The organism is Glycomyces paridis, assembly GCF_004912155.1.
In the GTDB taxonomy this organism is placed as follows: Bacteria; Actinomycetota; Actinomycetes; order Mycobacteriales; family Micromonosporaceae; genus Glycomyces; species Glycomyces paridis.
In genome coordinates this window covers 197,013-253,878 of record NZ_STGX01000007.1, presented here as the reverse complement: position 1 = coordinate 253,878, position 56,866 = coordinate 197,013, and the positions used below count along the sequence as shown (strand labels likewise).

General features: G+C 70.5%; 47 protein-coding genes, 3 tRNA genes and 2 pseudogenes (2 of these 52 only partly in view). 26 read left to right on the top strand and 26 right to left on the bottom strand.

What is annotated here, in order from left to right:
* Positions 1–190: the final stretch of a serine hydrolase domain-containing protein gene (locus E9998_RS11715; RefSeq protein ID WP_136529867.1), read on the top strand. The gene continues 974 nt to the left of window position 1, outside the view; 190 of the gene's 1,164 nt are visible here — the last part of the coding sequence; its start codon lies off the left edge, out of view; its stop codon occupies positions 188–190.
* A gap of 226 nt (positions 191–416) precedes the next feature.
* Positions 417–1,577: a hypothetical protein gene (locus E9998_RS11710; protein ID WP_136529866.1), complete on the top strand. Its 1,161-nt coding sequence runs from the start codon at positions 417–419 to the stop codon at positions 1,575–1,577.
* Here E9998_RS11710 and E9998_RS11705 read toward each other — a convergent pair whose 3' ends face one another.
* A complete protein-coding gene (locus E9998_RS11705) occupies positions 1,578–1,961 on the bottom strand; it encodes a winged helix-turn-helix transcriptional regulator (RefSeq protein ID WP_192907082.1) in 384 nt (127 codons plus the stop codon).
* An 85-nt stretch (positions 1,962–2,046) separates the two neighbouring features.
* On the opposite strand from E9998_RS11705, the gene E9998_RS11700 reads away from it, so the two are divergent.
* The gene (locus E9998_RS11700) at positions 2,047–2,865 is read left to right on the top strand and encodes an NAD(P)H-binding protein (RefSeq protein WP_136529865.1); all 819 of its coding nucleotides are present in this window, start codon (positions 2,047–2,049) and stop codon (positions 2,863–2,865) included.
* A gap of 71 nt (positions 2,866–2,936) precedes the next feature.
* On the opposite strand, the gene E9998_RS11695 is transcribed toward E9998_RS11700, so the two are convergent.
* A complete protein-coding gene (locus E9998_RS11695) occupies positions 2,937–4,232 on the bottom strand; it encodes a DUF6585 family protein (RefSeq protein ID WP_136529864.1) in 1,296 nt (431 codons plus the stop codon).
* A 548-nt stretch (positions 4,233–4,780) separates the two neighbouring features.
* Here E9998_RS11695 and E9998_RS11690 point away from each other — a divergent pair.
* Complete coding sequence (locus E9998_RS11690; protein WP_136529863.1) at positions 4,781–8,104, top strand: discoidin domain-containing protein; 3,324 nt, start codon at positions 4,781–4,783, stop codon at positions 8,102–8,104.
* Positions 8,105–8,150: 46 nt separating this feature from the next.
* Here E9998_RS11690 and E9998_RS11685 read toward each other — a convergent pair whose 3' ends face one another.
* The 4 genes from E9998_RS11685 to E9998_RS11670 form a co-directional block, all read right to left on the bottom strand.
* The gene (locus E9998_RS11685; RefSeq protein WP_136529862.1) at positions 8,151–9,020 is read right to left on the bottom strand and encodes a hypothetical protein; all 870 of its coding nucleotides are present in this window, start codon (positions 9,018–9,020) and stop codon (positions 8,151–8,153) included.
* Entirely contained in the window at positions 9,020–10,969 is a 1,950-nt protein-coding gene (locus E9998_RS11680) for a hypothetical protein (protein ID WP_136529861.1), read from the bottom strand. The genes E9998_RS11685 and E9998_RS11680 overlap by 1 nt, the downstream gene beginning before the upstream one ends.
* Entirely contained in the window at positions 10,966–11,997 is a 1,032-nt protein-coding gene (locus E9998_RS11675) for an adenylate/guanylate cyclase domain-containing protein (protein ID WP_136529860.1), read from the bottom strand. Before E9998_RS11675 ends, E9998_RS11680 begins: the two co-directional genes overlap by 4 nt.
* Before the next feature lie 107 nt (positions 11,998–12,104).
* Positions 12,105–12,782, bottom strand: coding sequence for a Crp/Fnr family transcriptional regulator (locus E9998_RS11670; protein ID WP_136529859.1), 678 nt, complete (start codon positions 12,780–12,782; stop codon positions 12,105–12,107).
* 185 nt (positions 12,783–12,967) lie between these two features.
* Here E9998_RS11670 and E9998_RS11665 point away from each other — a divergent pair, with 185 nt between their 5' ends.
* A complete protein-coding gene (locus tag E9998_RS11665) occupies positions 12,968–13,570 on the top strand; it encodes a hypothetical protein (RefSeq protein WP_136529858.1) in 603 nt (200 codons plus the stop codon).
* Positions 13,567–14,517: a nucleoside triphosphate pyrophosphohydrolase gene (locus E9998_RS11660; RefSeq protein WP_136529857.1), complete on the top strand. Its 951-nt coding sequence runs from the start codon at positions 13,567–13,569 to the stop codon at positions 14,515–14,517. Before E9998_RS11665 ends, E9998_RS11660 begins: the two co-directional genes overlap by 4 nt.
* A gap of 61 nt (positions 14,518–14,578) precedes the next feature.
* On the opposite strand, the gene E9998_RS11655 is transcribed toward E9998_RS11660, so the two are convergent.
* Positions 14,579–16,081 (bottom strand): hypothetical protein, encoded by a 1,503-nt coding sequence (locus E9998_RS11655; RefSeq protein ID WP_136529856.1) that lies wholly within the window; start codon positions 16,079–16,081, stop codon positions 14,579–14,581.
* Positions 16,082–16,100: 19 nt separating this feature from the next.
* Positions 16,101–16,613: a SigE family RNA polymerase sigma factor gene (locus E9998_RS11650; protein WP_240037578.1), complete on the bottom strand. Its 513-nt coding sequence runs from the start codon at positions 16,611–16,613 to the stop codon at positions 16,101–16,103.
* A 246-nt stretch (positions 16,614–16,859) separates the two neighbouring features.
* Between E9998_RS11650 and E9998_RS11645 the strand changes: the two genes are divergently transcribed.
* Both E9998_RS11645 and E9998_RS11640 read left to right on the top strand, forming a co-directional pair.
* Positions 16,860–16,934 (top strand) — tRNA-Gln (locus E9998_RS11645).
* A gap of 142 nt (positions 16,935–17,076) precedes the next feature.
* Entirely contained in the window at positions 17,077–17,631 is a 555-nt protein-coding gene (locus E9998_RS11640) for a hypothetical protein (RefSeq protein ID WP_136529854.1), read from the top strand.
* Between the two features lie 10 nt (positions 17,632–17,641).
* Here the strand turns inward: E9998_RS11640 and E9998_RS11635 are convergent, their stop codons facing one another.
* Both E9998_RS11635 and E9998_RS11630 read right to left on the bottom strand, forming a co-directional pair.
* A complete protein-coding gene (locus E9998_RS11635; protein WP_136529853.1) occupies positions 17,642–18,151 on the bottom strand; it encodes a hypothetical protein in 510 nt (169 codons plus the stop codon).
* Positions 18,152–18,169: 18 nt separating this feature from the next.
* Positions 18,170–19,186 carry a LacI family DNA-binding transcriptional regulator gene (locus E9998_RS11630; RefSeq protein WP_136529852.1) on the bottom strand — a complete coding sequence of 339 codons (1,017 nt, stop codon included), beginning with the start codon at positions 19,184–19,186 and terminating at the stop codon, positions 18,170–18,172.
* Positions 19,187–19,361: 175 nt separating this feature from the next.
* Between E9998_RS11630 and E9998_RS11625 the strand changes: the two genes are divergently transcribed.
* Positions 19,362–20,519, top strand: a complete 1,158-nt coding sequence (locus E9998_RS11625; protein WP_136529851.1) for a glutathione S-transferase family protein — start codon at positions 19,362–19,364, stop codon at positions 20,517–20,519.
* Between the two features lie 43 nt (positions 20,520–20,562).
* Here the strand turns inward: E9998_RS11625 and E9998_RS11620 are convergent, their stop codons facing one another.
* Genes E9998_RS11620 through E9998_RS11610 form a run of 3 tightly spaced genes read right to left on the bottom strand, consistent with a single transcriptional unit; the run spans position 20,563 to position 25,549 of the window.
* The gene (locus tag E9998_RS11620; protein ID WP_204745396.1) at positions 20,563–21,456 is read right to left on the bottom strand and encodes a DUF1996 domain-containing protein; all 894 of its coding nucleotides are present in this window, start codon (positions 21,454–21,456) and stop codon (positions 20,563–20,565) included.
* Between the two features lie 56 nt (positions 21,457–21,512).
* The gene (locus E9998_RS11615; RefSeq protein WP_136529849.1) at positions 21,513–23,675 is read right to left on the bottom strand and encodes a discoidin domain-containing protein; all 2,163 of its coding nucleotides are present in this window, start codon (positions 23,673–23,675) and stop codon (positions 21,513–21,515) included.
* 20 nt (positions 23,676–23,695) lie between these two features.
* Positions 23,696–25,549, bottom strand: coding sequence for a hypothetical protein (locus E9998_RS11610; RefSeq protein ID WP_136529848.1), 1,854 nt, complete (start codon positions 25,547–25,549; stop codon positions 23,696–23,698).
* Between the two features lie 326 nt (positions 25,550–25,875).
* Between E9998_RS11610 and E9998_RS11605 the strand changes: the two genes are divergently transcribed.
* Positions 25,876–26,907 carry a LacI family DNA-binding transcriptional regulator gene (locus E9998_RS11605; RefSeq protein WP_136529847.1) on the top strand — a complete coding sequence of 344 codons (1,032 nt, stop codon included), beginning with the start codon at positions 25,876–25,878 and terminating at the stop codon, positions 26,905–26,907.
* Positions 26,908–26,910: 3 nt separating this feature from the next.
* Here the strand turns inward: E9998_RS11605 and E9998_RS11600 are convergent, their stop codons facing one another.
* The gene (locus E9998_RS11600; RefSeq protein WP_136529846.1) at positions 26,911–28,167 is read right to left on the bottom strand and encodes an MFS transporter; all 1,257 of its coding nucleotides are present in this window, start codon (positions 28,165–28,167) and stop codon (positions 26,911–26,913) included.
* A 31-nt stretch (positions 28,168–28,198) separates the two neighbouring features.
* Positions 28,199–28,645, bottom strand: coding sequence for a MarR family winged helix-turn-helix transcriptional regulator (locus E9998_RS25310; RefSeq protein WP_158299783.1), 447 nt, complete (start codon positions 28,643–28,645; stop codon positions 28,199–28,201).
* A gap of 87 nt (positions 28,646–28,732) precedes the next feature.
* Between E9998_RS25310 and E9998_RS11590 the strand changes: the two genes are divergently transcribed.
* Positions 28,733–29,470, top strand: coding sequence for a hypothetical protein (locus E9998_RS11590; RefSeq protein ID WP_136529845.1), 738 nt, complete (start codon positions 28,733–28,735; stop codon positions 29,468–29,470).
* Between the two features lie 20 nt (positions 29,471–29,490).
* Here E9998_RS11590 and E9998_RS11585 read toward each other — a convergent pair whose 3' ends face one another.
* Positions 29,491–30,906, bottom strand: a complete 1,416-nt coding sequence (locus tag E9998_RS11585) for an alpha/beta hydrolase family protein (RefSeq protein ID WP_136529844.1) — start codon at positions 30,904–30,906, stop codon at positions 29,491–29,493.
* A gap of 346 nt (positions 30,907–31,252) precedes the next feature.
* Here E9998_RS11585 and E9998_RS11580 point away from each other — a divergent pair, with 346 nt between their 5' ends.
* Positions 31,253–31,780, top strand: coding sequence for an NUDIX hydrolase (locus E9998_RS11580; RefSeq protein WP_204745395.1), 528 nt, complete (start codon positions 31,253–31,255; stop codon positions 31,778–31,780).
* Positions 31,781–31,799: 19 nt separating this feature from the next.
* Here the strand turns inward: E9998_RS11580 and E9998_RS11575 are convergent, their stop codons facing one another.
* Both E9998_RS11575 and E9998_RS11570 read right to left on the bottom strand, forming a co-directional pair.
* The gene (locus E9998_RS11575; protein ID WP_136529843.1) at positions 31,800–32,909 is read right to left on the bottom strand and encodes an ARPP-2 domain-containing protein; all 1,110 of its coding nucleotides are present in this window, start codon (positions 32,907–32,909) and stop codon (positions 31,800–31,802) included.
* The gene (locus E9998_RS11570) at positions 32,897–34,354 is read right to left on the bottom strand and encodes a hypothetical protein (protein ID WP_136529842.1); all 1,458 of its coding nucleotides are present in this window, start codon (positions 34,352–34,354) and stop codon (positions 32,897–32,899) included. Before E9998_RS11570 ends, E9998_RS11575 begins: the two co-directional genes overlap by 13 nt.
* A gap of 181 nt (positions 34,355–34,535) precedes the next feature.
* Between E9998_RS11570 and E9998_RS11565 the strand changes: the two genes are divergently transcribed.
* The 7 genes and pseudogenes from E9998_RS11565 (at position 34,536) to E9998_RS11540 (ending at position 39,054) form a co-directional block, all read left to right on the top strand.
* A tRNA-Ala gene (locus tag E9998_RS11565) sits at positions 34,536–34,608 on the top strand.
* Positions 34,609–34,615: 7 nt separating this feature from the next.
* A tRNA-OTHER gene (locus E9998_RS11560) sits at positions 34,616–34,691 on the top strand.
* A 66-nt stretch (positions 34,692–34,757) separates the two neighbouring features.
* A pseudogene (locus E9998_RS25305) lies at positions 34,758–34,833 on the top strand.
* A gap of 21 nt (positions 34,834–34,854) precedes the next feature.
* A complete protein-coding gene (locus E9998_RS11555) occupies positions 34,855–36,207 on the top strand; it encodes an SDR family NAD(P)-dependent oxidoreductase (RefSeq protein WP_136529841.1) in 1,353 nt (450 codons plus the stop codon).
* Positions 36,204–37,664, top strand: a complete 1,461-nt coding sequence (locus E9998_RS11550) for a leucine-rich repeat domain-containing protein (protein ID WP_158299782.1) — start codon at positions 36,204–36,206, stop codon at positions 37,662–37,664. The genes E9998_RS11555 and E9998_RS11550 overlap by 4 nt, the downstream gene beginning before the upstream one ends.
* A 32-nt stretch (positions 37,665–37,696) precedes the next feature.
* Positions 37,697–38,128 (top strand): hypothetical protein, encoded by a 432-nt coding sequence (locus E9998_RS11545; RefSeq protein ID WP_136529840.1) that lies wholly within the window; start codon positions 37,697–37,699, stop codon positions 38,126–38,128.
* A gap of 221 nt (positions 38,129–38,349) precedes the next feature.
* Positions 38,350–39,054: a hypothetical protein gene (locus tag E9998_RS11540; RefSeq protein ID WP_136529839.1), complete on the top strand. Its 705-nt coding sequence runs from the start codon at positions 38,350–38,352 to the stop codon at positions 39,052–39,054.
* Positions 39,055–39,094: 40 nt separating this feature from the next.
* Here E9998_RS11540 and E9998_RS11535 read toward each other — a convergent pair whose 3' ends face one another.
* Together E9998_RS11535 and E9998_RS11530 are read right to left on the bottom strand one after the other, a co-directional pair.
* Positions 39,095–40,195, bottom strand: a complete 1,101-nt coding sequence (locus tag E9998_RS11535) for an NADAR family protein (RefSeq protein WP_136529838.1) — start codon at positions 40,193–40,195, stop codon at positions 39,095–39,097.
* A gap of 74 nt (positions 40,196–40,269) precedes the next feature.
* Complete coding sequence (locus E9998_RS11530) at positions 40,270–41,454, bottom strand: homogentisate 1,2-dioxygenase (RefSeq protein WP_136529837.1); 1,185 nt, start codon at positions 41,452–41,454, stop codon at positions 40,270–40,272.
* A 192-nt stretch (positions 41,455–41,646) separates the two neighbouring features.
* Between E9998_RS11530 and E9998_RS11525 the strand changes: the two genes are divergently transcribed.
* From E9998_RS11525 to E9998_RS11510, 4 genes are all read left to right on the top strand, one after another.
* Entirely contained in the window at positions 41,647–42,441 is a 795-nt protein-coding gene (locus tag E9998_RS11525; protein WP_136529836.1) for a hypothetical protein, read from the top strand.
* Entirely contained in the window at positions 42,438–43,661 is a 1,224-nt protein-coding gene (fahA, locus tag E9998_RS11520; RefSeq protein ID WP_136529835.1) for a fumarylacetoacetase, read from the top strand. The genes E9998_RS11525 and fahA overlap by 4 nt, the downstream gene beginning before the upstream one ends.
* 106 nt (positions 43,662–43,767) lie before the next feature.
* Positions 43,768–44,556 (top strand): DddA-like double-stranded DNA deaminase toxin, encoded by a 789-nt coding sequence (locus E9998_RS11515; protein ID WP_240037584.1) that lies wholly within the window; start codon positions 43,768–43,770, stop codon positions 44,554–44,556.
* A complete protein-coding gene (locus tag E9998_RS11510) occupies positions 44,553–44,834 on the top strand; it encodes a hypothetical protein (protein WP_136529833.1) in 282 nt (93 codons plus the stop codon). Before E9998_RS11515 ends, E9998_RS11510 begins: the two co-directional genes overlap by 4 nt.
* Here the strand turns inward: E9998_RS11510 and E9998_RS11505 are convergent.
* Positions 44,797–46,014, bottom strand: coding sequence for an MFS transporter (locus tag E9998_RS11505; protein WP_136529832.1), 1,218 nt, complete (start codon positions 46,012–46,014; stop codon positions 44,797–44,799). The two genes, E9998_RS11510 and E9998_RS11505, sit on opposite strands and share 38 nt — an antisense overlap.
* Before the next feature lie 3 nt (positions 46,015–46,017).
* Complete coding sequence (locus E9998_RS11500) at positions 46,018–47,043, bottom strand: cation diffusion facilitator family transporter (RefSeq protein WP_136529831.1); 1,026 nt, start codon at positions 47,041–47,043, stop codon at positions 46,018–46,020.
* A gap of 228 nt (positions 47,044–47,271) precedes the next feature.
* Here E9998_RS11500 and E9998_RS11495 point away from each other — a divergent pair, with 228 nt between their 5' ends.
* Entirely contained in the window at positions 47,272–47,646 is a 375-nt protein-coding gene (locus tag E9998_RS11495; RefSeq protein WP_136529830.1) for a hypothetical protein, read from the top strand.
* 54 nt (positions 47,647–47,700) lie between these two features.
* On the opposite strand, the gene E9998_RS11490 is transcribed toward E9998_RS11495, so the two are convergent.
* Both E9998_RS11490 and E9998_RS11485 read right to left on the bottom strand, forming a co-directional pair.
* Positions 47,701–48,030: a DUF397 domain-containing protein gene (locus E9998_RS11490; RefSeq protein WP_136529829.1), complete on the bottom strand. Its 330-nt coding sequence runs from the start codon at positions 48,028–48,030 to the stop codon at positions 47,701–47,703.
* On the bottom strand, positions 47,990–48,853 hold the full coding sequence (locus E9998_RS11485) for a Scr1 family TA system antitoxin-like transcriptional regulator (RefSeq protein ID WP_136529828.1): 864 nt from the start codon (positions 48,851–48,853) through the stop codon (positions 47,990–47,992). The genes E9998_RS11490 and E9998_RS11485 overlap by 41 nt, the downstream gene beginning before the upstream one ends.
* 593 nt (positions 48,854–49,446) lie before the next feature.
* On the opposite strand from E9998_RS11485, the pseudogene E9998_RS27055 reads away from it, so the two are divergent.
* Positions 49,447–50,649, top strand: a pseudogene (locus E9998_RS27055) (amidohydrolase); the annotation flags it as partial.
* 440 nt (positions 50,650–51,089) lie between these two features.
* On the opposite strand, the gene E9998_RS11475 reads toward E9998_RS27055, so the two are convergent.
* Entirely contained in the window at positions 51,090–55,121 is a 4,032-nt protein-coding gene (locus E9998_RS11475; RefSeq protein ID WP_136529827.1) for a tetratricopeptide repeat protein, read from the bottom strand.
* 98 nt (positions 55,122–55,219) lie between these two features.
* A complete protein-coding gene (locus E9998_RS11470; RefSeq protein WP_136529826.1) occupies positions 55,220–55,720 on the bottom strand; it encodes an Lrp/AsnC family transcriptional regulator in 501 nt (166 codons plus the stop codon).
* A 163-nt stretch (positions 55,721–55,883) separates the two neighbouring features.
* Here E9998_RS11470 and hppD point away from each other — a divergent pair, with 163 nt between their 5' ends.
* Positions 55,884–56,866: the 5' portion of a 4-hydroxyphenylpyruvate dioxygenase gene (gene hppD, locus E9998_RS11465; RefSeq protein ID WP_136529825.1), read on the top strand. Its footprint extends 265 nt past the window's final position; only the first 983 of its 1,248 coding nucleotides appear in the window; its start codon is at positions 55,884–55,886; the stop codon falls past the right edge of the window.

The window sequence follows — 56,866 nt, the reverse complement described above, 5'->3', positions numbered from 1 at the left end:
CGCCGACGAGGAGGTCTTCATCGGACACGAGGGCGACGGCCTCGGCCACGAGGTCCTCTCGTTCCACTCCCTCGACGGCGAGCGCCACGCGACGGTGGCATGGAACATCGGCGACAAGCACGGCTACACCGACCCCGACCTCTTCGACGCCGAGCTGGAGGCCTTCATGCAGGCCGCCCTGTGCGACTAGAACCTGTCACGTGAATCGGACCGGCCCCCGGCCGGGCCGATTCACGGCGTCCTCCTCGGATCGGATTCACCCCAGGCATCCGATCCGATTCGCGCCGCGCCGGTGCGTGGCCTCGCTCGACCCGTCGGGAAACGTCGATACTTCGATTCCTCTTGCCCTGGCCGTGGCTTCCTAGACTGGGCGGATGTCACATACCTCCCATAGGAACTTTTGGGCCGCACCGACATTGTGCCGTTGGTCCGCCGCCTCCCTCGGCGCCGTCCTGCTGCTCACCGCCGCCGCATGTCAGGGTGAGGAACCCTCCGAGCGGGCCTCCGAGGAAGCCTCCGCCGGCGCCCCTGAGGCCGAAGACTGGATCGAGGCGGCACCCAGCAGGGCCGCCGTCATCGACTGGGACACCCAGTCCCTCATCGCGATCGTCGACGGCGAGCCGGTCCCGGTTCCCGAGGCAGGCATGGTCTCCGGGCCTCCCGCCGTCAACTGGTCGCCCGACGGCGGCCTCATGACGGCAGGATCAGGTGGCACGTTCTGGCAGTGGCCCGGCCCCGGCGAGGCTGCCACGCCCTTTTCCTGCGGCGCGAACTGCCAGGGAGCCTTCGTCGCCGACGATCCCGAGCAGCTGTACTCCTTCAACGGCACCGAGATTCAGCGCCTCGGCGAGTACGGCTACCCGGCTGCCGAACCGGTAGGCGTCGGCCTCGGCACCCGCGTCGACTACCTTGACAGCGCGCAGATCTGGGGCGTCGTAGACGGCAAGCTCCTCATCGGTAAGACCGACCCCGAGGAGCGCTACGCCTCGGCCGCCGACCTCTGGCTCGTCGATCCCGCGACCGGCGAGGTCCTCGTGGAGGCGACCGAGGACTTCGCCGAGGACCAGCGTTTCAGCCACGTTGCGCTGCACCATGACGCGAGTCGCGTGGCGCTCACCGGCGACGGCGCCGGATACTGCGACCCGAGCCCCGGCGTGACCGTGCTCGACACCGCGACGCTCGCCCCCGCCGAGCCCGTCGCCGATTTCCCCGCCGGCGCAAACGAAGGCACCGTCCACGCCGCGGACCTGTTCTACAACGGCACGATCCTCTATGCGGTGCTGCAAGAACGCCACGGCGCCGATTGCGCCGAGACCACTCCGATGGGCGTCTGGCGCCACACGGACGGCGCCTGGGAACAGGTCGCCGAAGGCGACTTCGCCAGTGTGCGGCCGCTCGAAGCGCTCGACGGCGCCCAGTCCGGGGCCGCGCTCGTGGTGGACGCGGGCGACGGCGCCTGCCGGGTCGTGGACCTGCCCGGTGGCGAGATCCGTGCCGACCTCGGCAGCTGCGATGTGCTCACCTGGTCGACGCCCACGGCGAACGAGATCGACCTCAGCGCCCTGAGTGGACGGTGATCACCCGGTCGGCCGGGCGGCGTCGTAGTCCTGGCGCGCCCGGTCGACCTTCCCGAGGTTGACCGACCAGTCGGCGATCGAGGCGAAGAGCGGCGCGAGGCTGCGGCCCAGGTCGGTGATCGCGTACTCGACCCGGGGCGGGACCTCGGCGTGGTAGGTCCGCGACACCAGGCCGTCGCGTTCGAGTTGGCGCAGCCGCTGGGTGAGCACCTTCGGAGAGATGGTGGTGATGCGCCGCTCCAGCTCGACGAAGCGGTGGCGTCCGTACTCGTTGAGCGTCCACAGGATCGGCGTGGTCCACCGGCTGAAGACCAGGTCGACCACCGGCGAGATCGGGCACGCCTGCTCAGGAGCAATATCCGCTGTGGTTTCCATCACGATCATGCCGCTTTCCTCTAGGTACCTACTGTCTTCACGACAGTAGCGTGGCCGAAGCAGAAGAGGAAACCCGATATACAAGGGAGCGAACATGATCGTGGTAACCGGAGCAACCGGGAACGTCGGCCGGCCGCTGGTGCGGTCCCTCGTCGCGGCAGGGGAGCGGGTGCGGGCCGTCGCCCGCACCGAGGCGGAGATGCCCGCGGGCGTCGAGTTCCACCAGGCCGACATCGCCGACCCGCGGCGCCTCGCGGCGGCGGTCGACGGCGCCGAATCGCTGTTCCTGCTCACCGCCGAGTCGTTCCTGGAACACGGCGACATGCACGCGGCGATGGAGGCCGTGAAGGCCGCCGGCCTGCGCAGGGTCGTGCTGCTCTCCTCGCAGGGCGTCGCGACGGGCCGCCACCCGGTGGCCCTGGAAGCGGTCGTCAAGGCATCGGGTCTGGAGTGGACGATGGTGCAGCCGGGGAACTTCGCCTCCAACTCGTTCCAGTGGGCCGAGTCGATCCGCCTGCGGCGCTCAGTGACAGCGCCGTTCGCCGACACCGCCCTCCCGGCGGTCGACCCGGCCGACATCGCCGACGTCGCCGCGGCGGCGCTGCGGGAGGAGGGCCATGTCGGCAGGTCCTACATCGTGACCGGCCCCGAGCCGATCACGCCCCGCCGGCAGGTGGCGGCGATCGCCGACCTCCTCGGCGAGCCGGTGGCGTTCACGGAGGAGACCCCGGCCGAGGCCCGAGAACGGATGCGCGCGTTCATGCCCGCACCGGTCGTCGAGGCGACCCTGGGCATCCTCGGCACCCCGAGCGCCGAGGAGCAGGCGGTCAGCCCCGACGTCGAGCACGTCCTCGGCCGCCCGGCGCGACCCTACGCCGAATGGGCGGCCCGCAACCTCGCCGCCTTCAAGTAGGCGCACGAAACCCGCCCCGCCGCGAATCCGCAGGCGCCGGGGCGGGCCGCGGCCGTCCCACGTCAGCGGCCTCAGGTCCAGGTGATGCCGCTGCGAACCTGCACGGCCGCTTTGAAGACGAAGAAGTTCGCGATCGTGTAGACCGGCTCGCGAGTGCGGAGGAACCGGCCGCGCACGTTGAAGAGCACCACGCCGTCCTGGACCGAGGCGGCCTGGAGGTCGGGCCAGGGGATCGGGTTGCCGTCGGCGGTGATGCCGTCGCGGTCGATCGAGAGGTGTCCGAAGTCGACTCGGCGCCCGGCCTCGATCTCGGCCAGGACCTTCGGCAGCTGCGCCCTCGTGATCTGGTCCTGGATGATCGGCCCCCAGATCTCGGGCCCTTCGAACGCCGCGCCGAGCACGAAGCGGTCGAGGTTCCCGTTGAGGTTCACGATCGCCGAGCTGGCGGCGCCCTTGGGGTCGCCGATGCTGACCGCGTTCCCCTCCTGGTCCACCAGGAGGTAGTTGAAGGTGACGAGCCCGGTGGTCGGGTAGTGGAAGAGCTGCTGGAACACGCGCGCGTCGTCCCACCAGAGCATCTGGACGCGGGCCTTGGGGCCCTTGACGATGAGGCCCTCGTCGAAGAAGTCGAGCGCGTCGCCCGCCTGCGACTTCCGTTTCATGTGCGCGAGGTTGGCGACGCCGAGCCCGATGAACGCGGTGAAGACCAGGAAGAAGACGAGCCCGTATCCGGTGGCGAGGAAGCCGGTGCTCGCGAACAGCAGCACGACGAGCAGGTAGATCCCCAGCGCCACCCCGAGCCGGACACCGATGGGGGCGGGTCGCGGCTGGTAGCGGGCACGCCATTGCCCAAGGCCCGCTTGGGCGATGATCGATTCGATTCCGGGCGGCTGTGCGTTCGGGTACATGTCCTCGGCTTTCTTCGGAGTTGGCGGTCGGTTGTGGGCGGTGTGGTTTCGGCGCGGCCCGCGGAACGCCAGGATCGCGACCGCGATCGCCGCGGCGGTGAGGGACAGTCCGGTCGCCAGGAGGTCGCCGTCCCAAGCGGCCCTTGCGGTGCCGTTCGGGGCGGCGGCGGTCAGCGCGACGACGCCGGCGATGAGGAAGCAGGCGGCGTAGACGGCCAGGCCGGTCGCGTTCCGCCTGCGGCTCTTCTGCTCGGGGGTGGGCGCCGCTTCAGGGTCGCCGAGGGCGCGTCGCTCGCGTTCGATCGCTTCGAGGGCGGTGACGAACCGGAGCTGCTCTTCGGGGGAGTAGGTGGGTCGGCGCGGGTCGGCGAGCCTGCGCCGGTAGGCGGCGCGGACCTCGCCCATCGGGGTGCCGCGGGCGACGCCGAGGAGCCGGTACGGATCGCTGTGGTCGAACAAGGGGCCTCCTGGGGATCGGGCTAGCCACGGTGGTGAAGGTAGGCGCGCCGGGCACGAATCCGTCCCGATTCGGTCATGAGCCCCAGTGGGCATGCGTGACACCGGTGGCGCGGCCGGAGGACGCGCGGCCTTCCTCGCGAGTCGCCCAATGGTGCGCGAGGTGCCGATGGTGAATGGTGCAATGCGATGCGGAGTGGTCGCAGGCGAGTGCTTATCGCTCCCACTCGTTTCGGCGTCGCGTGCGGCAATCCATTGGAAACGAAGTATTGACAAGCGTAATTGGTCGGGATTAGAATCTGCATTTAGGTATAGCGCTAAACCTATGATCAACAGCAACTTCACAACCCAAAATCTCCACTGAGATCGATAGACATCGATCTCATTGATGGTGCGCCCCGAAGCCGAAAACCGGCTTCGGCCGTGCGCGCCCGCCCCGGGCCGCCCATTGCCGAGCCCGGACCGACAGCGATCGAATCCGGCCGCGAGGCGCTATTCGTGGTGCCCAGCAACGGGTCGATCGCCGCCAAACCCCCGAGCAAGGAGTCGAAATGAAACTCTCGCGCCTGGCCCTCACGGCGGCGGCCGCAGTCGCCGCCGTGATGGCAGCGCTCGTGCCGGTCGCGCCGGCACAAGCGGCGAACGGCCCGAACCTGGCCGCCGGCAAGACCATGACCGCCTCGAGCCATGTCCAGAACTACACCGCCGCCAACGCCGGCGACGGCAACCAGGGGACCTACTGGGAGAGCGCGAACGGCGCGTTCCCCCAATGGCTCCAGGTCGACCTCGGCGCCGAGGCCGACGTCAACGAGGTCGTCCTCGAACTGCCCTCGCTCCCGTCCTGGCAGACCCGGTCCCAGACCGTCGAGCTGCGCGGCAGCGCCGACGGGACGAACTTCACCACCCTCGCCTCCGCGCAGGCCCGCACCTTCGACCCGAACGCCGGGAACACGGTGAGCATCGAGGTCGACCCCGCGTCCGTGCGCTTCGTGCGCGTGGTCGTCACCGCCAACACCGGCTGGCCCGCCGCGCAGATCTCCGAACTGGAGGTTTACGGCGAGACCGGGACCCCTTCGGCCGGTGAGGATCTGGCCGGAGACCGCCCGATCAACGCCTCCTCGCAGCAGTTCGACTTCGCGGCCGAGAACGCCAACGACGGCGACCTCTCGACCTACTGGGAGAGCGCGGCGGGCTCGTATCCGAGCACGCTCACCGTCGACCTCGGCGCGAACGCCGAGCTCGAACGCGTCGTGGTCCGGCTCAACCCGAACACGGCCTGGGGCCCCCGGACGCAGACGTTCTCGGTGCTCGGACGCGACCTCAACGGCGGCGAGTTCACCACGCTCGTCCCGTCCGCCGCATACGGTTTCGACCCCTCCAGCGGCAACACCGTGACCGTCCCGGTCACCGCCACCGCGGGCGAGCTGCGTCTCCAGTTCACGGCCAACACCGGCGCCCCGGGTGCCCAGGTGGCCGAGATCCAGGTGTTCGGCATCCCCGCGCCCGCCGCCGACCTCGTCGTCACCGACCTCTCCTGGAGCCCCGCCTCCCCCAGCGAGACCGACGCGGTGACACTTTCGGCCACCGTCGCGAACCTCGGCGAGGTCGCCTCGGCCCCGACCGCCGTGGACCTCAAGCTCGACGGCGTCCTGCTCGGCACCGCGCCCGTCGACGGCCTCCCCGCCGGCTCAAGTGCGGTCGTCTCGGCCGACATCGGTTCGCAGAACGCGGGGGACCACGAGGTCGGCGCCGCCGTCGACCCCGGCGCCCTGGTCGCCGAGAGCGACGAGGGCAACAACGAGTACACGCACGCCGACCCGCTCACCGTGAGCGCCGTCCCCACCTCCGACCTCGTCGCCGCCGCGATCACCTGGAGCCCGAGCAACCCGGCCGCGGGCGACACCGTCGACTTCGCCGTCACGCTCGCCAACCAGGGCAGCATCGACTCGGCCGGCGGCGCGCACGCCGTCACGCTCACCCTGACCGACAACGACACCGGGCAGACCGTCCGCACGCTCACCGGAGACCACCAGGGCGCCATCGCCTCCGGCGCCACCACCGGCCCCATCGGACTCGGCACCTGGACCGCGGCCGACGGCGACTTCACCGTCACCGTCGAGGTCGCCGCCGACGCCAACGAACTGCCGATCAAGCGGGACAACAACACCGCCACCCGGTCGCTGTCGATCGGACGCGGTGCGAACCTGCCCTTCACCATCGAGGAGGCCGAGCACGGCACCGTCGGCGGCGGCGCGCAGATCCTCGCCCCCAACCGCAGCATCGGCGACCTCGCAGGCGAGGCCTCCGGCCGCCAGGCCGCCGTCCTCGACGGCACCGGCGAGTACGTCGAGTTCACCACCGCCACGAGCACCAACACGCTCGTCACCCGTTTCTCCATTCCGGACGCCCCGGGCGGCGGCGGCATCACCGCGAGCCTGAACCTCTACGTGGACGGCGAACTCGTCCAGCCGCTCGAACTCACCTCCAAGTTCGCGTGGCTCTACGGCGCCGAGGCGAGCCCGAACAACTCGCCGAGCTCGGGCCCGGCCCGCCACATCTACGACGAGGCCAACGTCCTGCTCGACGAGACGATCCCGGCCGGGAGCACCATCCGGCTCCAGAAGGACGCCGCGAACTCGGCGGCCTTCTACGCGATCGACTTCATCAGCCTCGAACAGGTCGCGCCGGTCGCCAACCCCGACCCCGCGCGGTACCTCGAACCGGACGGCTTCGGCCACCAGGACGTCCAGAACGCCCTGGACGCCTTCAGGATGGACACCTCGGGCGACCTGCTCGGCGTGTACCTGCCCCCCGGTGACTACCAGACCGCGCAGAAGTTCCAGGTGTACGGCAAGGCCGTCGAGCTCATCGGCGCCGGGCCCTGGTACACCCGCTTCTACGCCCCGCAGGGTCAGGAGAACACCGACGTCGGCTTCCGCGCCGAGAACACCGCGAACGGCTCCACCTTCGCCGGATTCGCCTACTTCGGGAACTATACGACCCGCATCGACGGGCCCGGGAAGGTCTTCGACTGGCAGAACGTCTCCGACATGACCATCGACGACACCTGGACCGAGCACCAGGTCTGCATGTTCTGGGGCTCGCGCATCAGCGACACGCGGATCACGAACTCCCGCGCCCGCAACCTGTTCGCCGACGCCATCAACATGACCAACGGCAGCAACGGGAACCTCGTCCAGAACGTCGAGTCCCGCGCCTCCGGCGACGACAGCTTCGCGCTCTTCGCCGCCACCGACGCGGGCGGCGGCGACCAGACCGGCAACGTGTACGAGAACCTCACCTCGATCCTCACCTGGCGCGCCGCCGGACTGGCGGTCTACGGCGGGTACGGCAACACGTTCCGCAACATCCACATCGCCGACACCCTCGTCTACTCGGGCATCACCATCAGCTCCCTGGACTTCGGCATCCCCATGGACGGCTTCGAATCCGACCCCCCGACCGAGTTCGAGAACATCTCGGTCGTCAGGGCCGGCGGCCACTTCTGGGGCCAGCAGACCTTCCCCGGGATCTGGATCTTCTCCGCCTCCAAGACCTACGAGGGCATCCGCGTGACCAACGTGGACATCGTCAGCCCCACCTACTCCGGCATCATGTTCCAGACCAACTACGTCGGCGGCCAACCCCAGAACCCGGTCACCGACACCGTCTTCACCGACGTCACCATCACCGGCGCCCACCTCAGCGGCGACGCCTTCGAGGCCAAATCCGGCTACGCCATCTGGGTCAACGAAATGCCCGAACCCGGCCAAGGCCCCGCCGTCGGCGCCGCCGTCTTCCACAACCTCCAGATGACCGACAACCACCAGGACATCAAGAACACGACCACCACCTTCCAGATCATCATCGACTGACTGAACCCGAAGCCCGGCCGCAACCTGCGGCCGGGCTTCGGATTCGCTACTCGACGTGCTGCGACGCCGGTTCGGGTCCGGAGAGATCGGCGAGCGTGCGGACCCGAGCGGCCATCTCCGGGCGTCCCAATTTCTCGTACGCGAACGCGAGCGTGTTGCAGAGCAGGGTTCGCTTCTCCTCGCCCGCGTTCGCCAGGAAGTTGTCCAAGTCCTCGCCGTTGGTCGGCCCCGGCTGCTCGGCCGCTGGAGCCGTTCCCGGTTCGGCGAACATGCGATGGTTCAGCACCGCATCGATTTCGAACATCGTCCTGGCAATGCCCGGCAGTTCTTGGACCCGGTCGGGGTGGCGCGCGAACCACCAGAGTGCCGCCGAGCGCGGATCGCTGAGGAGCTGCCCGAGCCGTTCGGCGTTGCGCATCCGCGTGACGTGGAGCTGCGCCTCCATGTTCAGTTCGTACTCCGCCTGCTCCAACTCGCGCGTCAGCGCGAGGTCCTTCGGATCGACCTTCACCTGCGCGCACTCGGCCCGCACGATGAGCCCATGCCTGCCGGTCTTCCGGAATGCATTGAGCGCGTCGTTCAACGCGAGGTCCAGGAATTCGAAGACCGACGGCGAGTACTGCGAGGTGACGGCCCGGGCGGTCTGGTGGATCTCCCATTCCGCGGCCCGCCGAGCCTCCGCCTCGTCTTCGAGTCCGTTCGCCACGCTGTGCCAGATCGTCACCGAGCACGCGAATTTGAACGTGGACAGCGCGCTCGGCAGCATCAGCACTGTGTCGAACCGTTCGAAGGGGACCGGTTCCGGCATCGCCTCCGGTTCGGGCAGGGGACCGAGCATCCGTGCGACGAGGTGTTTCCAGCCGAGGATCACCGCGATGGCGAATACCAGCAGGATCGTGAGCGTCCATCCGAGCATCAGAGTGCGACCTTTGCTTGATCGAGGTGGTCGGCCAGACGCTGCCGCAGCACCGACGCGCCAGGGCTCGCGGGGCGTCCCGCCCAGGCGTGTTCGCCGACGGACTGCGAGAGCTGGCCGAGCGTCCAGAAATTGACGGTTGCGGCGATCGAGAGGCGATCGGCGAGCATCGCGCGGTGCCCTGGAGGTGCGACGGCCGAGAATTCCAGCCACGCCGCCACGGCATCGCGGACGGTGCCCGGCCCGGCGTTGACGAAGATCGAACGCCACAGCGCGACGACGGCGCCGTGGGGATCGCGTGCGAGCCAGTCGCCGACCCATCGTCGGCGGACCTCGACATCGGCGAGCGCCGCCGTCAGCAGGATCGCGGTCCGCTCCGCCGTTTCGGCGTCCCTGCCCGCCCACTCGCCCAGGTACTCCAATGTCGCCTGCGGTGGCAGGCTTCGCGCGGCGGACACGGTCGCCTCGACCGCGGTCGCGCGAACCGACTCGTCTTTGGAACTGAGGAGGTGCCTGAGCCGGGTGAACGCGCTGCGCGGAAAGCGGCTCGCGTACTCGGGGGCCCCACATGCCAGCGCGACGCTTCGGAGCAGCGCGGAGGGCACCGCGTCGTGGTAGGCCCAGAGCCGCAGTTGGCGCCGGACCTGCGGTCCGATGGCGGCGTCGATCGAGCCGGCCAGGAGCAGCCCGGCCGCCAGTTCCCTGCGCGCGCGGGTCCGGTCGGCGATGACGGCGGCGCGCTGGGTGACGAGGTCGGCCGCGCCTGTCGCCGCCGCGAATGACAACAGCCGCGGCAGGAGGACTGAGAGGGCGTCGTCATCGAGCCTCCGGGAACCCAGGAGGAGGTCGAGCCAGGCCCGGATGGGCGTCCGCCACGAAGGGAACTGCTCCCAGACATACGGCAGCAGGGCGTCACCGTCATAGGGCCTGAGGAATCGGCCGCTGTCGGGGTCGATCGATGGGCGGAGCGCCCCGAACTGCTGGTCGAGGCTGGGGCCTTCGAACGGGGAGGTCGGGTGCCCCTCGGGACCGGCGACCGAGGTGAGGTCCCCGGCGGCGAAGACGATCGCGTCCCTCCCTGCGCCCTGGAGCGCGCCGGCGGCGATGAGAAGGGCCCTGGCGCCGACCGTGGTGACCGTGTCCTCGACGAGCTTCTTCAGCTCCGCGCTGTGATCGCGCAGGAGCGGTCGAAGGTCTTCGACGAGTCTGTTGGGGTCGTAGTCGGGCGGGCACTCCTCGATGAACGCGGCGAGCGGCACTGCCCGCGGAGGCCAGACTGTGGCGAGCTCATTCGCGAACTCTTCGTTGTCGAGCAGCCGCAGCACCAGGTCGTCCCTGCGGGTCCGCCTCGCGATGACGGCGACTGGGTCGGGCCGGCCGAGGCGGTGTACGGCGCTCGGCATCGCGCGCCGCATCTCCTGGCTGGCGCCTTCGTGGAGGGCGATCACGAGACGGCAGTCTTGTTCGCGCAACGCCGCTTGCACTTGCGGGAGGCTCTCTGCGAGCGTCGCACCGAATTCGCGGTCGTGGGAGATGTCGAGGAGCAGCACGCATGGCTTGCGAAGGCGGTCGAGCTCGTCGAGGAGTTCATCGCGTCCGGACGGGAAGAAGTCCTCGGCGTCGAGGCCGGGGCTGGCGTCGGCGAAGGTCTTCCAACGGTGTCGCGCCGCCGTGGAGAGGCCTGTCTGCGGGCCGCCCGAGAGGATCAGGAGCCGCGTCTCCCGCAGCGACCGCAAGTGCGCGTCGAGGTCCGGCGGAGGAACGATCGATGCCATCTCGCCGTCGAGTCGTTGCGGGTCAGAGAGAAACCGGATCCGGCGGCGGAGGGCTTCGATGCTCAGGAAGATCTGGTCGCCTGCGGCCATGTTGATGGTGCCGCCGTCGCCGGCGCGTACGTCGCCGTGGACGACGTTGCCGGTGGGCACCTTGGCGTCGAGGAGGCCGTTCATGCCCGACCGCCCGGCTCTGGTGCGGACGGCCGCTTGGTGAACTGGTGTTGGTCGCGTCCGGCCACGTTTACGGTGCCGCCGTCGCCTGCGCCGACGTTCCCGTGGAAGATGTTGCCGCGGTTGATCGACCGGTCGGTGGCGTGGTCGTCGTGGCTGGAGTTGTCCACCCGAACCCGGTTGCCGGAGCCGTTGCCGATCGCGTCGCGACCGACGGAACCGATTCGCACCGACTCGTCGTGGAGGTCGCCGCCGATGTCGCCCGCGACGGAGCCCTGGTCGCTCGCGGCCGGGGGCCGGTCGACGGGGGCGTTCGCGATGAGGTCTTCGAGCGGCTCGAACGACGGGTCCTCCGAGACCGTCGTGGCCGGCAGGTTCGTCAGGCCGAAGCGCAGCAGGTCGCCGGAAGGCGAGGGCACGTGGAGGTACGCCTCGGTGTGGAAGTTCTTGTCCGCCGTGTCGATGGAGGTGCGGACGAATTCACTGGCACGCAGCCACTTCGGTTCAGGAGCGATATAGCTGGTGATCACGGCGGGCATCGCGGCCACGGCGAGATAGGTTGCCTGCCCGTCGGAGTTCTCAAGGAGCATGCGTGTCGGGAGCGAGTCGCCGATGCGGCAGGCGTCGATGATCACCTGGTTCGGCGAGACGTCGACGCGCGGATCGTCGGTGCCTTGGACCGGTCCGACCGCGATGCCCAGGCGCATGCGGATTGGGGTGTCGTCTTGGCGGTGGCGCTCACGCAGCCGGTGCTGCAACGGCTGGGGCAGTCCATCGACGATGGGGTGGAGGTGGACGGCCGGGAAGCCGACGACGATCCCGTCGCCGGCGTTTTGGCAGAATTCGTGGTCATTCCAAACCTCCTGGAGGGCGGCGTCGCCGAACGCCCCCTCGATGTCGTCCCTGAACTCTGTGGCGATGCGTGTCCGTTCGGTGTCGGTGAAGGCGCTGAACCGCCTGATGTCGAAGGCGAGTACGACGATGTTCCGGTCCTGCGTCTTCCGCTCGGCTGGGCTGGACTGGTCGTTCATGCGAATCCTCTGATCGATCGCGCGAATGGGTTCCGTTCGATCGTCGGAGAGTCGCTCGGGCGCCGCTGGGAACTACTTCTCACCGCCAAAAGTGATGTGAGACACCATCATCGGAGGCTCGCCAAGCGCGCCAGCGCCGGCAGGTCGAGGATCTCGATGAGGCCCGGACGGGTGCGCACGAGGCCCCGTTTCCTCCACTGGGACAACCGCTCATTGATCGATCGGCGGGTGATGCCGAGTGAGTTCGCGATCAGTTGCTGGCTCATCGGCACGAACTGGTTCCCGCGGGCCGCGTCGGCGCTCACGACTTCGAGGAACAACTGCGCCAATCGCTGCTCGGCGTGCAGGTTCGCGATCCTCCAGAGCCGTTGAGCCCCTTGACGCGCCTTGGAGAGCATGTAGCGCTGAAGGACGTCGTCGAGGCGGTGCTTCCTGAGGAACCGGTCGAACGGGTCGGAGTGCAGTACCGTCGCGACGCAGTTCTCCAGTGCCCAGACCGATGCCATGTGGTCGCCGCGGTCGCGTTGGGCGTACTCGCCGATGAGATCGCCGGGGCCGCGGATCGCCACGAGGACTTCATGGCCGTCCGGTTCGGTGTAGACGACGCGGACGCGGCCTTGTTCGATGGCGTACACGAGTGGGCGGCGGTCCCCTTGGTCGAGCAGGCGCGCATGGCCGGGAAAGGTGGCGGTGCTGCCGGCCGCGATCAGCTCCCGCCACTGCGAGGGGGTGAGGTGCGCCTGGAATCCGCGCGTCGACGCATGTTGAGGGGAGATTGAGTTCACTGAACCTTCATAGTCAGCCGCCGTGAACGGGGCTATCGATTTCACGACACCGCGTGGTCGGTGCCCGGCCCATCGCCCGAATGCGGATCTGGGACTCGGGGTGGGGGGATTCAGGGGGAAATGGGGATGAGGCTAAGGTCACAGGGGCAGTTGAGGGGAAGGGAAGTGCTGTGCGCACATTGAGAATGGCAGCGGTTGCCTCGGTCGGGCTGATCGCGCTCGCGGGGTGCGGGACCGAGCAGGGCGCGGCGCTGTTCGTCGCGGACGAGCGGGTCGCGGAGCCGACGGTGGACGCGTACGTCGAGGGGATCGACGAGTTCAACGCCGCGCAGGGCGAGGAGTTCGTGGTCGAGGACCTCTCCAGCGTCCGCGGGTTCGTGGTGGGCCTCGTGCTGTACACCGAGATCGGCAAGGCCGCCGAGGTGGAGCCGTTGAGCGCCGACGAGATCGGTCCCGTCGTCAACCAGGAGGCCCTCGCCTACTTCACCGCCGTCGGCAGCGAGTACCGCGACCTCTACCTGGAGGGCCTGGGCTACCAGGAGGCCCTGCGCGCCGACTCCGAGCCCCGCGCCCTGACGCAGGGGGAGATGGAGATCGCCGTCGCGGCCGCCGCGGAGGACCCGAACCTCGCGCAGGCCACCATCGAGCAGCTCGAAGCCGCGGCCGGGTTCAGCGACGACCTCGTCGGTTACGTCGACGAGTTCGACGTCGCCGTCAACCCCCGCTACGGCGACATCGAGATCAGCCCCCTCCCGAGCGTCTTCCCCGTCGAGGTGCCGCAGCGTTGAGCACCGTCACCTGGCTCCTGACCTCCCCTCGCATCCCCGCCGGACTCCTCAGCGTCGAGGCGTGGGACGCGCTCCACGAGGCCGAGGCCGTCGCGGCGTTCTTCGACTCGCCCACCGTCGCGGCCGTCCGCGACGCCGGGATCGAGGTCGACCTCGTCGACGACGCGGCCGAGTTCCTCGAGGAGGGCGGCGTCTGGATCGTCGGCGACGACGGTGACGAAGAACTGCGCGAGGCGCTGGCCGAGTACGTGGCCGGAGGCGAGATCGAGCTTGAGATCGTCTACGGCTCTTGGGATCCGCCAGGCGCCCGGCTGCTCGACCTGGTGGAGGCCGTCACGCGCCTCCACGCCGAGGACGGCTGCCCCTGGCACCGCGCCCAGACCCACGCGACCCTCGGCCCGTACCTGCTGGAGGAGTCCTATGAGGTCCTCGACGCCATCGGCGGCGGCGACCCCGAGGAGCTGCGGGAGGAACTGGGCGACCTGCTCTTCCAGCCTCTCCTGCACGCCTCGCTCGCCGAGGACTTCGACATCGACGACGTCGCGGGCGACCTCGTGGAGAAGATCGTCCGCCGCCACCCGCACGTGTGGGGCGACGCGGACCCCGAAGACCTGTACGAGAACTGGAACGAGGCCAAGGCCGCCGAGAAGCCCGAACGCGACCACCCCGCCGACGGTGTCTCCCGGCAACTGCCGTCGCTCGCGCTGGCCGCCAAGGTGATCGAACGCTTCGACGACCAGGGCGTGCCGCTGGACCTGCCCTCGCTCCCCGAGGGCCTGAAGATCGAGCCCGACGCGGTCGGCGACTTCCTCCTGGCCGCCGCCGCGGCCGCCAAGGCCGCCGGGGTGGACCCCGAACTCGCACTGCGCCAGGCGATCACCGAACGCGCCGGCCTGGAGCGCCTCGACCTCCAGGAGAGCGACGCGCACGGCCGCGCCGAAGACTGAACAGGACGCGAGACGCGGGCCCGGACCGAAAGGTCCGGGCCCGCGTCGATGAAGGCGGCGCTCAGTCGACTTGGGCGTACTCCTCGGCGTCGTACACCGGCGCCGGGAGCGAGGCGATCATCGCGATGACCTCGTCCAGGCTGTAGCCGTCGAGCTCGCCGGCGAACGAGGTGTCGTACTCCACCGCCCAGCCGTCCGGGTGGAAGACGTACACGAAGTACGAGTGCGAGTCCCCGACGCCGAGCGTCCGAGTGAGCACCAGGCGTCCGTCTACTTCAGACTCATTCCAGTCCTCCTGCTTCTCGCCGTTCTCCTCGCAGTCGACCAGGTAGACCTCCGGGGACGCCGCCCCGGCGCCGCAGCCCTCGCTCCACCCGCCAGGCAGGTAGTACGTGAGCGAGAACGTGACCGGGTACCCCTCGTCGTCTGCGAACCCGTGCACGCCCGAGGCGCCGTAGGCTCGGATGACGGTCCCGGCCCCGGTGTCGGCCTGCATCGGCGAGGCGTGCTGCAACTGTGCGCCCGGGTGCTCATCCGCGAGCGCTTCCATCGCGACCTCAGCGCTCGCCTGCGCGTCCGCCGCGGCACTCTCTTCCCAGGCCTGGTCCCAGATCCAACCGTCCGGCACCTCCGCGAGTTCCCCGACCGGCGCGAGTTCGCTCGTGTCGTAGTCGATCTCGGGCATCGCGAGCATCGCCGAGACGAGGTCCTCCATGCTCAGCTCGCGGCCCTGGCCCTCGCAGTCGAGGTCCCACGCCGAGCGCAGCGCCGATCCGTTCGGGTACACCACGGCCGCCTCGATCGCGCAGCCGTGGTCGGCGGTGACGAGGGTGCGGCCGCCGTTGACCGAGTCGGAGGTGAACACGGGCGCCTCGTCGCCCCAAGAGGCCTCGTCGCCGACGAGATGCTGCGGGAACACCCCGGCGCCCGCCGGGCCCGGATCGGCCGTCCAGCCGCCGGGAAGGAGCGCCTCGACGGTGAACGCGGACCGCTCGGCCTCCTCGTCGCCGTCCCCGGCCGCATAACCCCGCAGGTAGACCTGGCCGCCGTTGCCGGGGGAGGACCAGGGCTCGAACAGCAGCGGGAGACCGGTGTATCCGAGCTCGGAGAGCGCCTCACCGTAGTTCAGGACGTGACGGTCCCGAGCCGACTCGATCTCGGACTCCGTGGGCCGCTCGTACGCGAGCGCCTCGGGATCGAGGAACCCGCCGTCGACGGCGAGCGCCCCGAGGGTCTCCTTCGCCGCGTCGGTGAGCGTGTCGGCCGCCGTGTCCCGCTCGCCGTACTCGACGGGCCCGGGGTAGCCGGCCATCGCCGTGTGGAAGTCGAACCCCGCAGCCGGGGTCTCGCGCCGCTCGCCGGGCGACCCGGCGAGCGAGAGCGCGAGCACCGCCGCGACGGCGGCCACACCGGTGGTCGCGGCCCCGCCGAGGAGCGCGCGCTGGCGGCGCCGGACGCGGTAGCCGTCGCGCACGATGCGGTCGAGGTCGAATCGGGCGGGCGGCGGTTCATCGTCGGTGAGGGTCTGCCGAAACAGGGTTCCCGGATCGTCGTGCGTGTTCATTCGCGGTCGCTTTCTTCCACTAGGCCCGGACCGGGACGGCTGACTCGGTGAGCAGCTCCTTGAGCCGGCGCAGCCCCTTGGCGGACTGGCTCTTCACGGTTCCGGCCGAACAGCCCATGGCCGTGGCGGTCTCGTCTACGGACAGTTGCTCCCAGTACCGCAGGACGAGGGTCGCGCGTTGCCTGGCCGGAATCCGGTTCAGCGCCTCGACCATCTCGATGCGCGCGTCGACCGCCGCCTGCGGGCGGTCGAGCGCCTGCACCGGCAGCTCCGCGGCGGCGCGCTCGCGGCGCACCCACGCGAGGCGGCGGTGCGAGAGGTAGACATTGGTGACGATCTTGCGGACGTAGGCCGAAGCGCCGCCGGGCTCGACCCGGCCCCACGCGGCGAACAGCTTCGTCAGCGACTTCTGCACGATGTCGTCGGCCTCGAACCAGTCCCCGCACAGCAGGAACGCGTACCGCCGGAGGCTGTCGCGCTGCGCTGTGGCGAAGGCCCGGAACTCGGCCTCCTGCTGCTCCCTTGGCTCCACTGGGCCTCTCTCTGACGACGGGTAGGGTCGCGGGCCCCGCCCCGATCGGTGGATGCGGCGGCGCCCGTCACGCCTAGATACGCGAAGCCGCCGTCCCCGGTTGCCCGCCGAACCGAGACTTCTCGAACCGCCGCGACCGCCCCTCCGGGTGTTTCCGATCACGGGAACCCGTTTGTAGGGCCGCGGGCGCATCCGGTACAGTTACATCCCGTCGGCGCCGCGAGCTTCAAGGCGTCAGGACACCATTGGGGTATGGTGTAATTGGCAACACGGCTGATTCTGGTTCAGTTGTTCTTGGTTCGAGTCCAGGTACCCCAGCCAATATGAACTATCGACAAGCAGGCCCGCGAAGCGGGCCTTTTGTTTTGCCCTCACCAGGGCGATCCTTCCGGTGGGAAACCGAGGAGACGCGCGTCTGGACTTCTCGATAGTCTCGGTCCTCACCGCTGAGAGGAGTTCGGACATGGGACGCGGGCTGACACGGTTCGTCGAGGCGGACCAGCCGGTCAAGCACCTCGGCGGATTCGACCACGCGCTCGTGCACTGCCCGCGCTGCGACGGCAAGGCGATCTCTCGCGCCGGTCGCTTGACCTGCGGTTCCTGCGCCTACACCAGCGAGCTGCATCGTAAGCCGGTGAAGGAAGCGCCTTTCCAGTCCGTCATGTGCCCCGACTGCAACCGGCACATCGGCCGATACCGGGAGGACCCGCGACTGCTTCGGTTGCGGTGCAGAGGTTGCGGTTGGACCAAGGCACCCGCGGCCAAACCGCCCTGGACGGCGCCGAAGCGGACTCGAAGGACCGGGCTCTGGCTCGAAACGGACTTCCGGGGCCGGACGCTGTGGGCCAGGAACGAGCAGCACCTCGAATTCCTGGAACGGTACGTGGCCGCCGGAGTGCGCGAGACCGGCCCGTTCAACAGCACCATCGCCAGCAGGCTCCCCGCCTGGATCAAGTCCGGCAAGAACCGGGACGACCTGCTGCGGGCGCTGGCGAAACTCCGCGCGCGCCTGCGCTGACCGGTTCGCGTCAGGCTTCCGGTGCCAGCAGCGCGGAGACGATCGCCTCGAAGCAGCGTTCCGCGTCCTCGCGTGAAGCGAACCAGATCCAGCCGTCGTCCTCGGTGCCGTAGGTGACCGCGTAGAGCCACTCGTTGAGGCTCATCAGGTGCTCGAAGGAGTCGAGGCCGACGTCGGGGCGCTCGGCGAAGCCGAGGTAGTCCTGGTCGCACATGAGGGTCGTGATGCGGAAGGCAGTCGAAAGGAAGTCGAGGTCGCCGTCTCGATGGGCCCGGGCGGACTCCTGCGCCTTCCTGAACACCGCGTCGGGAAGTGGCGCGACCTCCAGCGAAAGCTCGGCGACCACAACGGGAGCGAGGTCGCGGATCTCGTACGGCGATTGTCTCGGCAGACCCGCCAGTTCCGCCAAGGCCGGGGAGTCGATGCCGCGGGCCAGCGCATGTGCGGCGGCCATGGTCAGGTCGAGGGAACCGTCGAGTCCGTACAGGTAGTCCTCGATCGCGTGTCGAAGCGTCTCCACGGTTCGATCCTTCGGGGGTCAGCGGCGGGGGGCGGCTGTCGATTCGCGGTTGACGAATTCGGTGGGGAGGATGAGCTGGGTGCTCTCGGCTTCGCCTTCGATGACGGCGAGGAGCATGCGGACGGCTCGCATGCCCATGTCGGACATGGGGCTTCGGACGGTGGTGAGGGCAGGGGTGGGGAGGTCGGCGCCGAAGATGTCGTCGAAGCCGACGACGCTGAGGTCGCCGGGGACGTCGACGCCGTGGGCGCGGCAGGCGCGGAGGAGGCCGAGGGCGACGAGGTCGTTGTAGGCGAGGACGGCGGTGACGTTCGCGGCCTTGACCAGGGGGTAGGACTCGGTGCCGCCGTCCCGGGTGGGGGCGGGGGACTGGATCTCGACGATGGTCATGCCCTTGTCCTCGGCGAGGTCGAAGACGCTGAGGCGCCGCATCCCGTTCATCCAGGAGGCCTCGGGCCCGGCGAGGTAGGCGATGCGGCGGTGCCCGTGGCGGTGGAGGAGGTTGATCGCCTCGGTCATGCCCGGGCTCACGTCCGGGACGACCCCCGAGACGCCCGAGACCAGGCGGTTCACCGCGACGAGCGGTTTGACGGAGGCGAGCTCCTGGATCTGCGCGTCGTCGAGGCGGGAGGCGACGAGCAGTAGGCCGTCGACGGCCACTTGCAGGCGCTCGGCGTTGTCGCGCTCCAGCTCGGAGGACTCCTGGGAGTCGGCGAAGATCAGCGTGGCGCCGTTCTCGCGGGCGATGCGCTCGGCGCCGCGCACCAGGTCGAAGTACACGGGGTTGGTGAGGTCGGAGACGAGGAGGCCGAGGGTGCCGGTCTTGCCGGTGGGCAGGGCCCGCGCCATCGGGTTCATGCGGTAGCCCAGCTCGGCGGCGGCCTCGCGGATGCGCTGCTCGGTGGCCGCGCTGAGGCGGCCCGGCTTGTTCAGGGCCCGCGACACCGTCGAGGGGCTCACGCCCGTCGCCCGCGCGACGTCGTAGATCGTCGCGGGGACTCTGCCCTTCGGCGCCGACCGCCCAGACCCGTCCATGCCTCCCCTTTCACCGGAAGCGGACTCGCGGCGACCGCGGCCCGCTCCGCACGGCGACGAAGGTGCCGAGCCCCGTGATCATAGCGAGTCCGAACACGCCTCGCGTCGAGGCCGAAGCGCTTTCCAGCCCGACGGGCCGCCGATTCGGGCCGCTCGAAATGCGTAGGCTGGAGCCATGGCACCGAGCGAAGCGCGGCACAGCGGCACCGGCGAACCGGACCGCACGTTCAGGACGGCCCACTCCACCAAGGGCGCGTACGTCACCGGCGGCGAGTTCACCAGGGACGCGAACTACATCGAGGACCGCGTGGTGGCCGACGTCGAGGCCGTGCGGGCCGCGCCGGTCGAGGCGCCCGCCAAGGTCGGCGACCCCCGCAGGGCCGGCCTCGCCGAGGGCGCCCAGGCCTGGCCGGTCGAGGCCGACCGGTACCGGCTCGTCGCCGCCCGCGCCTGCCCCTGGGCGCACCGCTCGATCATCGTCCGCCGCCTCCTCGGCCTCGAAACGGTCATCTCCCTCGCCACGCCCGGCCCGGTCCACGACGTGCGGTCCTGGACCTTCGACCTCTCCCCGGACGGGCGCGACCCGGTCCTGGGCACCGAACGGCTCCAGGAGCACTACTTCGCCCGCTTCCCCGACTACCCGCGCGGCATCACCGTGCCCGCGCTCGTCGACGTGCCCTCCGGCGCGGTCGTCACCAACGACTACCCGCAGCTGACCTGGGACCTGTCGACGCAGTGGCGGGAGTTCCACCGCGCAGGAGCGCCCGACCTCGTCCCGGCGGACCTGGTCGAGGACATGCTCCCGGTGATCGAGCGGATCTTCACCGAGGTCAACAACGGCGTCTACCGCGCGGGCTTCGCCGGCTCCCAGCGCGCCTACGACCTCGCCTACACGCGCCTGTTCACCGCCCTCGACTGGCTGGAGGAGCGCCTCGCCGACCGCCGGTACCTCATGGGCGACCACCTCACCGAGGCCGACGTCCGGCTCTTCACCACGCTCGTGCGCTTCGACCCTGTCTACCACGGCCACTTCAAATGCAACCGCAGCAGGCTCACCGAGATGCCCGTCCTGTGGGCCTACGCCAGGGACCTGTTCCAGACCCCCGGCTTCGGCGACACGGTCGACTTCGACCAGATCAAGCGCCACTACTACGTCGTGCACGAGGACGTGAACCCGACGCAGATCGTGCCGCTGGGACCCGACGTGTCGAACTGGCTGAGCGAGCACGGGCGCGAACGCCTCGGCGGCTCGCCCTTCGGCGAGGGCACCGCGCCCGGACCGGTCGCGCTCGCCGAGCAGCCGCCGGGTGCGAACCCGCTCTACGCACGGTGAACCGGGCGGGTCCTGGGGTCCCCGCCCGGTCCGCCGCGCCGCGTCAGATCAGCACGTAGTCCTCGTCGAGGACGGCGCCGCGGTCGGGCTTGTAGAGGTCGAAGCCGCGCGAGTCGCACTGGAGGCCGCCGTTGATGCAGTGCTCCACCATCGCCGCGAGCGTCTCCGGCTCCCAGGCGTTGAAGAAGTCGTAATGCCACGACGAGGCCTGTCCGCTCGCCAGGCGCACCTGCGACATGTCGCCCTCGACCGGCCAGTGGATCTTGAACTCGATCATCGGCACCGGAACCGGGTGCGAGGACGGGCACGACCCGGAGACCGGATAGGCCATGTGCGCCTTGTGGTCCGGCGAGTCGAGGTTCACCCCGTCCCAGCAGCTCGGCGACTGGTACCTGATGTTGAGCCAGTCGGTGCACCACGCGGGGAACGTGTAGTTGTGGAAGCTCTCCCCGCACTCGAAGCCCTCGACCGAGCCGGGCGCGTCCTCGAACTCCTGCGGGGACGCCATCATGTCCCCGGCGACGAACCGCAGGCCCTGCGGGAACGGCTGCACGGTCGTGTAGTCCTCCACGCCCGACTTGTAGTAGACGACGAGGTGCCAGTCCGTCAGGACCGGCTCGTCGCCGTCGTAGAGCGTCGGGAACCAGTACGCCGACCGGTCGGCCGGGACGAGGCAGGTCGTGTCGCCCTGCTGGAGCGACTCCGGGGTGGAGTAGGCGTCGGTCTCGGTGTTGCCGATGAAGGTGTGGTGGTGGGAGGCCCCGGGCTGCCCGGGGTAGACGATCGGGTCGTCCTGGGCGGTGTGGCTGACGGTGCAGTTGGCCTGGAACTCGTGGTGGGTCACCAGGTCGTCGGCCGATGCGGTCGGCGAGACGACCAGGGCCGTCGCGGCCGCCGCGAAGGCCGCTGCGGCGAACCCGGCGAGTCTCGGTCTCATGTCGGACTCCTCTCGGTGTGGGCGGGCCGCGGGTGCGGCCCGCCCGTTGCGGTTTGCTAGGCGTAGACGCCGAACTCGTACAGCGACACGCCCCATTCGGTGGCGCGCTGGGTGCACAGCACCCGCACGTAACGGCCGGACCCGGACAGGGCGATGGTGTCCGCCCCGCCGTTTCCGCCGGTCACGGTGTGGATCGTCGTCCACTGTTGACCGTCGTCGGAGACCTGGACCTCGTATCCGGACGCGTGGGCCGATTCCCACACCAGCTGCACCGCGTCGAAGTCGGTCCTCTGCCCCAGGTCGACGCTGATCCATTGGCCGTCGGCCCACTCGCTGGCCCAGCGGGTCGCGAGGTCGCCGTCGGTCGCCATGGCGGGCGTGTGCCCGCCCCATTCCTGGAACGTGGAGGCCTCGGCCGGCCTGCCCTCCGCGACGTTCTCGCCCTCCATGTCGGGCAGCGTGACCTGGAGGGACCTGCTCTCGACGCCGACGTTGCCGTGGCCGTCCTCGACCCAGACGTAGAGCTTCCAGACGCCGAGGATCTCCGGCGCGCGGACGGTGATCGTGCCGTCCCCGTTGTCGGTGTAGTCGGCCAGCAGCATGTCCCAGGAGCCGTTGATGTAGGCGCTGTTGACCATCGGGATGTATTCGAGCGCGTCCCCGTCGGGGTCGGTCACGTCCATCGTCACGGTGAACTCCTCGCCGCCGACGATCGGCCCGTCGAAGCCGAGGTCCATGCCCTCGATCACCGGCGGCGTGTTCGCCTGCGGCGTACCGCCGTAGGCCTCGGCCACCGCGTAGTAGGACAGGCGGCGGTTGCCGCCGGGGATGAGGTTGAACCACACGCCCCCGAAGTTCCCCTCGGTTCCGAAGTGGAACATGGTGGCGCCCAGGGCGACACCCTCGTGATCGGTGATGCAGTCCCAGGCCTGGCCGTAGGCCTCGGCCTTCGCGACGTCGCTCGGCTCCTGCGGCACGCCGTTGGCGTCGTCGGGGACCTCCCACTCGCCGGCGGGCCCGGTCTCGGTGATGATGTAGGGCCGGTCGTAGCCGCCGTCGATCCAGTCCTGCTGCACGCCGCAGACGTCGGCGTAGGCGTTGACGGCGAGCAGGTCGAGGTCGGGGGCGTTGGCCTCGTAGTAGGGCCAGGCGCCGGTCCAAGCGTCGGTGGAGGTCACCGGGTGGTCGGCGTCCACGGCGTGGATCGCGATCGCGACGTCGTTGACGAAGGTCGTGTATGCGTTGCGCTGCGCGTCCACTTCGTCCGGTCCGTAGCAGTTCTGGAGGCCGAGCACGGATTCGTTGCCCACGTTCCACATCAGGACGGCCTCGTGGTCGCGGTAGGTCTCGACCCAGCCGACGATGTCGGCGAGCGCCTGGTCCTTGTAGGCGTCGTCGGTGGTGTAGTCGATGCAGCCGCCCGAGCCGGGCCCGCCGCCCGGCTGCAGCCAGAAGCCGAGCATGACCTTGACGTCGTGCGCGGCGGCGGCGTCGAGCAGCGCCAGCGAGGACGCGTCGGTGCCCCAGGTGCGCAGGGTGTTCACGCCCATCGAGGCGAGCTCGGGCATGTAGGTCGCGGCCTCGGCGGGGGAGGGGCCCCAGGTGAGGCCCTTGACGGTGAACGGCTCGCCGTCGACGGTGAGCTGCCAGTCGCCTTGGCTCCCGACCACTTCCACCTTCGCGGGCCCGTCCTGGGCGCCGCCGTCGTCCTCGGCGGTGCAGCCGTAGACCTCCATGCTCCACAGTGAATAGCCGTAGCCGGTGGCGCGTTCGAGGCCCTGCATCCGCACGTAGCGGCCGGTGGCGTCGAGGCCGACGACCTCGGTGCCGCCCTGCCCGGCGGTCTCGGTGTGGACGGTGGTCCAGGACTGGCCGTCGGCCGAGACCTGGATCTCGTAGGAGGCGGCGTAGGCGCCCTCCCAGACAAGTTCGACGCTGGAGAGGTCGAACCGGTCGCCGAGGTCGACCTGGAGCCACTCGTCGTCGTCGAACTGCGAGGACCAGCGGGTGCCCGGGTCGCCGTCGAAGGCGGCGGAGGCGGGGGTGTAGTCGGGGTTCTCGGTGGAGGAGGCCGAGGCGGGCCGGTCCTGCGAGAGCAGGGCGACCTCCTCGTCCTGGGCCTGCGCCGGGCTGAGCGCCACGGCCCAGCCGGCGGCCGCGCAGAACACGGCCGTGGCGAGCGCGGCGGCCCTGCGGGCCGTGCTTCGGAAGGGTGTCATCGTCGTTCCTTCGCTGGGGTTCACGGGTAGGTCACCACGTAACTGGTGAATGAGGACTCGTCCACCTGGTCGCCGGTCTCGTTGACGACGCGGCGGATGGTGCCGACGCCGCCGAGGGAGACCGCGACGATGCTGGTGAAGCGGACGCCGTCCCGTTCTGGCGCTTCGAAGACGCGGTCGCAGACCACGCTGGGGTCGACGTTGAAGAACGAGTAGCCGCCGCCGCCCCACAGGGCGTGCTCGGCCACTCCGTCGTCCACTTTGTACGCGGCCCAGCCGAGCGCGGGCGCCTCGCGCCAGGTCGCCTGGTCGGGCGGGTCGTAGGGGAGCTCGTTCTGGAAGAAGTAGGTGCGGCCGCGCTCGCCCGCCCAGATCACCTGGTGTTCTTGGTAGTGCTCGGCGAAGAGGCCGTACAAGGTGACGTCGTCGCCGTGCACGACGAGGCCGTGGGCGGCGGTGTTGACCGTCCAGCCGATGCCCTCGCCGTGGTCGCCGCGCCACAGCCACAGGTGGTCGGCGATGACATTGCGGCTGTTGATCTCCAGACTGACGGCGGCCTTGCCCGGGTGGGCGCCGCCGATGCGCGCGAAGAGGTCGTGGAGCGAGGTCGGGTCGGCGCCGTGGTCGGTCGAGGAGCCGGGGGGCCCGACCTGCACGAGCGTCGCCGATTCGTTCGCGCCCGCGTCGATGAGGAGGCCGGCGAGCACCACGCCGTCCACATCGGCCACTGCGATGGCGGTCTGCCCCGCGGTCGGGACAATGGTCGCCAGGCCGAGTCCGAGCACGATCGTGCCCGGGGCGCTGACGTTGAGGGTCTGGTCGAACTCGTAGACGCCGGGCGTGAAGAGCAGGTGCCGTCCTTCGGCCAGGGCCCGGTTCGCGGTGGCCGCGTCGGTGCCCGGGACCACGACGTAGAACTCGGACAGGGAGATCGAGGCGCCTTCGGGCGCGCCGCCCTCCCAGGTGGTGCCGGAGGCGTTGTGTCGCACCGCGGGTTTGAAGACGCGGTACTCGCCCTCGCCCGTGATGTAGAGGAACGGCTTCTCGCGGATGACGGGAGCGGTGTCGACCACGGTGTGCGAGGGGTCGGGGAAGTGGTGGGCGGGGGCGCCGTCGACGCCCACGAACACCATGTTCCAGACCGATCCGGCCCAGCCGCCGTCGAGACTCGTGTTGCGGGTGAAGAACTGCTGCTGGGAGCCGGAGACGACCCGGCCGGAGATGCGGGAGTCGGCGATGTAGCCGCCGGACGCCCAGCCCTCGAACCCGTCCCACAGCTGCATCTCCAGGGTCTGGAGGTCGACGCGGCGGAAGGGGGCGGCCTGGGAGACGGCCCAGCGGGCGATCTGCCCGTCGGGGTTCTGGATGCGGAGGTTCTCCACCGAGCGCCAGAAGTTCTGGGTCGCGTTGCCCTTGTAGTCGGGGTTGTCGCCCTGGCCGAGCCAGTCGGCCTCGACGCGGACGTGGCCGTTGACGACGACGTCGCCCGGGAGGAGGCCGAGGCCCGCGATCTGCGTGTAGAACCGCAGGTCGATGTCGGCGGCGTAGGTGCCGGGCTTGAAGAGGACGGCGTGGCGTCCGATCCCGAACTGGTCGGTGCGCATCTCGTCGGCGATGGCGTCGACGGCGCTCTGGATCTCCGAGTCCGGTGTGGACTCGTCGAAGACGATGGTGTTGGGGCCCAGGTCGGGCGCGTAGGCGTCGGTCGGCGGAAGGAGGTCCGGCGGCTGGCCGCACTCGCCGGAGTCCTGCGCCTGCGCCCGGTTGACGGCGGTGCCGACGCCGACGCCCGCCGCGATGGCGACGACCGCGGCCCCGCCGAGTACGGCCCGGCGGCCGAAGGCGCCGCTCGGGGATGGGGGTTGTTCCTGCATGTGAGCCTCCAGGGAGGGTCGGGACGGGAAACGATGGGAGAGCGCTCTCCCATGTCGCCATGCTAATCCCGACATTTCGAGATTGTCAAGTCCTTCGATGTCTTGGGCTTCGGAGCTGGCGTGAAGGCGAAGAAACCTGTTGCAGCGCAACGAGTCTCTGCGCATCTTCCTTGGATGCGCACTTCAGGAACCGAATGCTCGACGGTCCGAACCTCTCAACCGGCGCTGAACACGGGCTTCCCGACCCTCCGGATCGCGCCGGATTTGAGCGTCATCGCAGTCAGATCATTGGAGAGCGATTTCCCAGGGCGTGCTATAACTGGTCGATGAGCGCTGATCCCTCCCCAACCCTTGAGGACGTCGCGAGGGTCGCCGGGGTCTCCCGCGCGACCGTCTCGCGGGTAATCAACGAGACGCGGAACGTCGCCCCCGACATCCAGGAGGTGGTCCGGCAGGCGGTGGCCGCCACCGGCTACGTGCCGAACAGGGCCGCGCGGTCGCTGGTGACGCGCCGCAGCGACGCGGTCGGCGTGGTCGTGGCCGGGACCGATCTGAGCGACAGCCTCTCGGCGGGCCAGTTCCTCAGTGCCCCGTTCTTCGGACGGCTCCTGACCGGCATCATCGGCGCGCTCAAACCCCGCGGCATCTTCCCGGCGCTGATGCTCGCGGAGAGCGAGGCCGACGACACGGCGATCACCGCGTATTTCAAGCAGGGCAACGCCGACGGCGCCCTGCTCATCTCGACGCACCCCGACGAGCGCATTCCGGCGCTGCTCGACGCGGTCGGGCGTCCCGCCGTGCGCTTCGCCCGGCCGGCACGCCCGGCACCGGTGAGCTATGTGGACCTCGCGCATCGCGCGGGCGGCCGCCTCGCCGCCGATCACCTAGCGTCCCTTGGCAGGCACCGCCCGGTTGCGATCTCCGGACCGTTGGAGATCCCCGCCGCGCAGGAGCGCCAGGCCGGGTACGAGGAGGGCTGGGCGCGCGCGGGGTGCGCGTTCGTGCCCGCCGCCGAGGGCGGTTTCACCTACGACAGCGGCGAGCGGGCCATGAAGGAGCTGCTCGACCGGGTGCCCGACCTCGACGCCGTGTTCGCCGCGAGCGACCTCATGGCCCAGGGCGCGATCCACGCGCTGCACGACTCGGGCCGCCGCGTCCCCGAGGACGTGGCCGTGGTCGGCTTCGACGACAGCGCCCCGGCACGCCTGAGCAGGCCCGGGATCACCACCGTCCGCCAGCCGCTCGAAGAGATGGCCGCGGAGATGGTGCGGCTGCTGCTGGAGCGGATCGACGACCCGTCGGCGGGCCACACCTCGGTGATCTTCGACCCCGAGCTCATCGTGCGCGAGTCGGCATGAGCCTCAGACCTCGTCGCCCACGGTGATGAGCTCGGCCTCCCGCACCGCGTCCGAGGAGGGCCGGGCGAGGTGCGCGAGCGTGCGCCTTCCGAAGGCCAGCACGGCGATCGCGACCGCGAGCGCGGCGACGCCGTACCAGTACGGCGCTCCCGCGCCCATGTTCGCGGCGATCGAGCCGGAGACGGCGGGTGCGATCGCGCCGCCGAGGAACCGGACGCCGGAGTACGTGGAGGAGGCGATGCCGCGCGGCAGGTCGGTGGCCTCCATGACGGTCTCGGTGAGGGCGGTGTTGAGCACGCCGAGGAAGAGCCCCGCGAGGATCACCACCGTGACGAGCACCGGCACCGATTCGACGCCGATCGCCATGACGGCCAACGAGAGTCCCAGCAGTGTGAACATCGTGTAGAGCACCGGCAGCAGCCCGAACCGGCGCGTCAGCCGGGGCGCGGCGAACACCGACGAGACCGCGAGGGCGATGCCCCAGCCGAAGAAGATCAGCCCCAGTTCGTGCGCGCCGAAGTCCATGCCGGCCGCCGCGGCGGCCTCCTCGATCGGGTAGGGGGAGTAGGCGAGCAGCGTGAAGAACGCGTAGCTGTAGAACAGGGCGGTGAGGGCGAGCGTCAGCAGCGACCGGTTGCGCACGGCCGAGAGTCCGGCGGTGAACGGCACCTTCGCCGGGCGCGCTTCGGGGCCGCGCAGGAGCGTGAGGATCGCGACGAGGCCGACCGCCATGAGCACGGCCGTCCCGAAGAACGGCCCGCGCCACGACACTTCGCCGAGCGCGCCGCCCAGGAGCGGCCCGACCGCCATGCCGACGCCGATCGCGGCCTCGTAGAGGATCACGGCCTGGCGGCTGCCGCCCGAGGCGGCGCCGACGATCGCGGCGAGCGCCGTCGAGATGAACAGCGCGTTCCCCAGACCCCATCCGGCGCGGAAGCCGATGATCTCGTTCACCGAGTCCGAGGAGCCCGCGAGGGCCGCGAACGCGACGATGAGGACGAGCCCGGCCAGCAGCGTCCGCTTGACGCCGAGGCGGCTGGAGATGAAGCCGGAGAAGAACATCGCGACGGCCGTGATGAGCAGGTAGCTGGTGAACAGCAGCATCGTCTGGGACGGCGAGGCGTGGAGGTCCGCGCTGATCGCGGGCAGGATCGGGTCCACCAGGCCGATGCCCATGAAGCTGACCGCGCAGGCGAACGCGATGGCCCACACGGCGGTGGGCTGGCGCAGGATCGAGCTCGGTTTCGGGTCCTCGGTCATCGGGGGCACTTCGCTTTCGTGTCGGGCGTATTCATCGTTCGTTGAGCCGGTCGGCGAGGTCGCCGAGGAGGTCGGCGGCGCGGGCGAGGACGGCGAGGTCGTCCTCGCCGAGGCGTTCGAGGTGGGGGCGGACGCGGGCGGCGGCGCGCATCCGGAACGCCTCCAGTTCGGCGGCGCCGGCCTGGGTGACGTGGACGACGGCGGCGCGGGCGTCGGCGGGGTCGGCGCGGCGCTCGACCAGGCCGTCCTCTTCGAGGCGGTTGACGGTGGCGGTCATCGCGGGCTGGGTGATGGTCTCGCGCTGGGCGAGTTCGCCGATGCGCAGGTCGCCCTCCTGGAGGAGGTTCGACAGGACGCGCAGGGCGATGAGCGAGCGCTGCTCCCCGGATTTGCGCGAGGCGGTTCGGGCGAAGCGGCTGCCCTGGGAGATGAGCCGGGCGCTGAGCTGGTCGATGCCCTCGGGGCTCCATGAAACCATAGAGCAACTATATACACGTTCTATATAAACTGCCATCGCTTGCACCCGGCCGCTACGGTCGGACCATGACCCCGAACCCTCCGGCCCATGACTGACCGCCCGCCCCGCTGGATACCGGCCTCGGACTGGTGGATCGAACTGCTCCTCGTCCCGCTCGCGCTCGGGACGGCGTTCTGGGCGCTGTGGCACGCGGCGTTCCTGGCCCAACCTGGGAGCCTGTACGGGCTCGGCGCGGGCGTGCTGAGCGGGCTCTGGTTCCTCGTGCTCGCCTTCACCGACCTCAACCGGTACAAGAACCGCGCGGCGCTGCTGCTGATCGTGCCGCTCATCCTGCCGATCGCGGTCGCCTGGCCCGCGGTGGCCGACGCCGCGATGCGCTACCGCGGCATCGTCGAGGAGTGCCCGGTGGCCTCCGAGCGCACCTATGAGGTGACCGGCAAGTACGGGTCGCACTGGGAGCGGGAGTACACGCTCGACTGCTCGCAGGGGGAACCCGAGATCGCGTTCTCGGTGCCCGAACCGGTCGAGACCACTGAGGACTACGACTACGACTACGAGTTCGACTCCGAGTTCGATTACGGCGACGACGGCTTCGGGGACCCCTATGACGACTACGACTTCGGCGACTACTCCGACGAGGACGACGTACCCGACTCGATCGAGGTCGAGTACGACCCGAAGGACCTCATCGGCGCCCGCGCCGACGACTTCGCGACCGAGAGCCCGAGCGACCCCGCCGGCGCGCTCTACTTCGCGGGGTTCCTCGCGCTCGCGGCCATCGGCATCCGCCTCGCGGCGGCGCGGTCCCGGCAGCACGGCCCTTGAGCCGCGCCACCGGGTCCACTTCAGACGATGAGGCCCCAGTAGGCGCCCCAGGGGATCAGCACCGCCACGCCCGCGAGCAGCGCCGCGAACCGTGCCTTCGAAGCCCGGTCGATCCGTGCCCTACCGCGCCGGGCCTGGACGGCGAGAGCGATAGCGGCGGCGACCACGAGGACCGCCGCGGCCTCGATCACCAGCCACGGCACCGGCCTGCCCGCGACCACCGGACCCAGCAGCTCCGTGCCGCCGCTCATGAGCATCCATGCTGCGTAGACGAACACGACCAGCGGCACGATCGGACCGAAGACCGCCACGGTCCGCGACGCCCAGGTCGCCTCCATGCCTGGGCGGCCCCGCAGGCGCCGCACGAGCGCCGCGATCGGATAGGCACCGAACAGGACCGTGAAGAGGACCAGCGCCGCGAGCGTCGCGGTCGCCGTCCCGTACCAGGGCGCCTCGGGAACGGCCGTCGCCTCGACGTCCTGCCCGGGCGCCGCGTCGACCACCACGGCGGACTCGCCTCGGGCCAGACCGTGAATCCAGTCGGCGACGGTGTCCACATAGGTCTGATCGAGCGCGTCCTCGTCGTAGTCCTCGCCGTGCGAACCGTCCTCGCTCGCGACCATCCCGTGGTCGACCCCGGGGATCACCCGAAGCGCGAAGTTCGGATTCCCCGCCTCACGCAGCGTCTCCTCATACAGCGCGAACGAGGTCCCCGGCGCCGTGTTCACGTCGTGCTCGGCGAACACGCCCAGGAACGGCCGGTCGATCCCGGCCAGCGCGGGCAGCGGGTCGTACCCGGAGAGGCGGAAGAGGTCGTCGGCGACGAGCGCCGCGATGAACTGTCGGCCCAGCGGGTCGAGGAGCCTCTCCGAGACGCCCGCATCGTGCAGGCTCTCGCGGTTCATCCAGGCCTGGGTGTCCTCCGGCGGCAGCGCGCTGCCACCGGAGGTGACGACGAACGCGGGCGCGGTCGAACGGGCCGCCGCCTCGATCACGACCCACGCGCCCTCGCTGTGCCCGTGCAGGCCCACCAGGTCCGGGTCGGCCTCGGGCCGCTCTTGGAGCGCCTCGACCGCCGCGACCGCGTCGTCAGCGAGATCCTCAATGGACGCCGACGTGTACGAGTAGCCTTCGTCGGCCCCGCGCTTGTCGTACAGCAGCACGGCCACGCCCGCCTCCGCGAACACCTCCGCGTGCGCCCGGTACCGGTCGCGCTCGCCCGGACCCGAGCCCGCGACGAGCACCAGTCCCGGCAGGCCCTCGGCGCCCTCGGGCGCGATCACAGTCGCGCCGAATTCGCGCCCGGCGCCCTGGACGCTGATCTCGGTCTCGACCAGGCCGCCCGGCTCCTGCGCGGCCGCCGGAGCAACCGCCAAGGCGACCGCGGCCGCCGCCGCGGCGCCCAGCACCGCTGTCGCCGATCTGAGGGATGTCATGTCGGATTGCCTCCCACCGTAGGGGTTCACATCGAAACTCCAACGTAGACAAACCCATGCCCCCGGAGAATCCTGCCAACCGGCCTCTCGTCCCGGGTGCAGGCCCCACCCCCGGAGGTAGTGCCCGCGCGAGCAGACGGCACAGTCGCCCGAAGGCGCCCACGGACCCTCACGGCCCGCTCGCGCGCCCGACAGGTTGCCGACAGCGCGGGTTTCCGATGTCGCCCGCACGAGCGGACCCCACGTCCCGCCCCGTACGCCCAACAGCCGGTTCCCGGCAGCGTCCGCGCGAGCGGACCGCACGGGCACTCACCGGGCCGTTGCGCGGCGCTGGCAGAATGTGCCGGTGCCCATCACCATCGCGCATCTGCGAGAACAGCTCGACGCCTACCTCGACCGCTGGCCCGAGGACGCCGAGACCGTCGCCCCCCTGCTGGCCCTCACCGGCCCCGAGGGCTTCGCCCGCTCCACCATGCCCGGCCACGTCACGGCCTCGGCCATCGTCCTGAACCGCTCCGGCCGTGTGCTCCTGGTACACCACAAGACCCTCGACCGCTGGCTCCAGCCCGGCGGCCACGTCGAACCCACCGACGTCTCCCTGCCCCAGGCCGCGATGCGCGAGGCCGTCGAGGAGACCGGCGTCGCCGCCCTCCGACTCGCCGACCCCGTCCCCCTCCACGTCGACGTCCACGCCATCCCCGCCAACCCCTCCAAAGGCGAAGGCGCCCACTCCCACTACGACGTCCGCTACCTCTTCCGCGCCCCCACCGACGACCTCACCCCCCAACCCGCCGAAGTCCACGCCGCCGAATGGCGCCCCACCACCGACCTCGACGACCCCGAACTCACCCGCCGAACCAACGCCGCAATCTGACCCCCGCCGCGGTGGGCGCTCAGCGGTCCTCGGCGCGGCGGAAGGCCGCCATGTTGAGGACCGATTCGTATCCGGCCGTCCTCAGCCGCTCGCCGAGGGCGTGCACCGAGATGCCGAGCGCGGCCCCGGCCGCTTCCGGGTCCCAGCGCTGTTCCGCCAGCGCTTCGAGCAGTCGACCCCGCCGCAGCTGCGTCTCCGAGAGCCGGAACGAGTGCAGGAAGGCCAGGCGGCCCTCGTCGTCCATGATCGACTCGCCCACGTGCGCCTCGCCGCGCTGCAATGACTTCGGGCGGAAGCGTTGCAGGGTGAACTCCTGCATCCGGTAGGCGTCGCTGATCCGGTAGTCGAGGTCGAGCAGGCCTGCGGCCATGACGTCCTCGTGGAACGTCGCCCACGCCTCCTTGGCGGCGCGGATCTGGGCGCGTAGGTCCGCGACCGTGTCGACCGCGGCGGCGTCGAGCCGCCCGGACAGGTCCGGGGCGTGCGGGTGCAGGTGCGCGTACCGTGCGATGAGCTCGCCGTACTTGTCCTGCACCAGTGTCGGGTGCATCGCGCGGTAGTCGTCGGGGTGCGGGGTGACGAGCGCCCCGGCGAGCGTGTCGGCCGCGTACACCAGTACGCCGCACTGGTCGGGATGGATCTCGAAGACTCGCAGTGCGTCGGCCAGTCCGGTGACGCGGTGCCCTCCGACCGCGGTGAGGTCCTCCCGCGGCGCACCCTTCTCCTTGGAGGCGAACGCCGCCCAGAGGTTCCATGCGTCCACAGGGGCGTTGAACGGCAGCGGCAGGAACGCCTCCAGGGAGGTCTGGTGGGGGATGAAGCGGGTGCGCGTGCGGTGATCGAGCTTCGTGGGCGGCTTGCGCGACTTGCGAACCGTGCGCGCCGCCATCTGGAGCGCGGTGCCGAGCGCGGGCACGGCGGTGCCGTCTCGGGTCCATTCGGCGACGAGTCCGTGCGGCGCGTAGCAGCAGCGGGCGGAGTACGGGCCGTTCGGGCCGTCGGCGTCGAAGCCGCTGCGGTGCAGCCGCAGCGACTCGATCGGCTCGTCCCTCGCGAGCGGCACGAGCCGGATGCCGCCCCACACCTGGGAGGGCAGCGCGGTGAGCCCGTCGAGCGTCAGGCGGCCCACGGCTCCTCCTTCGGGAGCAGGTGACCGACCCGCGCCGCGATGTGCCCGCGCAGGTCCTCCAGTCGCGAACGGCCGGTCGCGAAGCGCGCGAAAGCCACCAGTTCGGGCAGGTCCTCGGCGTCGCGCACGCCCACGGTGGGGGTGCCTTCGGCGAGCGGGCGCACCGTGATCCCGGCGGCGTCGAACACCGGGTTGAGGTGTACGACGGCGGTGGCCCCCTCAGGGTCGAGCCGTTCGGTCCACACCCGCAGCACCTCGGCGACCATTCCTGCGGGCGCGTTGTCCCAGCCGTCGGAGACCACCACGAGGAGGTCCGGTCTCGCTTCGAGGCCGTCCAGGACGCGGTCCCCGAGCGCCGTGACGCCGTGGGCCCGGACGAGCAGCGGATCGGTCGACTTTGAAAGCCACAAGGGACGGTAATCGGCGGCGAGCGCTTCGAGCAGGAAGTGCGACGCCAAGGCGACCACCAGGGGGCGGCGCCGCTTCTCGCTCGAGCCGCTCGACGAGTAGCTGTCGTCGAGCACGGCCGCGACCCGGCCCCAGGTGCCGACGCGGCGTCCCGCGGCCCTGCGCGCGGCCGACCGCAATGCCCCGGTCAACTCCTCGCGGCGGCGCTCGCGTTCGGCGACCGGCAGGGCGAGCACGTACGCCGCGAGCCTGGTCAGCGGCATCCCGCCGAGGTCGTGCTCGTCGGCGGCGAGGGCGTCCGCGCCTGCGCGGGACGCGGCCTCCTGGAGCCGTAGTCGCTCGTTGCGGGTCAGCTGCGGAGCGATGCGGTGCAGGAACGTCGCGCGCGGGATGCGGTGCACGGCGGCGAAGCCCTCGGCGACCGTGTACGGCAGCGCGTACACGGCGGCCTGCTCGAAGTGTGCGCGGCGCCAGGCCTCGAACAGCGGCGTGGCGAAGCGCCCGGAGCGCAATGGGGCGAACAGGAACGCGGCCAGTTCCCCGCTTCCGGGGAGGTCCTCGATCCGAAGGTGCGCGTGGCGGACCGCCGTCCGCAGCGCACTGCGGTACTTCACCGCCTCGAACGCCAGATTTTCACGGCCCAGGAGCCATTCGCGCATGACGGCGCGGGCACGCCGGTTGTTCACCCCGGCCCGCTGCAAGGTCGTGAACAGCCGGTACACGCGGGAGGTCGGCAGGTCGCTCAGCGTCCGGGCGATCAGGTGCCCTTCGATCACGCGCTGCGATCCGGAGGCCTCGCGGCCGGTCTGGAGCAGCCGCAGCACGATCCGCGCCCGGTTGTGGTCGTTGATCCCGAGCGCGAGCATGGCGGCGTACACGTCGCGGTAGTTCACGAGCATGTACTCGTGGAGGAAGTCGAGAGACCAATCCTGCTGCGCCGCATTCGAATGGAACTCCCACTGCCCGGTCGACGCGATAGCGGCGTTGACGAACAGCAGCACGTCTTCGGCGGCGGTGCGGTCGGCGAGGGTGTCCATGGGGCCTTCACGTCAAGGGGAGGGGACGCCGACCGGGGAATGAGAGGCACGAAGGCGAAATATCGCTAGCAAAACGGATCCGGGAATCGCACCGGAGTCCCGCGGTCGGCCCGCCCACCTTATCGTTCCCAATGCGCCTCCGCCACAGCGTTGTAGGACCGCTGTAGGCTGCGGGCAATGCCCGGGCGTAGTGCAGTGGCCGTCACGCCTCGATCGCATCGAGGAGGACGCCGGTTCGAATCCGGCCGCCCGGGCAGGCCCGGCCCCGTAACGCAGCTCGGACGACGTGCCGGACCGCATGTACCGGAGGACGCCGGTTCGAATCCGGCCGGGGCCACGGAAAGCCCGTGCGAGGCCTCCTTACGATTGAGCGGGCCCGTGCATTCCCGCCGGGCGCGAACGAGGCCCCGTAGCGCAGAAGAGATGTCGCGCCGACCACCACAGGTCGGAACACGCCGGTTCAAGTCCGGCCGGGGCCGCGACCATCTGCGGCGGAGGCGATGGACGAACCGACCGAGGCCGATATCGCCGCTTTCCACCGTGTCGTCGGACTCCTCCGCGACCTCCCCGTCGAGCACCCCGCCCGCCTGCGGGCCGAACGCGTCGCCGCCTCCTTCGCCCGCGACGGACGCGACCGCCGCCGCAAGGCCCGCAACCGCGCCGCCGCCGAGGCCGACGCCGCGCTCAAGGCCGCCACCGCCACCGGCGGGGCCGGCCGCGTCCCGGACCTGCCGCTCGCCGAGACCGGAGTGACCGGCGAACTCGCCCGCCCCTTGCGCTGCTACGTCTGCAAACTGCCGTTCCACCGCATCGACGGCTTCTACCATCTCCTGTGCCCCGACTGCGCCGCCGACAACACCGCCCGCCGCACCGCCCGCACCGACCTCGCCGGGCGGCGCGTGCTGCTCACCGGCGGCCGCGTCAAGATCGGATTCGAACTCGCGCTGATGCTCCTGCGCGACGGCGCCGACCTCACCGTCACGACCCGGTTCCCCGCAGACGCCGCCCGCCGCTTCGCCGCCGCGCCCGGCCACGCCGACTGGGCCGACCGCCTCCACATCGCGGCCCTCGACCTGCGCGACCCGCGTCAGGTCGTCGCGCTCGCCGACCGCCTCCTGTCCGACGGCCGACCTCTCGATGCGCTTGTCAACAACGCCGCGCAGACCCTCCGGCGCCCGCCCGAGTCCTACGCGGCGCTCGCCTCGGCAGAGGCGGGTTCGGCCGCCATCGGCTGGCGCGCACCGGGATTCGCCGTCCCCGGGCCCGACACTCCGAGCGTTGAGGGCCCCGGCGTGGACCTCCCCTCTCTCGACCTTGCTGTTCTCGACCCTGCTGTTCTCGACCCTGCCGGGCTCGTACCCGACACGGCGGCCGCCAACTCCTGGTCGGCGGTCCTCGGCGGCCTCGACCCGGCCGAGACACTGGAGGCCTACCTCGTGAACGCGTTCGCGCCCGTCCTCCTGTGCGACCGCCTGCTGCCGCTGCTCCTCGCCTCCGAACACCCGCGCCGCTACATCGTCAACGTCACCGCCGTCGAAGGCCGCTTCGCGGTGCGCCACAAGACCCCTCGGCACCCGCACACCAACATGGCGAAGGCCGCGCTCAACATGCTCACCCGCACCAGCGGCCCGCACCTCGCCGAACGCGGCGTCCACATGTGCGCCGTCGACACCGGGTGGATCACCGACGAGAACCCCGCGCCGATCCGCGAGCGCAGCGCCGCCCGCGGCTTCCGTACCCCGCTCGACGTCGTGGACGGCGCCGCCCGTGTCTACGACCCGATCGTGCGCGGTGAGGCCGGGCACCCCGTCTCGGGCGTCTTCCTCAAGGACTATCAGGAGGCGCCGTGGTGAGCGAGCCCTTCGCGGGCGTCGGCCCCGCCGAACCCCGCCCCCGCGCCGATCTCGCGCCGCTCCTGCGCTGGCTCGCCTCGGGCGAACCGGTCCCCGAACGCCGCGACTTCGCCACGGGAACCGCGATGCCCGACGGCCGCCTGGACATGTGCAAGCAGTCGCTCGGGCCCGCGGCCGCCGCTGACTTGGCCGCGGTTCTGCGCCCCGGCCCCGTCAAGCACCTCCTCCTCGGGACCGACGGCCTCGGCGACACCGGCGCGGCCGAAGTCGCCGCCCGTGCCGGGGACGCGCAACTCTCGACGCTCTACCTGGGCTGCAACGGCATCACCGCCACGGGTGCGTGCAGGATCGCCGACAACCTGCGCGCCTCGCCCGCGGTCGTGACGGGCCTCTGGCTGAAACGCAACCCGATCGAGACGGCTGGAGCGCTCGCCGCGACCGAGTACGCCGCCGACTCGGCCGTCCGCACCCTCGACCTCGTCCAAACCGGCCTCGACGCCGCCGCGGTGGCGCTCATCGCGGCGACGCTGGCGGACGCCCCGCACCACGGCACCGCCGAATGGGCGCAGCGGCATGGGCCGACCGTGCGGAAGGCCGCTGCCTATCGCGCACGCGCCGCGAGCACCAGTGACCCGTCGACCGGCGACGGCGGCGCGTCCGAAACAGTCGGCGTCGCGGCCCGCACCCTCGAGCACGACGACCATGTAGACCCGAAGCTCGCCGAGCGCTTCTCGGGCACCGATTCGAAAATCTCCATGATGGACACTGAGTCCGACGCCCTGCACCTTAATTTCGACGGCTCACCGGTGGACGGTTCCGGTAACCGCACGATGGCTCCCGTGCTCGACGCCTTGTATCTCAGCGGCAACCCGCTCGGTCCCGCTGGAGGCGCGGCGGTCGCCCCGATCATCGCGACCGGCTCGGTCACGGAGCTCTACCTCGCCGCCGCCGGGCTCAGCGACCAGGGCGCCGCCGCGATCGCGGACGCGCTCACCGCCGCGCCGCAAGGCCGCCTGACTCGACTCTCCCTCGCCAGCAACGGCATCGGACCCGAATCGCTCGCCCGGGTCGCCGTGGCGGCGATCGCCGCCGGAGTCGAGGTCCTCGACTTCGGCCGCGTCAAGGCCGCCCGCGTCCTCGGCGCAGCCGCCAACCGCATAGACGAGCCCGCCGCGGCCCGCATCGCGGCGGCCCTCGCGGCGAACCCCCACCGCCTGACCCACCTCGTCCTCGCCGACACCGCTCTCACCAGCCGCGGCGCCCAACACCTCCTCGACGCCGCTCAGCGCGCCGCCACCCCCACCCGCCATCGCCTCGGCAAGGGCATCGCCGCCTCGATCCGCCAGCGTCTCAACGCCCTCAGCGCCGACCTGCCGATTCGGCCCGAACCCGCACCGGCCGTCGCCGCGATCCGAAGCGTCCACCGAACGGCCGGTCCGGGGCGCGAGGCACGATGACCACGGCACGATGGGACCTGCTGCCTGCGTTCATGAAGGTGCGCAAGCACCCCGAGTTCCTTGGCGGCGCGATCTTCTCCGAGGCCGACGGCATCCGGATCTTGCACGGTGACGATGCCCGCGAAGCGAACACGCGCCTGCTCGCGGGCCTGCCCGCATTGAACGCCGTCGAGGTCGACTGGAGCGGGCTGCGCCACCGTGTGCTCGCCGATGCGGGCGCCTCGGACACGAGCCGGACCGAGGCGATAGGGTCGGTGCTCGCTCCCGTGGCCGGGAGCGGGGAGCGGATCTTGCTGCTCTGGGCCTTCGATCTCTGCGTGGAAATCGACGCCGCACTGCTCGGCGCGCACCTCGCGACGGTCCTGGCCGCCGCCCCGGGCCTCCTCATCTTCGTTCCCTCCGAGGCGATCCTGATCGACTGCCGCCCCGACGGCGAAGTCATCGCGGCCCGTCGCGAGCCGTGAACCCGACAGTGCCCTCTCGGCGGATGCCCCGCTGAGGAGGTTCGCGCCCTTGCGTGCTTCGAACGCCGGTTCGGCCGGTGGCGCTCTGCCGTGATCGCGGCTCCCGCCGGCCACTGGCGACGAGGAGGTCTGGGCCGCGCGCCCTCCAGTACCCTTGCCCGTCCGCGCCGGCGTGCCGTTGTGGCACCGTCGGCCTCGGCCCTGCTCAGCTCGGAGGCTTCATGACCCGCGACATCGCCCAACCGGACTACGCGGCGCTTCATGCCCATTACGAGGAGCGTTGGGCGGCGGGTTCGGCCGCATTCCGCAGCGGCACCATGCAGGCCGACCCGGTTCCGTGCGACGGTGATCCGCGGTTCGGGCTCAGCTTCGTGGTCAGAATCGAAGGGGCCCTGAAGGAGCGGATCGCTGCTGAATCGGCGGCGATCGCCTCGCGTTGCCGCGGTAAGCATCTGAATTACGCGCCGGGCGACCTGCACGCGACCGTGCGAAGCGTCGAGGGATTCCAGGACCGGGTGCCGCAGCGGCAGATCGACCACTACCTTGGCCAGTTCAAGCGGGCCGCCGAAGGGCTCGGCCCGATCGGGGCTCGGTTCAAGGGGCTCGGCGGTGCGCCGGGCGGGATCTTCGTGCGCGGCTTTCCGAATGCCGACCTGCTCGAACTGCGGCGGCGCCTGCGCGACGCGCGCGTACCGTTCGGGAACCTCGGGCCCGCTGGAGGGGACGGCGACGGGGTCCGGAACAACGCGCATATCAGTCTGCTGGTGCCGCGCGAGGCGGTTCCCGAACCGGAGGTCGCCGTGTACGTCGACTCGCGCGCGGAGGTGGAGTTCGGTTCGTTCCAGTGCACCGAGGTCTCGCTGGTGGTCTGGCGGCCGGACCGTCATTCGGCCAATGTGGAGGAGATCGAACGCGTCAAGTGGTGAACGGGGCGGCGGTTCCGGACTGCGGCGATGCCCGGGACGCTCAGGCTCGCGTTTCGTGCCGGGCCAGGAGGAGTTCGGAGCGGAGGAGTTCGAGGAGGCGGCCCATCCAGTTGCCGCCGGGATCGGGGCTGTCGATCCAGAATCGGGAGATGAGGCCGCTGTAGCGGATGCGGGCGTCGCCGGTGGCGATCAGGACTTCGGCGAGGTCGGGGTGCTGGTCGACCTTGAGGCGCAGGAGGCGGAGCATGGCGGCGGTGCGCAGGCGGTGCCACTCGGGGACGCGGGAGGAGGAGGCCGCGACGATCGCGGCGGCGGGGGTGGCGCTCCTGGGGTTGGAGGCGGCGATCAGGTCGCGCTCGGAGGGGTCGGTGACGGCGAGCGCCCAGTAGGCGTGGCCGAGCGTCGGGTAGGTCCTACCATCCACAGTGACCTCGTAGGGGAAGCCGTTGTGCAGGCGCTGCACCGGGGGAGCGGATTGGGGGTCGGCGTACCAGGACTGTCTGAGTTCCACGATGGCGGTGGGCGGGGTCTCGGGATCGTCGACGGGGCGCGGGGCCTTCGGTTGCGCGGCGGCGGCCCAGGGGCGGTTGTCCTCGAAGTACCGGTGCGCCCATTCGAGGGCGTGCTCGTCGGGGTCGCCGTCGATGCCGCAGAGGGTGCGGAGTGGGCGGTCCTTCGCGTCCATGTCGCCGAGCACGTACCGGCGGTTGTGATCCGGGATCGCCGTGTACGCCTGCCGAAGCGCGGCGAGGTCCTCTTCGGACCGGCCTTCCAGGTACCGGTCGATCGCGATCCGGCAGCGCTCGACCGAGGTCGGCCGGTCGTTGAGCTCCTCGATGAGGTCGGCGACCTCGGCGAGGAACGCGGCCGAGTCGATCGAGGAGTGGACGTCTTCGAACCGCCACCCCGTGGTGAGGTGGTAGCTGCCGCGGGCGCCGTCGGCGGGCCGCAGCGTCACCTTGCCGCTCGCGAGCATCGCGGCGAGCCCGTCGAGGTCGGTGCGCTCCCAGCATTGGACGACGCCGTCGGCGAAGACGAACAGTTCGGTGGCGTGGTAGTCGAGGTTCTTCACGAAGACGTTCAGCCAGGTGCCTTCGACGCGGACGCCATCGACGGTGCGGTAGGTGCGCTTGCGGATCACGCGTCGAAGTTACCGGGTGGCGGTGCCCGAAAGCCCGCCGCCTGAGCGGTCCGGCGGCGGGCGGTGCGTTCGGGTCAGAGGACCGGGTCGCGGTTCCAGGTCCAGGCGTAGTTGGTGTCCTCGACGTCGAGGGCGGGTTGGCAGAGTTCGAGGGGGCGGAAGGTGTCGACCATGACGGCGAGCTCGTCGAAGTACTCGGCGCCGATGGAGCGTTCGGGGGCGCCGGGCTGCGGGCCGTGGGTGAAGCCGGAGGGGTGCAGGGAGATGGAGCCCTGCTCGATGCCGGAGCCGCGGCGGGCCTCGTAGTTGCCGCCGCAGTAGAACATCACCTCGTCGGAGTCGACGTTGTGGTGGTTGTAGGGCACCGGGATCGCGTCAGGGTGGTAGTCCACCTTGCGGGGGACGAAGTTGCAGATGACGAAGTTGGGGCCCTGGAAGACCTGGTGTGCGGGCGGGGGCTGGTGGATGCGGCCGGTGATCGGCTCGAAGTCGTGGATGGAGAACACCCACGGGTAGAGGCAGCCGTCCCAGCCGGCCACGTCGAACGGGTGGTGGGCGTAGGTGAACTTCGTCCACAGTGTCGCCGAGCCGCGGCCGCGGTGCTGCACGTACACGTCGACGTCCTCGCCGTCGACCAGGAGCGGCTCGGCCGGGCTGCGCAGGTCGCGCTCGCAGTAGGGCGAGTGCTCCAGGAACTGGCCGCGCACCGACAGGTAGCGCTTGGCGGGAGTGATGTGGCCGGTCGACTCGATCACCAAGGTCCGCAACGGTTCAGGGCCGGTGGGGATCACGCGGTAGATGGTGGACATCGGCATGACGAGATAGTCGCCCTCGCCGATGTCGATGGCGCCGAACGAGGTCTCGACGTGCGCCGTACCGGACTCGACGTAGATGCACTCGTCGCCGATGGCGTTGCGGTACAGCGGCGACGGCTCGGTGGCGACCGAATAGGAGATCCGGCAGTCCGCATTGGACAGCAGGTGCTCGCGGCCGAGGATCGCGTCCCCCGAGGCGTCGAGCTTGTGGGTGCGGAAGTGGCGCGGCTTGAGCGGGTGGTTCGCGGCGGGCTCGGCCCGCTCGGGCCGGTGCTCGGCCGCGGAGCTGATCGCGGTAGGGCGGAAGCGGTGGTAGAGCAGCGACGAGTCCGAGGAGAAGCCCTCCTGGCCCATCAGCTCCTCGTGGTACAGGCTCCCGTCGCTCTGGCGGAACTGCGTGTGTCGCTTGTCGGGGATCTGCCCGACCGAACGGTAGAACGGCACGACGACTCCTTTGTCGGTTCGCGCGGCGACCGAGGGTGTGGTCCCCGCAGCGGTGGGTACGCCCCCGAGGATAGCCGCCCCGGCGTCCGGATTCGAGCGGTCCGCGCACGCGCGCGCACCTTCCGGTCCTGTTCGCGCACCCGCTGCGCGGACCGGTGGACCCCCGGCGCCTCCGACCTCTAGGCTCTGGGCATGGTTGGACCGATGCCCGCGATGCTGCGGGACCTGATCGACGACGCGGCGCTCTTCCCACCAGGAAACGCGCCCCTCGAAACCGCCGTCCCCGCCCACCGCGGGTACCGGCAGTCCTGGTACGCCGACATGGTCGGCCCCCTCCTCATCCCGCAGTCCAGGCTCGCCGACCTCGAGCCCGGCCGCGCCGAACTGCGCGTCGGCGTCATCGTCGACGGCGACCCCGACCGGGTCGCCGACGCCGTCGCCGCCCTCGACCCGCAGGTCACCGTCACCCACTACGAGTCCCGCGCCGCCCTCGACCACCTCGCGGCCCTCGCCCCCGCCTGGGGCCGGCCCGTGTTCGCCGAGATCCCCTTCGGGGACGAGGCCCTCGACGCCGTCCGCCCCACCGGCCTCACCCCGAAGTTCCGCACCGGCGGCCTCGCCGCCGAGTTCTTCCCCGAACCCGCGACCCTCGCCGCCGCGATGGCCGGCTGCCGCCGCCGCGGCCTCAAGTTCAAACTCACCGCGGGCCTGCACCACGCCGTCCGCCACACCGACCCCGCCACCGGCTTCCACCACCACGGCTTCCTCAACGTCCTGGTCGCCGCCGCCGACGCCGAGCAGAACGCCCCCGTCGAGGACCTCACCGCCGCCCTCGCCTCCACCGACGCCGCCGACCTCGCCGCCCGCGCCCGCCGCGCCCTCCACCGCACCCGCGACCTGTGGACCGGCTTCGGCTCGTGCAGCATCGACGAACCCCTCCACGACCTCCAGACACTCGACCTCCTGAGCAGAGGGGACCGCGCATGAACGCCACCAGCTGGGTCGACGGCGCCGACACCGGGCCCTACGGCCTCCACCACCTGCCCTACGGCGCCTTCTCCACCGCGAAGGACCCCGCCCCGCGCCTGGGCGTGCGCATCGGCGACCAGATCCTCGACCTGCGCGCCCTCGCCACCGGCCAGTTCTTCCTCCCCTGGATCCGCCCCGCCTTCCACGAACAGGGCCTCGGCGGCTTCATGGCGATGGGCCCGCCCGCGTGGCGCCTCGTGCGCCACCAGCTCACCGAACTCCTCGGCGACGCCCGCTACCGCGACCAGTCCGAGACCCTCCTCGTCCCGGTCGCCAAGGCCCGCATGCATCTCCCGTTCCAAGTCGCCGACTATGTGGACTTCTACGCCTCCGAACACCACGCCACCAACCTCGGCCGCCTCTTCCGACCCGACTCGGAGCCCCTGCTGCCCAACTGGAAGCACCTCCCGGTCGGCTACCACGGCCGCGCCGGCACCGTCGTCCCCTCCGGTACGCCGATCGTCCGCCCCCGCGGCCAGCGCAAGGCCCCCGACGGCGCGATCGCCTTCGGCCCCAGCGCCCGCCTCGACATCGAGGCCGAAGTGGGCTTCGTCGTCGGCGTCGGCACCGAACTGGGCACCGGCGTCTCGCCCGACGACTTCGCCGAGCACGTCTTCGGCGCCGTCCTCGTCAACGACTGGTCCGCCCGCGACATCCAGGCATGGGAGTACGTGCCCCTCGGGCCCTTCCTCGGCAAGTCCTTCGCGACCTCCATCGGCCACTGGGTGACCCCCCTGGACGCGCTGGCCGCCGCGAAGGCCCCCGCCCCGGCGCAGGACCCCGAGCCGCTGCCGTACCTGCGTGAGACCGACCGCTACGGCTTCGACCTGTCGATGTCCGTGCGCTGGAACGGCACCGAGGTCGCCCGGCCCCCGTTCGCGGGCATGTACTGGACGCCCGCCCAGATGCTCGCCCACATGACGGTGAACGGCGCGTCCCTGCGCACCGGCGACCTCTTCGCCTCAGGAACCGTCTCGGGCCCTGACGCCGACCAGCGCGGCTCCTTCATCGAACTCACCTGGGGCGGTAAGGAACCGGTCGAAGTGGGGGAGGGGTCGCCGCGCACCTTCCTTGAGGACGGCGACACGGTGACGATCACCGCCACCGCCCCGGCCGCCTCAGGCGGCACGATCGGCCTCGGCGAGGTGACCGGCACGATCCAGCCGGCCCTGGAGTGAGCGCCGACGCGAGCTGAGGGGCGCGCTTCGCAGGCCACAATTCGTTGTCGGTGCTGGATAGCATGGTCGGTCCAGCCCGATGCGGAAGGGGCCTGCCTTGGCCAGAGTGGACGACATTTCCGCCGCTCTCGGAGTGAGCAGGAGTGAGGCCGAGGGGCTCGCCGGACAGCTTGCGGTGAGCAAACAGCAGACGGAGGATCTGCAAGCGGGAATTGCGGCGCTCGGCGCGGAGGCCTCGGCGAATCGCGCGAGCGCCGCTGCTCGGTCTATCGAAGGTTTGATGGCTGAAGCGGCCAGGCTCGCCGAGCGCATCAGCGAGGTACAGGCCCAAGTCGTTGCGATCGGGCAGAGCGGTTTACTGAGTACTGGTACCGGAACTCCGGCCCAGTCAGCCGCGCCGACCGGGCGCGCCCGCCGTCTTGCCGATTTCAATCCAAGGCGTTCGCATCCTGAGGCCGTCCAGGAGATCCGTCGTGTTGGGTACCCCCGGAACGCCGAAGGCCGGACCTCGGCGCGTGCGTTGGTCTATACCGCCGACGGCGAGCAGCTCAACCGCGAGCCGCTCAAGCCCCACCGCAAGGGAGAGGCACCAGAGCGCCCCGAACTCCACGAGCCCTGGGCGTCGTCGGAGGACATGAAGACCACATGGCACGTCGAAGGCGACGCGGCGGCGATGATCCGCAAGGACCGTCTGCAAGACGCGGCGTTCTACCTCAACGTGCCGTTGTGCGGATCGCGACAGGGTGAGTCCGAACTGCCTGACCCGGAGGGCTGCGCCGAGAACTTCCGGCACGTCATTCCGCGCGACACGGTCGCCTACGTTCATGTCGTCCGAGAAGGGCGAGTGCCGTACCGTCAGAAGATCACAGGGACCGGAGAGGGAATCAAGGAATGATCGACTACGACCGCCCCGTCGAAGCTCCCCCCGAAACCCTTGCCGAGTTGTGGCGACGCTTCGATGACGACCTCGACTCACGAGGGCTTGCGGCATACGCGCGTGAGCTCGGCGTGAATCCTCCGCCTGATCCCGAGGGCTACCGGGGCTGGGAGATCGTGGAAGCCTACCCGAACGACGACTTCGAGCACGGCGTCCTCTACTGGCTCGGCCCCCAAGAGGACCACGCCGACGACTTACCTAGGGCGATGGCCTCGGCTGTTGGTAGGTGTCGGTGATGCGTTGGCGGTGGCGGCCGACCATACGGTGGATCAGGACTGCGACGGCGAGTTGGGCGAGGCCGGAGGCGATGAATGCTGTTGGGACGCTGGTGAATTGAGCTAGGGCCCCGCCGGTGAGGGCGCCGAGGGGGATGCCTCCCCAGAGGGCGACGCGGTTGGCGGCGAGGACGCGGCCGAGGAGTTCGGTGGGGATGAGGGCTTGGCGCAGCGACATGGTCAGCACGTTCCACATGGTGACGCCCGCGGCCATGCCGAAGAAACACAGGCCGGCGGTCCAGAGGTTCGGGAAGGCGCCGAGGAGGAGGCACATGAGGGGTGCGATCGCGGCGGCGAGGGTGATGGCGCGGGGGCGTCCGAGGCGGGCGGTCACGGGTGCGGTGGCCGCGGAGCCGGTGAGGCCGCCGAGGCCCAGGGCGATGAAGAGCGCGCCGTAGGTCGAGGGGTCGAGGCGCAGGGTGTCGAGCGCGTAGAGGACGTTCAGGGAGGTCGCCATCGAGAGGAACGCGGCGATCAGTCCACTGAGGATCGTAAGTTCGCGCATGAGCGGGTGTCGCCACAGCCAGCGCAGGCCTTCGCGGACGTCGGCGCGCAGGCTCGTCGGCTCGGCGCGTTCGACCCGGAACCGGCCGGGGACGGCAAGCACGAGGATCGCGGCCAGAGCGAAGCCGATCGCGCCGCCGACGAGCGGGACGGCGCGGAGCCAGGCGAAGAGCGCCGCGCCGACCGGCGGGCCGATGAAGTTCTGGCCCAAGGTCTCTTCGACCGTGAGCCAACTGTTGGCCTTGTCGAGGCCGCGGCGGTCGACGATCTGGGGCAGGATGGCGCGCGCCGCGGAGTCGTAGACGACCTGGCACAGGCCGAGCGCGAACGCCGCCGCGTACAGGACGAGGATGCTCTCCGCGCCGAGGACGACGAGCAGTACGAGCGCGCCGAGCAGGGCGGCCCGGGTGAGGTTGGCGGTCGACATGGCGCGCTTGCGGTCGAGCCGGTCGGCGAGCGCCCCGCCGGGCAGGCCGAACACCAGCCACGGCAGGAACGCGAACGCGGTGAGGCCGGAGATGAGCACCGGGTCGTCGGTCAGCGAGGTGGCGAGCAGCGGCAGTGACACCTTCACGATGCCGTCGGCGCACGTGGCGATGGCGGAGGCGCTGAAGAGCTTCCAGAAGGAGCGGTTCAAGGGTTACCGGTGGCGGGCGAGGACCAGATGCGCGTCGGTGACGGCCTCAGGGTCGGTGTGGACGGTCGCCCCGGTGAGGTGCGGGATCGCGTGGATGAGTCGGTGTTCGGCGTCGACCGCGATGGTGTGCGCTTCGATGAGGCTCAGTCGCGCGTCCACGAGGATGTCGGTCTCGGCGTGGAGCCGGTGGCCGATCCAGCGCAGCCGCAGCGCGCCGACGCCGGTCACGCCCGGGGTGGTGGCGAGGACCTGTTCGGCCCGGTCGACGGTGTCGGGGTCGACGGCGTCCATGAGTCTCCGGTAGATCTGGCGCGCGGCGTCTTTGAGTACCAGCGCGATCATGGCGGTGATGGCGAGGCCGACCACCGGGTCCGCCCAGGTCCAGCCGAGCGCGACCCCGCCCGCGCCGAGGAGCACCGCGAGGGAGGTGAACCCGTCGGTCCGGGCGTGGAGGCCGTCGGCGACCAGTGCGGCCGAGCCGATCCGCCTGCCGACGCGGATGCGGTACCGGGCGACCAGTTCGTTGCCCACGAAGCCGATGAGCCCGGCGGCGGCCACAGCCCACAGGTGCTCGACGTTCTCGGGGTTGCGGAGTCGGTCGATCGCCGCGATCCCGGCGGCGACGGCCGAGGCGGCGATGAACAGCACGATGACGATCCCGGCGAGGTCTTCGGCCCGTCCGAAGCCGTACGTGTACCGCCGGTTGGCGGCGCGGCGGCCGAGGAGGAACGCGATCCCGAGCGGGATGGCGGTCAGGGCGTCGGCGACGTTGTGCAGCGTGTCGCCCAGGAGCGCAACGGAACCGGTGAACGCCACGACTACGGCCTGGGCGAGTGCGGTCGCCCCGAGCAGGACGAGGGAGATCCACAGCGCGCGCAGCCCTTCACGGCTCGATTCCATCGCGCGGTCGACCTTGTCGGCGCTGTCGTGCGAGTGCGGCGCCAGCGCGTGTCTGAGGCGATGGGCCCATCTGTGGCGCGAATGCCCGTGGTCGTGATGGTGGTGATGGTCGTGGTCGTGACCGGTCATGAACGGCTCCTCGATCAGTACTGCAAGACGCGAACCCTTCATTGTATATCGGACTATTAAGCCCAAACATCGCTAAAGCCAAGCACCTGCAACAGCACACCGGTTTTACCTGGCGAACATCCAACCCGGATCGGCGAAACCGGCGACGTGCGCCGCCTCGCGCCTGTCTCGGAACCCGCCGGGTGAGGTCTTCGCGGGTAGTCTGAAGCGGTATTCGGGAGGTGCGGCGTGGGACAGCTGATTCCGCTGGGGTTCGACCGCGACGAGCGTGAGTTCTTCGCTCGAACGCTGGAGGAGAGCGGTGGTCCTGCCCATGTCACCGATACCCTGGCCGTGTTCGTCGGCTTCACCGATGCGAACGACATGATCAAGCGGTGCAACGACATAGCCGATCTCGCTCGCCGCGACGGCCTCATCGCCGCCATCGACCTCAAACGGGCCCAGCTCGCCAGCGAGATCCTGTTCAGTAGCGATATCTACGGGTCAGGATTGGACTGGGAGGCCACTACCGGCCTCGACAATGCCGACGCCATCGCGCTCCTGCGGCGGATCCAGGTCAAGATGCTGAACCTGCGCCATCGAACCCCTGGCGAGCTGAGCTAGCGCCGAAGCATCGCTCCGAAAGCCGTTGGGGTGTATGGAATCACGCCACGCGGCTCAGAACATGCGCGGTACAGACTCGTGGGGCCGCTTCGTTTCCGAAGCGGCCCCACGGCTTTGTCTGGGATGCGACCGGGTTAAGCCGCGCGAGCCCCGAAGCAGACCGGCATAGTCGGCTGCGGTCAGCTCGAAGACCGGGGAGTCCTGCCCGAGCTTGGAGTCCCGCACCTGGAAGCCGGAGCAGATGTTCCGAGCTTCGACGCAGTTGTTGTCGGCCGTGTTGTTGCTTCGGGTGCTCTTCTTCCATGACTGGCGGCACTCGACGCAGTTGTTATCGGCCGTGTTGCTACTCCGCGTGCTCTTCCGCCAGCTGGTGTACTCCACCATCAAGCCACCTTCCGATTTCCTGCGAGTCAGCCCTGAGACGGCTGCGGGCTTGATCATACAAGGCGACGTTCGCGGGTTCGACCACGTGGCGGCTCTGGTCGTAGGTCTCGACGTAGACGAAATCCGGGCCCGCACCAGCGAACCCATCGCCCTTGAAGGACTCAAATGAAGAGGGCACCACCATTGGTGTTCGGACCACCCGGACCTCGCATCCGGGCATCGCGTCAACCTCAACGAGCCGGGCGATCTGTGCGCTCTTGTCCTTGGCGGCAAGGTTGTCGATTACGGTGAAGATGTTCGACGGGATGTAGAGCTCGGTAACCGGGGAACTCTTTGATCCGATGCGGTTGAAGAAGGCTTCCTGTCGCTTCTCCTTGCGCTTCCAGTTCGGGATTTTGTGCGCGGTACCCTCACGTGCCTCGGGCAGCGCCTCCATATGAAACGCCTCAGTTTGCACCAACGCCGACAGGAGGACCGGGTCCCACTTGACCAGGGTCCCATAGTTCCGCTCCGACGCTTCCACGATGTACATGGCCCGCTCTTCGAGGTTCGAGACCATCTCCGAGCCGGTGAGGAGCTGTTCCCTCACATGCATGATGAACTGCTTCCGGTCCGGGTCGACCCTTCCCCGGTCGCAGATGAGCGACATGTTCCCCAGGTCGGGGAGCCGTTCATTCCCCAGCCACGCCTTGATCGTGGTGGTGCTCTTGCACATGACGTCCCCGAAGATTGCGGGTGTCCAACCGGCCTCCTCGGCGATGATCCTGACCTCGGCCTTCAAATAGGCCTTGACGAACCTCTCGTAGAGGATGGTTCCTGCCATCGCGGCCTCCCTACGCTTCGCGACTACGTTTCGTAGCGATCGTCCCACGAGTTCGTGCGCCTTCACCGTTCACAACCACTATGTAATGTCGGGGCTTCATTACGGGTCTCCGTTATGGGGCAACGTAATGGACCCTCCATTACGTTGCCCCGTTTTCGTTGCCTTCCGATGAACAGCATCTCGATACTCTTGAGCTGCGGGAACATCGGTGGATCGTGGTTTCGGGCGGCTTGGAGCGGCCGCGAACGCGCTCGCAACGAGACCGCTGCAATGGCGCTCGACCGCAACGGATCAAGTCATCGGCGATCTTCTGTCGGCATTCCGACACCTGGAGTGTGAGGTTGAAAAGCGCTGGTGGTCTTCAAATCGCAACCCGTCCGTGTGCGACGGCCTCGCGTGAGCAGTTCACCGACTTCGCGGCGATGATCACGACTTCAGCGACAGAGCGCCGGCGGGTGGTCGCGGGCGGAAGGAGGCGGTGAGGTGAGGGTGTCGCGGCTCGACGTTCGTGTTCGGCCGCCCGGTGGGGGCTCGCGCGGTTAGGTTCGAATCCTCGACTATCGAACGGGGGACAGGTCGTGGCGGAAGGCAACATGAGCGAGACTCGGAGCGGTGCGCTGGCGGACTTCTACCGGGACCTTCACGAGCACCCGGAACTCTCCCTCCAGGAAACCCGGACCGCCGCCAAGGTGGCCGAGGCGCTCCAGGCGCTCGGCGTGGAGACCACTGAGGGGGTCGGCGGCACCGGCGTCGTCGGGGTGATCCGCAACGGCGACGGGCCCGTGGTCATGCTCCGCGCCGACTTCGACGCTCTACCGGTCGAGGAGAAGACCGGGCTCCCGTACGCGAGCAAGGCGACCGCCGTGGACGGCGACGGGCGCGAGGTGCCGGTCATGCACGCGTGCGGGCACGACATGCACGCCACCTGCCTCGTCGGCGCGGTCGAAGCGCTCGCGGCCACAAAGGAGGAATGGACGGGGACTGTCGTCGCGGCCTTCCAGCCCGCCGAGGAGCTCGCGCAAGGCGCGGCCGACATGGTGGCGGACGGGCTGTTCGAGCGGTTCCCGAAGCCCGCGATCGTGCTCGGGCAGCATGTCGGACCGCTCCCGGCGGGCTTCATCGGATACGCCTCCGGGCCGGTCATGGCCGCGTCCGACACCGCCGCCGTCGTGCTGCACGGGCAGGGCGGGCACGGGTCGAGGCCGGAATCGGCGATCGACCCGGTTCTCATGGCCGCCAACACGGTCGTGCGGTTGCAGGGCATCGTGTCGCGGGAGGTGCCGCCCGCCGAGGCCGCCGTCGTGACCGTCGGCAGGCTCCAGGCCGGGAACAAGGACAACATCATCCCCGACACCGCCGGACTCGGCATCAACGTGCGCAGTTATTCGCCGCAGGTGCGCGAGCGCGTCAAGGCCGCGATCGAGCGGATCATCAAGGCCGAGAGCGAGGCCTCGGGCGCGCCCAAGCCGCCCGAGATCACCTGGACGCACAGTGCCCCGCTCCTCGTCTCCGACCCCGAATCCACCGCGATCACCGTGGCGGCCTTCAAAGCACGCTTCGCCGACCGGATGCTCCCAATGCCGCTGGTCACCGCCAGCGAAGATGTCGGCGTGTTCGGCGAGGCCGCCGGGGCGCCCACCGTGTTCTGGTTCTGGGGCGGCCTCGACACCCAGACCGCGCTCGCGGCCTTCACATCGGGGAACATCGACGCGCTCCCGGGGAACCACTCCCCGCACTTCGCGCCGGTGATCGAGCCGACGCTGAGCACCGGCGTCGAAGCCCTCGTCACCGCCGCCCGCACCTGGCTCGGGCCAGTGGAGGCGCCCAGGGAGGCGGCCGGGGAGGCGACCGTGGTGCGCTTACGCCAGTTGGAAGCCGCTGCCCGCACTTGGGCCGGCCGTCTGTCGGCGCCCGCGGAGGCGGCCGTAGTCCGCTTACGCCAAGTTAGAAGCCGCCGCCCGCACCAGGTTCGCCGCGTGACGGTGCCCGTGATCCGCTTACGCCAGTTGAGAGTCGCCGCCCGCACCCGGCTCAGCCCCGTGTTGGCGCCCGCGGTCCGCTTTCACCTGCAAGTGTCGGTGCCCGCACCTGGTCAGGCCCCGTGGGCCGGGCCCATGGGGCGTCCGGGTCTAAGGCCGGGCCGGGCCCGCGGCTCGTCCGGGTCTGAGGCCCGACCAGGCCCGCGAACAGGCCCGCGACCCGAACCCGTGACCCCGACCCGTGACCGGGCCGAAGCTCAGGCCAGGTTCACGTTGAGCGGCTTGCCCTTCGGGTCGTCCTCCTCATCCTGGTTCGGGATCGGCCGGCGCGGGGCCGCCGCACGGCAGCGGTCGAGTGTGGACTCGGCTTCGGCGAGCCGGTCCGCGAAGGCGCCCGGTTCGTCGCGTTCGGCGGTCGCCATGAGCGCCACGGCGCGTTCGGCGAACCCGGTGGCCTCCGCCGGAGCGTGCGGCAGGCGCAGCTCGGCGACCAGTTGCAGCGTGAGGGCGAGTTCGAAGCCGAATGCCAGCGGCAACTCCTCCGCGAGGCGGCTCCAGATCGCCGCGGAGCGGAGGGCGATCGCGAGGGCGTCGTCCCGGTCGTCGGCGGCGTGGACGCGGGCCCGATGGCGCTGGGCCGCAGCGAGTTCCGGTCGCTCGGCAGGATCGGCCGCCGCCAGCGCCTCAAGGGTGCGAGCGGCCTCGTCGGCCATCGCGACCGCCTCCGCCGGCGAACCGGCGGCGGCCAGGTGCACGGCGTGCTCGGCCGCCGTGATCGCGGCGTCGGCACGCTGGTCGGGCAGGACCGCCGCGGCCTCCCGGTACAGCGCGACGGCGCGAGCCGACACTGCGGCCGTCTCCTGCGGGTCGGCGCCGGACTCGGCCATCCAGCAGGCCTCGAACCGCAGCGACCAGGCGACGTCCGCGCGCCGCGAAGGCGTGTCCTTGTCCGCGAGGCGCGTCTCCCAAGCGGCGGTGGCGCGCCGCTGCCCGTCGAGGGCTTCGGCGGTCCGGCCCACCGCGCCGAGCGAGGTGGCGATGTTGTCCAGTGCGAGGGCCTGCCAGTGGTTGAGGCCGGGTTCGCCGCCGTAGCGCCGCTCGACCGCCGCGGCGGTCTCGAAGGACGCGTCCAGCGCCTCGGTGAACCTGCCGACGAGTCCGAGCGCCCAGGTCCAGTCGAGGAGCGCGCCGCACAGGTGCTCCTCGTCGCGATCCGGCGCCCCCGAGTAGAACTCGCGGACCAGGTCCATGGACCGCTCTTCGGCCGCGAAGGCCGCGCGGCGGTCGCCGAGGGTCCCCGCCAGGGTCTGGAGGTGTTCGGCGAGGTCGATCCGGCGGTGGTCGACGTCCTCGGGGTCGCCGATCTCGCGGCTCAGTTCCAGGGCGTACTCGCTCCGCGCGACGGCTTCGGCGTGCCGCTCGACGCCTGCGAGCCGGTAGGCGTGCCATGACACCTGGTTGCGCAGTTCGGGAATGACGGTCGGGCGGTGGCCCACCGCGGCGAGCCGTTCGAGCACCACCACGGCCCGACCGCCGGCGGCCTCGGACTCCGCGAGGCGCTCGGCGACCTCGTGGTCGGACGCCTGGTTACCGTGGGCGATGGCCAGGGTCTCCAGGAGCTCCAGGTCAGGCGTCCCACCGGGCCCGGACAGCGGTTCGAGCAGGTCGATGGCCCGGGCCGAGGCGGCGACGGCCTCGTCCACGCGATCGAGTGCCCTGAGGCGGCGGCCCAGGTTGACGAGCGCCTTGGCGTGGACGGTGTGGTGGAGGCCCGGTTCGGCCGCGTCGGCCGCTGCGCCCACCGCGACGCCTTCCTCGGCTACGGCCAGGGCCTCCTCCTTCAGTTCCCGCTCGCTGAGGCGGTTGCCGTGGTTGAGGAGCGACGTGGCGAGGTACCGCAGGCCGCTCGGCGTGTCGGCGGCGGCCAGCTCGCGGGCGAGGTCGAGGGCCCTGCGGGACAGCGCGAGAGCCTCCTCGCCGCGGTCGGCGTCGGCGAGCGTGCTCGCGGCGTTGTCCATGAGGCGCACCACGTCGTCGAGATGGCGTCCGCGGTCGGTCTCAAGGAGGCGGTCGGCGAGCTCGCAGGCGCGCACGGCGGGCTCGGCGGCGTCAGCAGTCCGCCCGACCTCGTTGAGGGCGAGGGAGTAGCGGTCGAACGCGTCGGCGAGGTCGTCCAGGTCGTGTTCGGGGTCCTCCTGGTGCACCTGCTCCTGGAGGGCGAGTGCGCGCTCGGCAATGGTCACCTGTTCGTCCAGCAGCCCGGCCCGCTTCAGTGCGATGCACAGGTTGCGGAGGGAGCGGGCGAGGTCGGACCGGGCCCTGCCGGGGTCCGCCGCGTAAAGCTCCTCAAAGGACTCGACGACCTCGCGTCCGGTCTCCAGGGCCTCGAGGTCGCGGTGGGCTTGCACGCAGGTCGCGGCGAAGCCGGATCGGACCTGGGCGAGGTGCCAGGGCCGGTCGGCGTCGGATTCGGGGAGCCGCGCGTAGGCGTCCTCGGCCCGGCGCCGGGCGTCGAAGGAGGCGGTGAAGTCGCGGGACTCGTGGAAGACGTTGGCGAGCAGGTCGAGGGGGTCGGCGAGTTCCGTGGGAGACCGCTCCGGGTCGGCCTCGGCGAGCTGTTCGCGCAGTTCGACGCAGCGGCGCAGCGCCGCGGCCGCGGCCTGGTACCGGCGGAGCCGCTTGAGCGACCTGCCGTGGTTGTAGAGGGCTTCGGAGAGCCTTTGGGCCGCGAAACCGTCGTCGGTCGCCGCGGCCGCGACGGCCTCGTGCAGTTCGACGGCGCGCTCGAAGTCCTCGACTGCCTCGGCGTCGCGGCCGAGGCGGCCGTAGACGAGGCCTCGGTTGTTCAAGGCGCGCGCCAGGTCCGGGTTCGGTTCGAGTGCCGTCGCGGCGGCCTCGCGGATCGGGATCTCGCGGCTCCCGAGCGCGAGCGCTTCGGTGTACAGGCCGCGCCGGTCCAGCTCGCACAGCTTCTCGCACAGGAGGTCCGCGAGCTCGGTGTTCGGGCGCCCCTCGGTGTCGATCCGCTCGAAGACCGCGACGACGCGGTGGGTGAACGCGACCGGTTCGTCGTCCAGGTCCCGCTCGGCGAGGCGGGCCTGGTGGGCCTTGACCGCGTCGCGGTAGAGCCGGGCGGCGTGCGAGCGCCGGTCGAGGTCGCAGAGGCGTTCGCGGATCGCCACGGCCCGTTCGGATCGGCGCAGCGCCGCCTCGTCCTCGCCGAGCCCTTCGTGGGCCTCGTACAGCTCCGAGTTGTACCCGAAGGCCAGGTGCAGCGGGCTGAACGACGCCCCCGTCTCGGCGCCGACCAGAAGGTCGACGGCCCGTTCCAGTACCGGGATCGCCGTCTCGGGGAACCCGGCGTCACGCAGCAGGACGGCGTGGGCGCGCAGGGCCCTGGCGTGCCGCTCGGCGTCGGGCCGCTCGGCGTCGGGCCGGTCGTGCAGACCGAGCCGCCGCAGGGAGTGGCGCAGCGCGGCGTCGCGGCGGCCCGCTCGCATGAGGACTCCGGCGTGCGATTCGATCGCCGATTCTGCTTGCAGCAGCCGCTCTTCGGGTTCGAGACCGGCCGCGTGGAGTTCGGCGAGCCGCATCCCCTCGGCCGAGACGGCGACCGCGGCCTCCGGGCCGTCGGCGTCCTCGATGAACCGCGCCGCCTGCCGGGTGGCTTCGACCAGTTCGCCGACGTGCGTCCCCGCCGCGGTGAGCGAGCCGTAGACCTCGGCGGCGCGCAGCTGGTACACGGCGGCGGTGCTCAGGTGCCAGGCCTTCTCGGCCTCGTCCTCGCAGGACCGCGCGGCCCACTTGCACGATCTCGCGAGCCTCACGAGCACCGCCGCGAGCGCGGGCAGCTCGCCGGGATCGGCGGCGGCCAGCCGGGCCCGGACCTCGGCGAGCTCCATGAACGTCGTCATGGTCCCGGCGGCGCCTCCGGTCTGGATCCGGAGGTCCGCGAGCCGTTCGAGCGCCCCGGCGCGGGCGCCGAGGTCGCCTTCGCCGGCCGCGACCGCTTCGGCGAGGGCGATCGCCAGCCGGATCTGGGCCGAGTTCGACTCGTCGCCGTCGTACTCCTCGTCCTCGAAGTCCTCGGCTCTGCCCCAGTGGAGGAGCCCCGCGGCCCGTGCGAGGAGCGGATCGCCCGCGGCGGCGCGCACCGCCTCGGTGAGTCCGTTCAGGACGGTGAGGTCGGCGCGGGACTCGTACGCCCACATCGCGTCCGCGAGGAGGAGCGGGAGTTCGTCGGCGAGGTGGTTCGGCCCTTCGGGCGGCGGGGGGTTCGTCGCGCTCATGGGAACCGATGGTACGGAGGCGGTGCCGCCCCTGTCCCATCCGCGCCCGCCGACCGCCGAGCCCCCCGGCCCCGCGCGGTGCGGCCGAGGCGGCGCCCCTACTCCGCCCGCGGGCCCCGCTCCTCGGCCGCGGCCCGCACGAGCGGGAGCGTCCGGTGGGGGATCTGCTCGGCGAGCGCGATCACCGTCGTGGCCCGCAGGACGCCCTCGCTCGCCAGGACCCGGTCGATCACGTCCTGGAGGCCGGCGTTGGTGCGCGCGACGATCCTGCACAGCATGTCGCCCACACCGGTCACCGTGTGCGCCTCCAGCACCTCGGGGATGTCGGCGAGGCGCTCGGCGACCCGCTGGTGGCCCACCGCCTGGCGCAGTTCGAGTGTCACGAACGCCGTCACTGGGTATCCCAGCGGCGCGGGGTCGACGCGGGGGCCGAAGTCGCGGACCACGCCGCGGGAGGCGAGCTTGTCCAGGCGCGCCTGGACCGTGCCGCGCGCGACGCCGAGGCGCCGGGCGCATTCGAGGACGCCGATGCGCGGCTCCGCTTCGAGGAGTGCGATGAGCCGTGCATCGAGTGCGTCGATCGCCGAACTATTGGTCATATCGACCAGTGTAACGGCGAGAAGTCTGGTAGATATGTACAAGTTGCGCAGCAGTGCGGCGACTGCTTGCCCAGTCGCGCGCTGTGCATGATGATCGGGGCCACAACCGAGGCTCCGCGAGACCCGCGAGCCCCGCACAGGTCAGCGACCCGAGGAGGCCGCCATGGTCGACACCGCCAACCGCAGTTCCGACGCCCAGCTGGTGGGCGCGGTCGAGCACGACATCCGCGAGGACGCGTTCCCGATCAAGGGCTGGGACCACGTCCGCTACTACGTCGGCAACGCCCGCCAGGCCGCCCACTACTACTCCACGGCCTTCGGGATGACCCTCTTCGCCTACCGCGGCCCCGAGCAGGGCCACCGCGAGCACGCCGAGTACGCGCTGAAGTCCGGCGGGGTCACCTTCGTGCTCGCCGGGGGCGTCACGGCCGACTCCGAGGCCACCCGCCACTACGCCGACCACGGCGACGGCGTCATCGAAGTCGCCCTCGAAGTGCCCGATGTGGACGCGAACTACAAGCACGCTGTCGCCCAGGGCGCCATCGCGGTCGAGGAGCCGCACGACCTGACCGACGAGCACGGCACGATCCGCCGCGCCGTCATCGGCACCTATGGGGAGACCCGCAACGTCCTCATCGACCGGTCGGGCTACACCGGTCCGTTCATGCCCGGCTTCGTGGCCGCCGAACCGATGGTCGCCCCGCCCGAGCGGCGCTTCTTCCAGGCGATCGACCACATCGTCGGCAACGTCGAGCTCGGCAGGATGCGCGAGTGGGTGGCCTACTACGAGCGGGTCATGGGCTTCACCAACATCGTCGAGTTCGTCGAGGACGCCATCGCCACCGAGTACTCCGCGCTCATGAGCAAGGTCGTCGCCAACGGCAACCGCAAGATCAAGTTCCCGATCAACGAGCCCGCCGAGGGCAAGAAGAAGTCGCAGATCGACGAGTACCTGGACTTCTACGGCGGCCCCGGCGTCCAGCACATCGCGCTCGCCACCAACGACATCCTCGCCGCGGTCGACGCGATGCGCGAGCGGGGCGTGGAGTTCCTGGAGGCGCCCGACGCCTACTACGAGGACCCCGAGATGCGCGGGCGCATCGGCGAGGTCCGCGTCCCGATCGAGGAGCTCCAGAAGCGGCGAGT

What these genes read in the sequence shown, in the direction of transcription:
- E9998_RS11570 (WP_136529842.1), bottom strand. Translation starts at nt 34,354, where the DNA reads ATGGACACCCTCGCCGACCGCACCGCCGCCGAAGACGTGCTGCTGTTC.
- E9998_RS11705 (WP_192907082.1), bottom strand. Translation starts at nt 1,961, where the DNA reads ATGATCGTGATGGAAACCACAGCGGATATTGCTCCTGAGCAGGCGTGC.
- E9998_RS11620 (WP_204745396.1), bottom strand. Translation starts at nt 21,456, where the DNA reads ATGAGACCGAGACTCGCCGGGTTCGCCGCAGCGGCCTTCGCGGCGGCC.
- E9998_RS11475 (WP_136529827.1), bottom strand. Translation starts at nt 55,121, where the DNA reads ATGAGCGCGACGAACCCCCCGCCGCCCGAAGGGCCGAACCACCTCGCC.
- E9998_RS11540 (WP_136529839.1), top strand. Translation starts at nt 38,350, where the DNA reads ATGACCCGCGACATCGCCCAACCGGACTACGCGGCGCTTCATGCCCAT.
- E9998_RS25310 (WP_158299783.1), bottom strand. Translation starts at nt 28,645, where the DNA reads ATGGTTTCATGGAGCCCCGAGGGCATCGACCAGCTCAGCGCCCGGCTC.
- E9998_RS11625 (WP_136529851.1), top strand. Translation starts at nt 19,362, where the DNA reads ATGGCACCGAGCGAAGCGCGGCACAGCGGCACCGGCGAACCGGACCGC.
- E9998_RS11605 (WP_136529847.1), top strand. Translation starts at nt 25,876, where the DNA reads ATGAGCGCTGATCCCTCCCCAACCCTTGAGGACGTCGCGAGGGTCGCC.
- E9998_RS11675 (WP_136529860.1), bottom strand. Translation starts at nt 11,997, where the DNA reads ATGAACGACCAGTCCAGCCCAGCCGAGCGGAAGACGCAGGACCGGAAC.
- E9998_RS11545 (WP_136529840.1), top strand. Translation starts at nt 37,697, where the DNA reads ATGAAGGTGCGCAAGCACCCCGAGTTCCTTGGCGGCGCGATCTTCTCC.
- fahA (WP_136529835.1), top strand. Translation starts at nt 42,438, where the DNA reads ATGAACGCCACCAGCTGGGTCGACGGCGCCGACACCGGGCCCTACGGC.
- E9998_RS11640 (WP_136529854.1), top strand. Translation starts at nt 17,077, where the DNA reads ATGGGACGCGGGCTGACACGGTTCGTCGAGGCGGACCAGCCGGTCAAG.
- E9998_RS11690 (WP_136529863.1), top strand. Translation starts at nt 4,781, where the DNA reads ATGAAACTCTCGCGCCTGGCCCTCACGGCGGCGGCCGCAGTCGCCGCC.
- E9998_RS11615 (WP_136529849.1), bottom strand. Translation starts at nt 23,675, where the DNA reads ATGACACCCTTCCGAAGCACGGCCCGCAGGGCCGCCGCGCTCGCCACG.
- E9998_RS11655 (WP_136529856.1), bottom strand. Translation starts at nt 16,081, where the DNA reads ATGAACACGCACGACGATCCGGGAACCCTGTTTCGGCAGACCCTCACC.
- E9998_RS11485 (WP_136529828.1), bottom strand. Translation starts at nt 48,853, where the DNA reads ATGGCAGGAACCATCCTCTACGAGAGGTTCGTCAAGGCCTATTTGAAG.
- E9998_RS11525 (WP_136529836.1), top strand. Translation starts at nt 41,647, where the DNA reads ATGGTTGGACCGATGCCCGCGATGCTGCGGGACCTGATCGACGACGCG.
- E9998_RS11500 (WP_136529831.1), bottom strand. Translation starts at nt 47,043, where the DNA reads ATGACCGGTCACGACCACGACCATCACCACCATCACGACCACGGGCAT.
- E9998_RS11685 (WP_136529862.1), bottom strand. Translation starts at nt 9,020, where the DNA reads ATGCTCGGATGGACGCTCACGATCCTGCTGGTATTCGCCATCGCGGTG.
- E9998_RS11665 (WP_136529858.1), top strand. Translation starts at nt 12,968, where the DNA reads ATGGCAGCGGTTGCCTCGGTCGGGCTGATCGCGCTCGCGGGGTGCGGG.
- E9998_RS11680 (WP_136529861.1), bottom strand. Translation starts at nt 10,969, where the DNA reads ATGAACGGCCTCCTCGACGCCAAGGTGCCCACCGGCAACGTCGTCCAC.
- E9998_RS11590 (WP_136529845.1), top strand. Translation starts at nt 28,733, where the DNA reads ATGACTGACCGCCCGCCCCGCTGGATACCGGCCTCGGACTGGTGGATC.
- E9998_RS11490 (WP_136529829.1), bottom strand. Translation starts at nt 48,030, where the DNA reads ATGGTGGAGTACACCAGCTGGCGGAAGAGCACGCGGAGTAGCAACACG.
- E9998_RS11510 (WP_136529833.1), top strand. Translation starts at nt 44,553, where the DNA reads ATGATCGACTACGACCGCCCCGTCGAAGCTCCCCCCGAAACCCTTGCC.
- E9998_RS11470 (WP_136529826.1), bottom strand. Translation starts at nt 55,720, where the DNA reads ATGACCAATAGTTCGGCGATCGACGCACTCGATGCACGGCTCATCGCA.
- E9998_RS11610 (WP_136529848.1), bottom strand. Translation starts at nt 25,549, where the DNA reads ATGCAGGAACAACCCCCATCCCCGAGCGGCGCCTTCGGCCGCCGGGCC.
- E9998_RS11700 (WP_136529865.1), top strand. Translation starts at nt 2,047, where the DNA reads ATGATCGTGGTAACCGGAGCAACCGGGAACGTCGGCCGGCCGCTGGTG.
- E9998_RS11585 (WP_136529844.1), bottom strand. Translation starts at nt 30,906, where the DNA reads ATGACATCCCTCAGATCGGCGACAGCGGTGCTGGGCGCCGCGGCGGCG.
- E9998_RS11600 (WP_136529846.1), bottom strand. Translation starts at nt 28,167, where the DNA reads ATGACCGAGGACCCGAAACCGAGCTCGATCCTGCGCCAGCCCACCGCC.
- E9998_RS11630 (WP_136529852.1), bottom strand. Translation starts at nt 19,186, where the DNA reads ATGGACGGGTCTGGGCGGTCGGCGCCGAAGGGCAGAGTCCCCGCGACG.
- E9998_RS11555 (WP_136529841.1), top strand. Translation starts at nt 34,855, where the DNA reads ATGGACGAACCGACCGAGGCCGATATCGCCGCTTTCCACCGTGTCGTC.